The organism is Legionella lansingensis, from assembly GCF_900187355.1.
Lineage (GTDB): Bacteria > Pseudomonadota > Gammaproteobacteria > Legionellales > Legionellaceae > Tatlockia > Tatlockia lansingensis.
Genome location: NZ_LT906451.1, coordinates 2350074 through 2407744, shown reverse-complemented (window position 1 = coordinate 2407744; position 57671 = coordinate 2350074). Strand labels below are relative to the sequence as shown.

Below are 57671 nucleotides of genomic sequence, written 5' to 3'. Positions count from 1 at the left end.
AATTATGAAAAATGAACAAATAAGGAAGTCTCTTCAAGAAATTATTGAGTATTTGGAGCATTATGATGAAGAGAAAAACTCACTAGAAAATCGATTCAAAAGTCCTAAAAAAACCAGGTTTTCTTCAATAAGGGATGTCGTGCGTGAATTGAATGAAATTCTTAATGCATTAAATTAATTTGTAAACCTCCCTTTATCTATAAAAAGCTTATCTTGTCCTATTAGCAAGCGTAGGCTGGGCTGTTAATTAAGCCCAGCTTTAAGGTTTGAGGAACACTGTATTCGAAATGATGCAGATTATGAACAGCATATCAATTATATTCATTACACTCCCGTAAAACATCACTATGTCTCTAGGTCCATCTAAATGGCCTTATCCAAGTATCCATCGATTCATTCAATCGGCTGTCAATTGGGCTTATAATGATGAATTTCATGATGGACATTTTGGAGAGTAAAATCAGTTCGACAACCGCTGGGCTTGACAGCCCAGCCTACGCTTGCTTTTCTCGAATCTTAGGCGCGCGCCCCATGAAGGTTTTTCTTTTTTAACGTTTAATATTTCTTTTTCCAGCTGGAATGGAAGTTGATTAGCATATCGATGCGGTCTCTACTCCGATCATTTAACCCTTCTAATCCACTATGTTTATAGCGATCATAAATTTTATACCCGGTTTTTCGGGAAATACCGAATTCTTGGCATAAAGTAGACATTTGCTCGCCATCTAACAATCTTGCTACAAATTTTATCTTTTCATCCACTTTATTACACTCCTTCCAAGGCATTCACTTCTCCTGAAATGCCTATGAGTGTAACCTATGTCTCCGGAATATTTTGTTACCTATGTCTCGATAAGGACATTTTGATAGCAAAACCTGGTAAATTTAGGATAACATCTTTCCTCGGCACTTAATCTCCTTTTGACTGCGAAATCAAAGGGTTAGTCTATACTAACTCGATTAAAGTGCCCCCGTTTTCAGGGTAGAGCCATGAATTTTCAATTTAGATCCTTTTCAACACGGGTTAATCTGCAGTAAATCTTTTTTAAAATTTAAGATACTTGAAATGATTTTTAGTATAAAAAACCTATTAACGGCTACAAACTATAAGATTCCGATGTGCAGGTGAGTTCTAAACACTGCCTGGCCACGATAATTTCAGCGATTTTTTTTGCTTCATTTTTTATTCCAGAGATATCGACTCCAATATTCATTCCTTTTCTCATTTCTCTACAAAAATCCGTGATTGTAGTAGCACCATTGGAATATAAGAATAGCTCACGCGCAAAAGGTAAATCTCCGGTAGTAATCCCATAGGCATTGTTTATTTCATTAGGGGAAATAGTCTGCAAAAATTCACCAACATACAAATTTAATACAGCATCATGAAAGAGTCGATAAATTTTCTCGGAATTAATAGGAGAAGATGGGGTTAAATTCTTTATCTTAATTAATCTTTGGCAAAGATACATTAAAAGCTCGCCATAGAGAAGATACCCGGGTGATTTATATTTTTCACCCAAATGAGAAGCAAATTGATTCACTTCTTCTGCAGCGAAAGAAGGATTATGTTCTAAACATTTCAGAAAATATAAAGGTCGCAAAAATAAAATAGCCTGAATAGATGAGTCCGCTGCTTTGTGCAATAGTTTAGTTGCTTTTTCATTAAAACATTTATCTGGATTAGTCGATTTTATTTCCTTTAAGGCTAGTGATAGATAATAAACCCCTAATAATTGCTGTAATGGATTTAATTGGGTAAGAGGAACTTGTTTTCCTGAAGCAAAGCCAATTTCAGTAAGCATTTCGCTATGCAATGAAATCAAGTCACTGAAAATATTTTGTAATTTTGCATCCGTAAAATAATTATCGAACTCACCTTTTTCATATAGCGAAACAAAATTTTGAATTTTAGTTAAAATATCATCAGGTTTTGCTTCTTGCAATTCCTTGAGAATAACGAAAAATGTGTTCGATTTTTCTTCAAAAAAAGTCCCCGAACTACAACGAAACATACTTAATCCATGAGTGATAATAAATCAAATTGTCTAATATATTAAAACAACAAAAAAATATTTTCCAGCCTCACAAGAGTTAATTAACAACCCGCAGGGGGCTACCCGGTCTTGCACTATACTCAAGCAATTCCCGCTGCCTGGGCTGACAATGGCGAGTGCAAGCATCTTGTTCTTGTGCTGAGAACGTTGTGGGATCAATGCTCCAATTATTTTGCCCAATTCGTTCTTGTGGTGCTCTCGTTCGTCTCATTTTGCTATATTCTATTGACAATTTAGGCTCTGAACAGTACCAAAAACCGTCGTCCATGCCCAAATTACTTCCGTTATAAGATTCTACATATTGGAAAGTAATGCCTGGGTGCTCTTTGTTCCAGCTCTTTACCCAGTCAGTCACCAAGCCGTTAATGCCTTTCATATTTCTTTTTTGAGTATGGTAAGGATCGGAAAGAGCATCATTAGATCCAGAAATAGCGAAAAGAATCTTGTATTCTCCGTTTTCAAGATATTCTAAAAAGGAAATATTAAATGCCTCCTTCTTTAATGATTGAAGAGCAGACTTAATCCACCTATCATTAAGAAAATGTTTTAAGAAAAATTCCTGATTTGAGGTATCCGTGTGCCGTTCCCAAGTGGTAATTGGAGTATTCAGAGCAACTTGACTCATCGTTTTAGCAAAGAATGATAGAGCTGGAATAGTTTGTGTCGAAACGGATTCTTGCTTACCCATTTTTCTAAGTTCTATTTTAAGATCGATGATATTTTGCTTGACTAATTCAATTTGTCTTTGAAAGTAATTTACGTAAGGATTTCGCGGTGGTAATTTTGCGTAAATCACGCACATTTTTTGATATAAGCCATATTGTTTTTTCATTTCTTGGGCTTTTTCAAAAAATTTTTCCGCATTATTATGCTGTAGTTGTCTAAGTGGCGTTGACAAAAGATCAATTAATTTATCATAGACTGTATTTTCTTGGCTAAAAATAGACACAATTGCATGATTTTTTTGCAATGAGAAACGAATTTCATTGCAAGCATTTTTTGATAAATCCACTATACTATTCATTTGCATTTGTATATGTAGTAATTGATTTGCAACGACAATATCTTCTTCGTTAAAATCCTCTAAATTTTTAAATCTCTCCTCGATTATTTGTTCAATTTCTCGCTTAAATCTATCAACAATTTCAGCTTCCGTGGCTATGGTATTTCTAACTGATGCTATTTTGCTTACAATTTGAAGTAGTAAGTCAGAGGAGGCCGATAGTGCTCTTATGCGGTTATATTCCATTTTCTCTTTAAGAAAATTTTTGAATTTCATACTGGGACTAGATACTAAACATTCGTCATATTGTTGAAGAGCCTGAGCTAATTTCCTCAATGCATCATCAAGTTTTTCATTGTTTTGTCTTTCGTTAGTATCGGATTCTAAAGCTGCCTTTGAATATTTCAGAACGGCTGAATAAGCCGCTATGACTTCATCTCTCTTCTGAGAATAGTTTACTTGTTTTAGCCATTCATTCCTTTCTTGTTTTCTTTGATCAGAATTAATTTTTTGTTTCTTCTCATTTGCAGCTTGAAGCAGAAGCTCCGAGGAAACCGATAAAGCTTTAATAGAGTCATAATTTATTTGCTGTTTAAGAAAATTTTTGAATCCTGTCTCTGACCTTGTTGCTAAACATTGATCATATTCTTGAAGAGCCCGTGATAATCGTCTCAGTGTATCACCAAATTCCCCGATATTTTGTTCATTCTCTGAATCGGCTTCTAAGGCTGCCTTTAATCGTTTGGCCTCTGAAGAAGCTGCTATAACCTCATCTCTCTTTTGGGAGTAGTTTACACGCTTGAGCCATTCGAGCCTTTCTTGTTTTCTTTCGGCAGAATTAATTTTTTGTTTCTTAATCCCCTCATTCTTCTCTGAGGGTTGTAACTCATCAGGAGTTATCTCATCAATTTTTCTCTTAGAACGAAAAACACGCAACATAGTTAATAACCAATCTAAATGAATTTAAATATATCTTATAGATTAAAAATTAACATAATATTAAGAAAGATTGTGAGTTACGGTTGAAAGTTGTATACGGGAGTAATTGAAAAAAAGAGGCTCTACGCATCTTTGAGTTGAGCGCCCAAAGTAGACTCCGCTCGCGTCCTCCCGGCAATGGTCGCCTATTACAACTGCGCTATTTACCCATTTTAGGCAAAGAAACCACCATTGAAATTACACCACGACGAGGTCGATGTCCTTACTGCGATGGAGGGCCAACCACAACGCAACGCCTTGACTGGCATGACATTAACGGCAAGTTTACCAAATCTTATGAACAGCACCTTTTGTTTGAATTGGTTAATTCAACTGTTGCAGATAGAAGTCGCAATGAGAGGGTAGATTACCACGCATTGAGGCGGGTGATTGATAAGCATATTGAGACAAAAGTTGATTTTAACAGCATTGTTTCATTAGGAATTATTGGGATTGAATGGTAATTTACCTAAAAATTATTTAAAAATCATCTTGAAATTAGAGCAAATAATCCATATTAACAGTATCAATGTTTTATGATGAGGAGGATTAATAACAACCTCTTAGGAAGTAAAATTTACATTTCATCTCTTACTATTAAATTGAAAATTTTTTGCTTTATTTTTAAAAATTAATTTAAAATTAAGAGGATCTAAGCTATGTCATCGGTTCAAATAACATTTCGTTCTGTTTTATACTCATGGGCAATTGAATTCCACCTTGATAAGCTTTCGAACAACGAAAAAGTATTGTTGAAAGATAAAGAATTTATCGAGTGTTAATCGATGTTCATTTTTAACTGTATTATGCAAAGCAACCAGGAGTTTTTAGGCATAAATTAGGTGCGAATTGCTATGAAAGAAAATAAAAAAATTATAAATCAATATGAATATCCTAATTTCATGGAATGTGCGCTTGCCATTCATGGTTCGGTTACTCCTAGAGTATGGAAAAAGGTTTTGGCAGTATGTGTTTATTCGTGTTTTATTTCTTTACTAAGTATTTTTATTCCCTGGTTGTCTCTTCCTATAAGCCCTTTTGAGTACGCAGGGGTAATTATGGGATTAATTTTAGTTTTTCGTGTAAATGCGGGATACGATCGCTGGTGGGAAGCAAGAAAACTATGGGGTAATGTGGTTAATTGTAGTAGGAATCTGGCAATTATTATAATAAGTTACGTAGATTCTTCAAATAGAGGCGAGATAGATAAAATTCTTGGCCTAATTGCGGCAATGCCCTATCTTATGAAAAACAGTCTTAGGGGAATTACCTCCATAGAAGAAGTAAAACATTTATTATGTAATGATACATATGCCGAATTGCAGCAGTGGCAACACAAACCTAATTTAATCTCATCAAAGCTGGCTTCAATGTTGTCTCAAAAGCAAGAAACTGGTGAATTAAATCAGTTTTCTTTTTTGAAAGCAGAAGAGCTTCGTCAAACAGTTTTGGATTGTCAAGGGGCATGCGAACGGATATTAAAAACGCCCATGCCTTTTGTGATGGCAATTAAATCACGTCGATTTATTCTTTTATTTTTGATTATACTTCCAGTGGCTCTAGTTAATTATTCTGCATATATTAATCCTATTATCGTGACTTTGGTCGCCTATGCTCTTTTTTCATTAGACCAAATAGGAGTAGAGCTACAAAACCCTTTTTCAATTGAGAATTTGAGCCATTTACCTCTGAATGATATTTGTAGCACCATAGAGAATAACGTTATGGAAATTAAAAAAAGCAAGGTAAATAATTAAATTATTGGATTGGAGCATTTATGAAAACGATTAGTAAAAAAGATCAACATAATATCACCCCAGACCAAGCAATTGATTTGCTGCAAAAGGGAAATCAACGGTTTATGCAAAACTTGCGATTTAATCGAAATCTACTGCAACAAGTAAATGAAACAGCAGATGGGCAATATCCTTTCGCCACAATCCTCAGTTGTATTGATTCACGAACACCAGCAGAATTAATATTTGACCAAGGTCTAGGAGATATTTTTAGTATTAGAGTTGCTGGTAATATTGTGAATGATGATATTATTGGTAGTTTAGAATTCGCATGCAAAGTAGCTGGATCTAAATTAATTGTAGTGCTAGGCCATACCAATTGTGGTGCAATAAAAGGGGCTTGTGATGATGCTCAGTTGGGGTATTTGACTCAGCTTTTAGAAAAAATAAAACCGGCAGTCCACCAGGAAAAAACATTTAAAGAAAATCGAACCGGAAGTAATCTCGCTTATGTCAATGAAGTTGCCACAATTAATATCAAAAATAGCATTCAAAATATTCTGAATAAAAGTAGTATTATAAAGGAGCTAAAGGAGCAAAGAGCCATTAAAATAGTTGGCGGTTTGTACGATGTTTCTTCTGGCGAGGTCATATTTTTTGATGAGTAAAATTGAGTTGGATTCTGCATTTATTTGCTTTTAACAAGAAATGACAATTATTTCGAATAGTAGGGTAAAGATGCTTTGCAAGTATGAGGGGCACATATATTATGTGCCTTGGCATATGAAATACTCTTTTGCACTAAAATAAAGCGAAAGAGAACTTTAGAAATTCAAGAAACTTGAATTTTTGATATCCCAATTTAGAAAGGAGATTTAGATGAAAAAGAAACTACTTCCTATTTAATCTTCGTTACTCTTATGACTATGATAATAGCAGCCATAGCCCTTGAGGCGAAACAAAATAATCAAGTGCAAAAGAGTAATCAGCAAGAAACCTTGCAAGAAAAACTAACCTTTATTTTTTTTCCACTTCATTTCTATTGCAAGCTCATATTCATCACCCTCCTCTTCATACTCAAATTCAACATAAACATCTACTGGCACATAAATACGTTGTTTGTTGATTTGTATTTGAAATCCTTTGTTTTGCTCAATAGCATCTGCTATGCGTCGTAATTTATTTGCCACTGCCAATGAACCGTATGTCTTTTCCAGCTCTATTGTATCTTGGTTTGTCATAAAATACCTCCGAATTACAATCAATTATCCATAATTACACCAAGAACTCATCTTATTAAACAATTCCATTACGATGTATCTGGTATAGTTTTTAATTTTTACAGAAGAAATGATCCATGTCTATGCGGAATCATAATAAATATAAGCATTGGAATGCGAGGGATGCAGTACTTCAGAAAATTTATAAACACATTTTAATAATAAATCTTGTCTGTTATTAACAATAGGAGCTTGGCATACTATGAAGTAATAAGAGAATTTCTTAAATCTTAGATAAAGAATTCATGACTTTGCCATCAAATTATTATCTAATTTATTTATGATAAAATGAAAACATTCTCTGAAGGAATCTTTTAAAATATAGCATCTCTTAAGCGAGATGGAATAGTGTGAGTTGGATCATAGGAAGCAAATAGGATGGTAAAAGAAAAACCTTCTCGAACAAAGAGAGTATTAAGGTTTTTTAAGCGATTGGGTCCCGGTCTTATTACAGGCGCCAGTGATGATGACCCTTCAGGAATTGCGACTTATTCTCAAGCTGGTGCCCAATTCGGGTTATTAACCCTTTGGACAGCATTAATCACCTTTCCTCTCATGCTTGCTATACAAGAGATGTGTGCAAGAATTGGCATAGTAACCTCGAAAGGATTAGCAACTAACATAAAAAAACACTATCCCAAGCCCATTTTAGGTATTACTGTGCTCTTCACGGCTCCTGCCATTATCCTTAATATTGGTGCCGACATTGCAGGCATGGGAGCTGTGGCGAATTTAGTAATGCCGATAATTCCTGCTTATCTATTTTCTCTTTTTTTTACCTTAATCCTTATATTCTTGATTATTTTTTTATCGTATAAAAAGATAGTCGCTGTATTAAAATATTTATGCTTATCTTTACTGCTATATCTTATTATTCCTTTTCTTATACAACAAAATTGGATAGAAGTATTAAAGCATACCTTTGTTCCAACCATTCAATTCAATAAAGAATACTTAAGTATTTTGGTAGCTATTTTAGGTACCACTATTTCGCCTTATTTGTTTTTTTGGCAAGCCACTATGGAAGCTGAAAATTATGATAAATCAGTAGGGATAATGGTTGGGAGACGTGATATTAAACACATGAACAAAGATGTTGCATTTGGAATGTTGAGTTCGAATTTGGTTATGTACTTTATCATTTTCACAACGGGTACTATCTTGTTTAAAGAGGGAATCACCAACATTGAAACAGTCGAGCAAGCAGCAAAAGCTTTGGAGCCTCTAGCCGGAAAATTATCATATCTTCTTTTTGCTCTAGGGGTGATTGGAACAGGATTCTTAGCTATTCCTGTATTAGGCGGGTGCCTTTCTTACACCCTAACAACGTTGTTCGGTTGGAAAAGTGGGCTAGATAAACAATTTTATAAAGCAAAGTGTTTTTATTTAATAATAATAGTAGCTTTGCTGTTAGGGTTAGGTATTGATTTTATAGAATTAAATCCCTTTCAGGCACTACTTTATACTGCAATTTTATATGGCTTAACCGCTCCCTTACTCATTGCTGTAATACTTCATCTTGCTAATAACAAAAAGATTATGGGGAAATTTACCAATGGGAAATGGTCTAATATCTTCGGTTTTATCGCCTTAGTACTTATGACACTGGCAGCGTTATTATTAATCTATTTCTATTTTTCTGGGTAAAATATATACTTTAAAGTTTAATAAACCTTACCGTTTTTAATGAGTATTGCTTTAAATATCATTTTCCCATGTAATAAATGACCATCCTAATTGAGATAGATGGCTCAATTATGGACATAAATGGTTACCCAGTAAATCGTAATCGCAGAATTTAAGAACAATTTAAGTTTGAAGTATGATAGACTAAGATGAAAAACCCAGGTCAAAGTTGACCTGGGTTTATTCTAATCAATCCTTTTACAGGACATACCCCAACAAGCGCCTACACACGTTGCAAATGCCCCAATGAAGAAAAGCACAAAAATTATAAAGGACGCCCAAGTTAACTGTTCAGGAGTAACTTTAACATTAACTTGAGACTGAGTTGTTTCATCTTCAGATTTTGGCTCAACGGTTACTGAAGGTGTAGAGACCGAATTATCGGGAACCACAACAGTATTGGTTACTGCACGAGTATAACCTTGTACATATTGACTGAAGTGTGCAGTAACTACGGCACTTAAAAGTAAAGCAACAGTCCAGGTGGCAAATCCGTAAAGTATTCCAAGATTTCGTTGTGGACAATATCCTCGGCCAAGGTAGCCTGCTGCATAACCTGCGACTAACATCGCTGCAATAATTCCTATGATAATGCCAATAAGCCCGCCTACGGCTAGTGTGGTTGAACCATTATTAACTGAATAGGCACTTAGTCCTATCGCTACGCCAAAAAGATTTAATAAAAAACTTAGCCCCACACCCACAAGTGCGCCAATAAAAATAGCACTCCATGAGATACGCTTCAGTGGTGGGGTTAGTGTTGTTGATTCGACTATTAATTCCTTTTCTCTAGTCATAAATATTCCTTGTGATTAAAAAATATGTGAAACGAGCCAAATTAAGACGAGAATGCTTAATGGCACACCTAATAGCCAAGCTATAATATATCCCATCTTTATCTCCTTGTAATTAATACTTCTTAAAGTATAGAACAAAAACTATTTTGTTAGCTTGCCCCCCTATTCTTGATGCAAAGAATACTAGATTGTTTTTTTTAATTTTATATGCTTACTATATTATCTATTTTAAAAGGAGAAAATGATGAATGGAGTTCTAAAATTAGTCCTTGGTGGATTGTTATTGGCTACTATGGCTTCAGGTTTTTCTGCATCAAGAACAGATCTTACCAAAAATTGGATTTGTACAACCAATGCTAGTAGTAGCGCTGATGCTGCTGAGCAAGCTGCCGATAAAAAATTGTCAGAAACAAAAGCTTCAGCCAACAATGCATTTGCCTCAGCTGCAGCAAATTGCCGCGATTGCACAAAAATTACGTGTGAAGTCGAGGATTAATCTTATAGGGCATAAAATTTTTATGCCTTATTCTATTTCTAGAAACTACTTTAAAGGGAATTAACGTGAGTTTAATTTCGTTACTTATATTAATTATCATTCTATTGGCGGTTCTACCTGCTTGGCCTTATAGTAGAGGATGGGGGTATCGTCCCTCTGGTCTTGTAGGTCTTTTGCTAATTATTTTAATTGTTTTATTGTTGCTAGGACATATTTAACAATTAATTCTAAAAAGAAAACTCAGACTGTTAATGCTGGGTAGTTATCGGTGAAAGAGGGAATATTTTAGAATGAGAATCAGGAAAAGCATTAAGTGCTTGATAAAATCTAAAAATTTTCCGGGGCTTTAAAGATAAATGGCCTCATGCCTAGCCCTTCGTGAGGCCACTTATATTCGGGAAATACTAAGAACATTCTTAATATTGTATGAAAGCTCTCGTTTAAAGTACCAAAAAAGCTATAGAACAAGTTCGGGCTACAGTACCTGTCCAAATACGATGTAATTTGGAGACTTCATGCATTGATTCATGCCAATACAATTCCGTCTTTAATCTTAAGAATCCCTTATGCTAGCCCTTCCTTCATAAATCTCTATTAATGGATGTAACACAGTAGTACAAAATTTATTCAAATATTATGGAGTCTTTGACAGTTACTTTTGGGCCACCTATTCTTTAATTGTGCAGTGCAAAAGAAGGCATCGTGAATAAAATATCATAGAAATTTAGAACTTAATGAGTCCGTTACTAGGGGCCTTCTATTTCCAAACTCAAAATTTTGCTCGCGAAAATTTGCTTAGATGAGATGAAAGGAGTTAAGTATGAAAAATATAAAATCCATCTCCCATTCACGCAAGAAAGACACTGTAGAGGAATCGGAAGCGAATGAAGCTATTCAACAGCTAGTAGAAGAAGGTAAGAAATTTATTTTGGGTATGTATGAGGAAGGGAGAGAGAAATTACAAGAACTTGAGGCAGAAATTAAAGAGTACTCTCAAAAAACATCTTTGTTTGTCCATAAAAAACCAATAACTTCCTTATTAATTACTGGTGGTGCTGTGTATTTGCTCTATAAATTTCTGAAGCGATAAATATCGTGCTAAAATCTTGAACATAGAAGACTTTTTTTACTTATTTTTAGCAACATAATAATTGCCCTAGGCTTTGTAAAAATAAAAAAGCAATAAACTAAGAAGATCAGTATGAAAACAGTAATGCTAATAATATTGGACCATTTTCCTTAGGAAATTTTACCATGATTATTTTTCTTCTCTTAGATAATCATTTTACAATTTAGTTAAATATCTTAAATCTCATAGAGTAATAATATAAGGTAAAAGGATTTTCCATGAAGAAGTTAAAAAAAGTACTAGATTATCTTAAAGAGAAAGATTTAATTTTGACCACTGCTGAATCCTGCACTGCAGGTCAGATTATCCATTTACTAGCTAACTATGCGGGGAGTGGTGAATGTCTGGATGCGGGCTATGTCGTCTATTCCGAATCCGCTAAAAAAAGATTACTAGGTGTTAAACAAAAGACTATCGATACATTTACTCTGACTAGTGAAGAAGTTGCACGGGAGATGGTAGAAGGCGCTCTACACAATAGTGAAGCCAATGTAGTCATAGCTACCACGGGAATTGCTGGCCCTGATTCTATAAATGGAATCCCACCTGGAACCATTTGTTTTGGATGGGGATTTGACTTAGGAAAAAAATTAGTAATTTATTCTGAAACCAAACGCTTCAAAGGTACAAAGACTCAAATTCTCAACCTAGCGGCCAAATATGCATTAGTTAAAATCCCCTTTTACCATACTCAACTAAGAGAAGAAGATTAACATTTAATTTAGGTCATTTTATGGTTAAGACTTATTATAATTTTAATATTTAAACATAAATTCCTTTTCATCCAATACCTTAAAGATAATGCAAGGTCCTACTAGAGTAGGGCCTTGCTTGGTTATTAATGTTGTCTAAATTGGTTACGGAACTTAGTTATAGCTTTTTCAGCTTCGTCTCTGTTGTAACCATAGTGTTTTTGTAATTTTCCGTAAAGTTCCTGATGATTGCCTTCAATTTGTTTTAAGTCATCATCAGTTAGCCAGCCCCAGGTTTGTTTCATTTGACCTTTTAATTCTTCCCATTTTCCTTCAAATATATCTTTGTTCATGTTTAACTCCTTAAGTTATCATAGCTTTCCTTAGAGGAAATATAATTGAATTTAATCAATTGTATATTTCCATAAATTAAAGAGTAGTAGAAAATATGATGATTGCAACGTTGCCGAATTTTTTATATTTCTGTTGCAGCCTAATTCAGTTCGTCTATACTGCATGTATGACCTAAGGAGCTTAAATAAATGTTATATAGATTGTTAATCCATTATATAGGAATGAAATTCCTGCGAATTTTTTCAAATAAAATTCTTCAACGTAAATTAGTTAAATCAAAAAATGCGAAATTTATAAGAATTGCTGTTTCCACAATCGATTTATTATACTTATTTTTAAACATTAAAAAGAGCAGAAAAAGTAAATTCATATAAATCTTGCTGAAGAAGATATCTCTCAGCAGCAGACATTATCGTAGACTTAAATGAAGGTTATTTTCAATTTTCTCTTTCTCATCCCTCATAGCTATTTCCATTTCCTGAGCTCTTTCTGTAGATAACGCTTGTTCAGCATCTTCAAATATCTGGTTCTCTTCTTCCTTAATATGATGTCTAAGTGCTGTGGCCATACTTTTGAAGAGTTGTTCCCATGCGGTTCCATCAAGACTATTATCAGAGAGTCTTCCAAGCATTTCTTCAATTTTATCATGCTCTTCCATTGCATGTTTAATTTCATCTTCTGTCAAAGAAAAGCGCTGCAAAGAGGAGTAAAATACTTTCTCTTCCGCTTTACTATGAAGAATTACTAGTGTTTTTAATTTATTAAAGAGCCCATCACGAAGTTCAGGGTGGCCATAATCTAATTTTTCTATATTCTTTAATAATTCTTCAATACTTTTATGATCATTTTTTAAATAAGTATAAATGCTCATCTTAAACTCCTTTTTTAATCCCATGATTTGTAAAGAGGTATTTTGTGAGAAGAATATTGAATCAATATCATTCTCATGCCCATTAGGATTTCCATGTTATTTAAAGATTCCATGTAAAGTATAATCGATAAAATCAGATTCATTTTTTTCATTTTATAACGGAACTCATATACTATTAATAAGTGGGATTTTGGCACATGAATAGCATGGAAAAATCTAATATTTTTATTGCTGAATGCCTTTATAAATTCGCTGATGTTTTAGAAGAAAGCGGAGATAATCCCTATAAAGCAAGAGCTTATCGTAGAGCGGCACGTACAATTATAAAATTGGATAAAGAGCTTATTACTCTACTTGAAAATAATTTTGATATTACGACACTACCCTGGGTCGGCAAGAGTATGGCTTCAATAATTAACTATATTCTAAGCACCAATGAAATTCCAAAAATAAAATATCAAAATACTAAAAATAAAATTATTAATGAATTAAAAGATATTCATGGCCTAGGGGATAAAAGAATAGCCGAATTAAACAAACTAAATATAAGAACTAAAAAATCTTTATTAGAAGCAATTAATGCTCAGAGATTACGTCATCTAAAATGGATTACCCCTGCGTTTGAGGAGCGGTTAAAAAATGAAATTAGAAAACCACGGTCTCAAAAATTTATACGATTATATCATGCTCATTCAATAATAGAGATGCTTATTAAAAATTTACAAGAAATTCCTTCGATTATTCAGGTGGAGTGTAGTGGTGATTTTCGTAGGAAAAAAGAAATTTCAGAACAAATTGATATACTGGCATCTACTCCAAATGCTTCTTTGGTAATTAATACATTTATTCAATTTAAAGAAGTAAAAGATGTGCTTTTACAAAATGAACATCGAGTCAGCGTAACCATATGGTCAGGAGTTAAAGTTAATTTATATTTAGTTGAAGAAGGTAGTTTTGGTGCAGCGCTCTTGTATTATACAGGGAGCAATGAACACTTTGCCGCCCTAATCAAAAGAGCCTCTTCTCAGCAGTGTGATCTGACAAAAACAGGTCTTTTTAAAGGCAATACATGCGTTGCAAGCAATCATGAAGCTGAAATTTATCGGCATTTAAATTTATCTTATATTGCACCTGAAATACGTGAAAATCGTGGTGAAATTGAAGCAGCATCACATAATAAATTACCTCACTTAATTAAATTAGAAGATATTAAAGGAGATTTGCACTCTCATACTAATGAAACGGATGGGAAAGCAACCTTAGAAACCATGGTGTATGCGGCTATTAAACGGGGGTATGAATATCTCGCAATAACCGATCACTCCAAGCGCTTAGTAATAACGAATGGACTTGATGAAAAACGTTTATTAAAACAGATACAAGAAATTGATAATTTAAATGCCAGAATAAATAATTTTCTAATTTTAAAATCCATTGAAGTAGATATTTTAGAAGATGGATCTCTTGATATATGCAATGATGTGCTAAAAGAGTTGGATATTGTTGTTTGTTCAATTCATTCAAAATTTAAAATGTCTGAAGAAAAACAAACAGAGCGTATCTTAAAAGCAATGGACAATCCCTATTTTAATATTCTAGGACATGCAACAGGACGTTTAATTAAATCTCGACCTCCTTATCCTATTAATATTGAAAAAATCTTTCAAGAAGCCAGAGATAGAAATTGTATTATCGAATTAAACGCTCAACCTTATCGCTTAGATATTAATGATAATTATTGTAAATTAGCTAAAGAAATGGGTGTTAAAATTGCTATTTCTAGTGATTCTCACAGCACTAGAGAACTTGATTATATGCAGTTTGGTATATATCAAGCCCGCAGAGGTTGGCTTGAGAAAGAAAATGTAATTAATACTTATCATTGGAGTGATTTAAAAAAATTAATTAAAAGATATTAATCGTCAAATTTATAAATTTACTTAGCAACAAAGAAGGGAAATGGAATTAAATTAATCCATATACAGCTAGATGATTGATTGTTTTCATCAAAAACAAAATTTAACGATGTTTGCCTTTTCTTGAGCCTCTTTCGGCAATATTCTTTTCTATTTTAGAATCTGTGGTCTTTTCCTTTTTTCTCATAAAGCTTCCCTTCCATGTCCTACCTACAATAATGAACCTCCCTTTCAATAAATAACCCACTTATAATTTATAAATTTTTTAAGTTCTTACCTTTTGAAATCAATATTTAAGCTGCGCCCGCAGATAACCCTAGCTAAATATCCACAATCAAGTTTATATTTAGCTGTGGGTTATTTTAGGATCGCAGCTTAACACACTCCCTGACTTTATCTCTTTGTACACTATGTAGCACTTCCTAATTTAAGAATGATGAATTCGAGTACCATAGTAGTTATTAATAGAATCTGTCAAAGTTGGACTTGAAAAATCAGGCCACTTATCACGATCAAATCGTGGAGCATTCTCTAATCTCTCTTTGCTCATATTAATAACAAAACATTCTCGATCTTTATCATAGGTGAAAATGGACCAAGGCATGGCCACTAGTTTCTCACCCATTCCGAGAATGCCACCAAAAGAAAGTACAACATATTCGACATGACCCTGTAATTTATCCAGAACGAGATCTTCAATTTCTCCTAAATTTTCTCCTTGAGCGTTTTCAACATTTACCCCGATAACATTGGTTGCTTTTACGATATCCATTTTACACCTCCTTGTTTAAGAAGTTTCCGAATAACGTTATGTTTAAGTATAGCATTTTAATGTTCAAATTTTATCCATTAATTAAAGCCGTACACTTAAAAAGGTAGAGATCCAGATAACCAAATAAAAAAATTTCGGTTAAAGAAAAAAATCAGTCCGTTCCATCCAACTAATGCTAAAGATTGATATACCAATTTTTTAGAACAAAATTTCAAGATAGGAGTAATTAACTTTCTATATTTGTCGTTATTAAGTTGATATGGTTTTCCCTCCTAATACAGGCAAAACCATACCGCTTATATAACTTGAGTCTGCATTTGAAGCTAAAAAAACATAGGCTGGGGCCAATTCTTCTGGTTGTGCAGGTCTCCCTAAAGGCGTATCTGCACCAAACTCTTTGATACCGTTATCCTTTCTTTCTGCTGGATTAAGCGGCGTCCAAACAGGTCCTGGAGCTACACAATTCACACGAATACCTTTATCAATTAAATTTTGTGCCAGGGATTTGGTAAATGCATGTATCGCTCCTTTAGTTGAAGAATAATCCAATAATTCTTTATTCCCTTCTATGCCTGTAATTGATCCGGTGTTAATAATTGAACCCCCTTGTTTCATATAAGGGAGAGCAAATTTTGTCATGTAATAATAACTGTAGATATTGCTAACAAACGTATTCTCCCACTGCTCAATTGACACTTCTTCAATACTTGAACGATGTTTTTGGAACGCTGCATTATTTACTAAAATATCAATGTGATTAAATTGACGAACAGTTTTCTCCACAGCTTCTTTGCAAAAATCTGCTTCTCTTACATCTCCGGGAATAAGAAGTACTTCTTGCCCTAATTTCTCAATTTCTGTCTTAATTTTACTCGCATCAGTTTGTTCTTCAGGCAAATAAACCAACGCTAAATTTGCTCCCTCGCGGGCAAATAAAAAAGCCACTGCTCGCCCTATGCCGGAATCTCCTCCTGTTATTAAAGCAACCTTATTTTTTAATTTCCCCGCCGGCTTATAAGCTTCAGCATGATAATGTGGTTTTGTTTTCATTTTTTCTTCTATCCCTGGAGGAGTGATGGTTTCCTTAGGGAAAGGGGGTTTTGGTTGTTTTGACATAAAACGTCCTTATTTGTAGAGATAAAAAAAGTATAGGAAATATCAAAACTTTTTTCTTATTCTTAGTTCTATGTAGGGATTGAGACTACAAATAATTTATTTGTGCACTTTTTGACAATAAAAACGGGACAGATTGGAAAAGTCAGAGTAATTCATACCCTCTAATATTTATTTCCAAATTTAAACGCGCCCATACTTAAAAATGACCATGCAGGCAATATGCTATAATACAAGAAGTTTAACAAGGAGGGATGCCATCATGCCAAGAGGGGATAAGTCAAGCTATACAGATAAACAAAAACGTCAAGCGCATCATATTGAAAAAAGCTATCGCAAAAAAGGCGTATCTAAAGATGAGGCAGAAGAAAGAGCATGGAGAACAGTAAACAAAGAAGATAAAGGTGGTAAAAAATAGCTAAAATCGATAACTACTATAACTTCTCTATTACGGTAGGCTCTAACAGGAGGTTATATGCATGTTACACAAATTGAATCTTCATTAAACCTAACTTATAACTGGTTAAATGAATTTAAAGAGTACGGCCATCTCCGCGATGAATCACAAAGTTATTCAGTACTTCGTATTGTATTGCATGAATTAAGAGATCATTTACCGGTAGATGTGTCAGCTCATTTAGCCGCTCAACTTCCTTTAGTCTTAAAAGGATTATATTTTGATGGCTGGGATCCTTCTCGTGAAATTCGTCGGGTAGATTCTTTTGAAGATTTTATAAAACCTATTAGAAAAGATATGACTAATTTAGATGTAAATTTAAAAGAATCTGTCAGAAATTGTATTCAATTTATTATAAGTAAAATTGAAAAAGATTTGGCTGACAAAGTAATGGGGTCTTTGCCAGAGCGTTTAAAGGATGCTCTTTTAGTTTCCTAAAAGAAACTTTTATAACTGTTAAAAATCACTCCAAAAATAAAGAGAGCGTACTCGCTTGTATATAAAATCCCAATAATTACCTATGAGTTTCTCGTGACTTCTTTCAGCAAGTGTAACTTGGTTGACGGCTTTAGCGGCAACCGGGGCTACGTTCGCTGATCATGATGCACAGAATAAAATGATCGATCTTTCTGACCTAAGTGTAGAAGAAGTAAAAGAAATTGAAATTTTTATAAAAAGTTTGTGAAAGGAAGAAAAATTAGAGTAATTTTATTACTTAGTTGAAGCATTTATAAAAAACAATGGAGGATTTAATATTCGCTTATGATCTTGTTGATACTCAGTCGTTATAAACAATTGCTTGGGCATTTGAGGAGAACTCATTTTTAAAGACTAATTAAATAAGTTAATTTTTTTTGATTATTGTAGCATTTAAAGAAACTTATTCTATCTTTAAAGAAAGGGAGTAACAAAGAAGGATATATGAACATTTTTGGTCAGGAAGTCCATAAATCCCAAATATGGGTAAAAAAACCTTAAAGAAATTGGTCATTTTAAAAATGAAGATGAGGCATACACAGTACTTAGAGCTGTATTGCATGCGCTGCGGGACCAAATTATTCCTGATGTTGCAGTTCATTTAGGTGCTCAACTACCAACCCTAATACGAGACGCTTAAAATTACAAATACAAATAAAGGAAGTATGAAAATTATAGGTAAAATCATTTAAAGGTTATCATATAATGGATATCATTGAAAATTATGGATAAATTCTTTCACTTTTTTGCTAAAAAAGTATCAAGGATAGCAGGCCATGGTGGTACATTTTCGCTGGCTTGCTTTATAATTATTATTTGGCTTATCAGTGGGCCTTTTTTTAATTTTTCCCATACTTGGCAACTTATTGTTAATACGGGTACCACTATAATTACTTTTTTAATTGTATTTTTAATACAAAATACACAAAATCGAGATTCCGAATCTACGCAAATAAAACTCGATGAAATAATAAAATCATTGAAAAAGGGTGATAATTCAATTATCGATTTGGAAAATCTCTCAGATAATGAATTACAGCAACTTGAGGAAAAATATAAAGAACTAGCTCATAAAAAATCTAAAAAAGAAAAAAAGGATGAATAGATATTAATATGACTTCTCCTCCTAATAGTTGTAATAGCTGTTTTATAAGGGCCTGTACTCTGAAGAAGGCTCTCATAACTCCAATAAAGTAAACAGGTTTTATGTAGGTCAAGTAATTAAATTATTCATATAATATTTTCTCTGCACTATTATCCTTATGTTTATGAGAATATGATAATAAATATAATTATTGCCTAATTTGACCTCAATGAAAGATTGACTATACTTAAAATGTAGGGTTTTAGGTGAGGCGTTAGCTTTTCCTTTTGTCCCTATTAGCAAAGCCACCTTCGGGTGGCCTTTGTTTATCTAATAGAAAAGAATTTAAATCTTTTTATTTCCTTGAGAAATAAGATTGAATATCGTCATATCGATAAAACGTGAATTTGATACGCTTCCTCAGCACAACGGTCTGGTGTTTGCCAATAACTAATAGTGGTCAAATTTTTTCCTTTTTTAAGTCCAAAATTAAAGCTATGCTGAGAGGTAAACATAAGCCCGGCTTGTATCTTTAAAAAGTAGGGAGAAATGCTTAATCTCAAGGGCCTTTGGGATGGAAGAAGAGATCTTGAACCAAGCAAGGCAGAAAGCCTGAATTGTGACGCCCTATCGCGTGAACGGTTATAAGAAACCATTTTTGTTAAAATAATAATTTGCTACTGGACATGTGTATATTAACATCCTAAAGTAGTTGCTCTATCAGAAAGATTCATATTGCTACTTTAAGTATATTTTGCGCCACAACACATATTGGATCAATTCAGCAGAAAGGAGTCATAAAAAAATGAAAAAAATAATATTAGTTACAGGGACTTCTTCCGGTTTAGGCTTAAGCGTATCAATAAAACTTGCAGAACAAGGCCATATTGTTTACGCAAGTATGCGTAATCTTCATAAAGCTGATCAAATAAAGCAGGCAATAGCAAACAAGAATCTTAACAATGTTCATTTAATTCAGATGGACGTTGAGTCCACAGAGAGTGTCACACATGCTGTTTCAACCGTTCTTAATGAAAATGGTCGCATCGATTGTTTGATCAATAACGCGGGGATGGGTTTTGTAGAAACCACTGAGAAAGCCTCTGAAGAAAAGATCAACCAAGTTATGAATATTAATTTTATGGGAGTTGTACGAACAATTAAAGCAGTCTTACCTGCAATGCGCCAAGCCAAATCAGGTCAAATTATTAATATCACCTCAGTTGGCGGTTTAATAGGACAGCCATTTAATGAGATTTATTGTGCCTCAAAATTTGCAGTAGAAGGTTTGACTGAAAGTATGGCAAGTTATATACAGCCCTTTTTTAATATTAAATTTACAGCCATTGAGCCAGGCGGTATTGTTTCAGAATTTTCTACAAATGTTATGAAGAACAGTATCATTGATTTGGCAGCAAATGATGAATATGCGCCAATATTTAAACGGTATTTTGAAGACGCAAGAGAGCGTTTAAAAAATCCATCTGAACTTGGTGTTTATCAAAGTAGTGACCAAGTAGCTGACTGTATCGTTGATGTAGTAAACAGTAAAAACCCACCATTGAGAATTAGAACATCTGAATGGGCAGAAAATTTCTGCAAACTAAAAACCCAATCTGATCCTATGGGAACTAAGTCTGTTGCGACTGTTTATAAACTATTTTTGGCTCACGAAGCCGAAACAGACGTATCAGTTGTTTAGATGTAGAGTGGCTTTTGGCACTGAGGGATCGTCAGATTTATTCATAAAGACGATGCAACTTTTTTGATTTATAACGAATTTATAACTAGAGCATAAGGCTTCGAACCAAGGTGTCGGGGGGCGAGTCCCTCCGAGCGCGCCATATAATCAAGGCTACAAACCATAGACGCTACGTATACATCAGGCCCTTAAGAAATTTATCTAAGTGGTTTGCAAAATTTTGAATTTCTTTCTGACACATTTTGGCTTGACCACTCATAATTAATCCATTGCTACGTAGTGATTCATTTAAATTTCTCATGGCTAAACATTGTTTGATGTTATGAGTTGAATACATTTGTCCACGCGGACTTAATGCTTTCCCACCTTTAGTAACTACCGCATCAGCTAGTGGAATATCCGCGGTAATGACTAAATCACCTTTCTCCATATCTGTTATGATTTGATTATCCGCGCGATCAAATCCGGAGGGAACTTGCCACTTTTTAATGAAAGGTGAGGCAGGTGCTGTAGGAAAATGATTTGCAACAATAATTAGCGTTGTTTTAGTGCGTATGGCGGCGCGAAATAAAATTGTTTTTATCGCCTTTGGGCAGGCATCGCCGTCAAGCCAGATTTTCATGGAATGACCTTATCTTATCGCCGATTCGTTTTATACCGGGTGTGTTTTTTCTTAATACCTGGCACTGATGTTGTTGACGTACTAGGCAAACAATGAAGTGGTTCAAAACTTTCAATTTCAATTCGCTCTAAGTTACGCTTAATTAATTTTTCTATCGCCTGTAATTGAGGCGCTTCATCAGCACTGACCAATGATATAGCAATTCCTGCAGCGCCAGCACGACCAGTCCGTCCAATTCGATGCACATAATCTTCAGCAACTTGAGGTAAATCAAAATTGACTACGCAAGGTAATTGTTCAATATCAATTCCACGTGCTGCAATATCAGTTGCTACTAAAATATGGACTTCACCTGATTTAAAGTCTGCTAATGCCTTAGTTCTTTGCGATTGCGATTTGTTACCATGAATTGCCGTAGCATAAATATTAGCTTCTCCTAGTTGTTTAACTAATTTGTTTGCGCCATGTTTGGTTCGTGAAAATACAAGTGTTTGACCCCATTTCTTTTTATGAATTAAATGACTAAGCAATGCCGCCTTACGAGCTTTATCAACAGGATGGATCGTTTGTTCTACAGTAGAGGTGGTAGTATTTCGTGGAGCAACATCAATTTCAACGGGTTGATTCAACATGCCTTGAGCTAATTTACGAATGTCTGTCGAAAAAGTTGCCGAAAACAATAGATTTTGCCGATTGGGGGGGAGTAATTTAATAATACGTTTAATATCATGAATAAAACCCATGTCTAACATGCGATCGGCTTCATCTAAAACAAAAGTATCAATTTCGTTGAATTGAATGGCTTTTTGTTGATATAAATCCATTAGTCGTCCTGGAGTTGCAACTAAAATTTCAACGCCAGCGCGTAATCGCATCATTTGAGGATTAATTTTGACGCCACCAAAAACAACCGTGGATCGAAGCGACAAATGGCGTCCATATTGGATGACGCTCTCATGAACTTGTGCTGCCAATTCGCGGGTAGGAGTGAGTATCAAAACTCGAGTTCGATTATGCTGGGCGCGAGGTTTTTTACTAACACGCTGTAAAATAGGCAATACAAAACTCGCTGTTTTACCAGTCCCTGTTTGGGCAGAGGCTAATAGATCAACCCCCTGTAAAATAGTTGGGATTGCCTGTAATTGAATAGCTGAGGGTTTAAGATATCCTAATTCGGTAACAGCACGAATTAAAGGTTCGATTAAACCCAGATTTTTAAAATTCATTAGGTGTCCTTAATGCACTACATCTTTGTGAGATATGATTTTTGTTAATCTGAACTGGTTATGTGGGCCAATTTCGAATGGTTTTATTCATTCTAACATAAATTAAGGCAATCAGGGGGTAAACGAGTTGATAACTAGTTTTCCATAGGAAAAGAACCAAATTATATGATTAGTAAAGATAAATGGGATAAATTGGCAGAATGGATGACAAAACTTCATATCAATGAAGTTGATCTTGTCGAAAAATTTATCTTGGGTAGTGGTAAGGGCGGGCAGAAGCTGCATAAAACGGCTTCAACGGTCTACTTGAAACATGTGCCATCTAATTTAGAAATAAAGTGCCAGGATTCCAGAAGCCGTGAAGATAACCGATATTTTGCAAGGGATGCGGCTTTGCGAAAAATTACACTCAATATTGAGTGATGAGAAAACAAAAGAGCAGCAAAAAAGAGAAAAAATAAAGCAACAAAAGAAGCGACGCTCAAGACGCTCTAAGCAAAAAATGTTGGATGAAAAATCAAAGCTTGGTCAACTCAAGGAGTTGAGAAAGAAGCCTCAGTCTTTTGAGTAGGATCTTGTTGTGATTGAGAAATGCCTTTGCATAAATACTGTTGGTGAAAGATTTAGCCTGCTAACCCTATGAATAAAGACAATACTATGGAATAATATTGTCCAATTTAAATAATATTAGTCTACTTATATGAAAATAAAAGCAATTTATTTAATGATTTCTATTCTTTTTCCTGTCGCTTTATTCGCTAGTACTGCGTCTTGTCCTTTGTCAAACGGAATCAATGTACACACCACAAAGCGAATTTTAAATATTTGTAAAAACGGCACTGTAATTAAGACCTTTAAAGTAGCTCTCGGAAACAAAGGCGTTGGTAAAAAAAAAGCGGGTGATAATAAAACTCCAATTGGTTTATATAGGTTAGCTCATCCAAGAAAATCCAATCAATTTAAAGTCTTTATTCCAATTCTCTATCCGACCACAAAGCAATTAGCTGCAGGATATACAGGTAGAGACGTAGGGATCCATGGGCCAGCTCAGTCATCTGGTTTGTTTGGTTGGTTAAACAACTTACCAAACTCAACGCGTGGATGCATTGCTGTTGGCAAAAATAACTATATCGAGTATGTGGCTAATTGGGTAAAAGCCAATCCTGGGGCTAAGGTTTTAATTATTTAACAGAGCTGAATTTAGGTAAATTCTAGTCGTACATATGAGTTTAATTCTTCTTTTGCTACTCTGTTAAAAAGAGCTGACATTTTTTCATGGATTTGTTCTATAAGAATTTCATCTGCTTCTTGATTATTTTCAAATCGTATTATTTCATGGGAAGGACTCTCAAAAAATTTATCCATCTCGTTGGCATATCGCGGACTTATTTTGCTTTCTTTATTTTGAAATCGGCTGGTGATGAAACTTTCTCGAAGCCTTGGTGCGATATCAATCATTACAAATTTAAGCTCGGGTATAGCATTTAATAACTTAAGTCGGTGTTTATCGAGATACATGGCTTGTGAGACAACAAAACTCTGCTTCGGAGTTTTTTCTTGTTGTGTCTTGATAACATCAATCAAGACATTGACAAATTCATCAATCATTTCTGGGGTCATTTGTTCATCTTCGATTAAACAGTCTAACATCCTTGGGGTGATATGTTTATCGCCATCGATATGGATAATGTTTAGCTTTTCGAGTAGCCTTCCTATATAACTTTTCCCAGAGCCAGTTTTTCCAAACAAAAAATAGATGGTCATTGATGCTACCGAGTAATAAATATTTTAATCTAACCTTACCATGTAGCCGATTTGTAACAAAGTGAAATATAACCCTGTTGTTTCAGGCAGTTGTTAATCCAATCATAAGGAGCTTGGCCTAACAAATCATGGCATGATAAATCTTATCAAGGATGATAATAGGACTCCAAAACCTATTTGAGAGTATCTCATTTGGCCATTTTTGATAGCCATTATCCGGGTAGACCGAGATTAGCTTGAGCTATCGAAAACTAAAATTGAGGGAAAAATTATTCTTTTTCAATATAATTTTTCCAGGTGCTTGAAACGATTAAATTAGATTAGAAAGAATTAACTGCAATATCAGTGCAGTATCTCATTAGGGCACATCCAGAAAAGAGATCAACCTATCTGGATGTGTCTTATACAAAATAAATTAGTTAAACTATCCTTGTTTAATTTCACCTGTACTGGCATTCATTTTCAGTTTGACTTTTTTCCCATTTTTATCAAGTGCTTTTACCTCATATTTATTGCCTTCCGACTCAATTTTGTAAATGCTATGATAACCAGCGGACTCCAATTTTTGGACAGCGTCTAACATAGATATGGGTTTGGCTTGATTGTTTTTGTCGTTTGAAATTTCACCAGTTTGTGGGTTGACCCGTAGTTCTAGCTTATTTCCTTGTGGACCAATAGCCTCTACCTCGTAAGCACCATGCTCAAATTCTATCTCTTTGATTATGTTGTAACCTTTGCTCTGTAAACTTTGCAGAATTTTAGACATAGGCAATGTATTAGCTGGAAGATTGTCTGCAAAAACTATTGGTGCAGTTATTGTAAGAAGTAGCCCACTACAAACCGATAAAATAATTCTTTTCATTTGCTGATATCTCCTTGTTATAAGTAACAATCACTCTACTGCTTAATCAACAATTTTTCAAATCGGCCCTAAAGTTTAGCAGGCAAAATAATTGCTTTAGTTTAGATTCTTAAGAAAACTCTTTAATAGAAGGGTATCTTAGTGTTTAAAAATGAATTTTAATGGTAGTTGATAAAAGAAACCTGTTTGTCGCTAATGCGCCAAACAGGCTACGATATCTGACTGTCGCTACCCTGCCATTAATGCACTCTATCGGAACAATTATGTAGCGCTCTGCGAGAGCGAATTGGTTTGTTCTTCGGGACATCCTGCAGGCAAGTCCGGTTGCTTTCTTTTTCTGCTAAGTGAAAAAGTTCCCATAGGATGAGAGGAAATAGAGGTAAAGGAATCGTCTTTTGGTGGTTCAAAATATTTCAAGGGTACAATCTCAGCAGAAGTTGTAGCATCGTGCTTTTGTTTTTTTTGTTTGGAGAGAGTATAGAAAGCCTCTTGATAAGCTTCCTGCCGAAATAATAATTTCTTAACATAGTCTTCGGCGATGGACCAATTTTCTTTTGAAAATGATTTTTTAGCAACAGTGTCTAATTCTTCTTTTGAGAGCTCCGATATTCGGCAAAGCGTTTCGATTAGTTCGGCCCGATTGCTAAATAAACGTTTTGCTGTTGGAGTTTTAAGTGTTTTACTCTCGTGATCGATAAGCCCTGATAAGTAATAAAATGGCTCGTCTGTATGCTCATTAATCTCTTTGGAAATATAAGAAATTAATAAATTTTCCAATTTTTTAGCCAGATCACCGTAGGTATTATTAAATACCGAAGAATGAAAGCTACAAGCTGGATCAAGACGCACAGCAATAAATTCATCGCCTCTTTTCACAAAACCAAAGTTATCGTCAGCCCAATCAATTTCACCTAAAAAATGGCAAACCACTAAAATAGCTGTTAGCTGATGTATTTTTACGGATAAGATTGGTTTGTCGCCGCTATCTTTCCAGTTGAAAAATATTTCACCTTCGGGGTTAATTCTAATAACACAATTCCAATCTTCATAATCTTCTAATTCATTAGAAATGCGATAGTATTTATCCTTTTGGGTATGTCTGGCTAAGTAATAGTCTGGTTGAGGTTCGCCTAAAATAAGCTTCATGACATTGCCTGAGAAAACTGCTAATTCTGCTGCTAGAGAAGGATTGCAACTATCTTCTAATTGATTATTTGATGAGTATCTGAATCTTCTTCCTTCGTGTTCACAACATAGAAATTCTGTTTTTGTAAAAACCATAGAATTGTGCATACATTCGAGTCTTATACTTGTTTCAGGGGTTTGTGACTCATTCACATGCTGACTGGCTTCTTCAGATTTCATTTTCATTTCATTAAAGGGGTTGGTAATTTTATGGACGTATATTATACAATCCTATTCTTAAGTGAGGCTTAAACTGAGGTAGCTCCGGAACATGGCCGAATTGCCTCAAATTATCTGTTGCCGAAGGATGACGTAAATAAGTCCATAAATTGCTTCGTTGCCTCAATATGGCTGTTGCCGAGCGAGAGGAACAGAAATGGGGCAAGTGAATATGGATTTGTATCTAAAAATACAGCGTATCCGCTATCAACGAGGCAATAGAGCGTTAAAAAAACGCATTCTGGATGAATTTTGCGAGACGCATCATTATCATCGCAAAGCAGCAGCTCGTTTATTAAGACAGTTACCCATTTCTGATAAAAGTCCGAAGAAAGTTGGAAAAAAGAAGACCTATGACCCATCCATATTGCTGGAGCCTTTAAAAAAGATATGGCTTGGCACGGATCAGATGTGTGGTAAACGATTAAAGAGAGCTCTTCCCTTATGGTTACCTCATTATCAAAATCATTATGAGCCTTTAGCGGCGGAGATATCCTCTCAACTGCTAACCATGAGCGCTGCTACAATTGATCGCTTACTCAAGCCTGTTAAAACTCGCTATGGAAAAGGCTTAAGTGGAACAAAGCCTGGAAGTATTCTCAGGAATCAAATTCCAGTCAATACGAATCAGTGGAATACTAACGAAGTGGGTTTTATGGAGGCCGACAGCGTTGCGCATTGTGGAGCATCACTAGCCGGTGATTTTGTTTGGTCTATTACGCTGACGGATATTTTCAGTGGCTGGACAGAAATGCGGGCCACTTGGAATAAAGGAGCTCATGGTGTCTTGGGGGGTATTCAAGACATAGAAAAAAATTTACCTTTTGAAATCAAAGGGTTTGATTGTGATAACGGCTCAGAGTTTCTCAATTGGCATCTCATTCATTATTTTACTGAGCGGGACCCACAAAAAGCGGTTCAATTTACTCGCTCTCGTCCTTATAAAAAAGACGATAATGCACATGTTGAACAAAAGAACTGGACTCATGTGCGTCAACTGTTTGGTTATCATCGTTTTGGTAATCCAAAGCTCGTTGAGCTTATGAATGACTTATATTCTAACGAAGTCTCCTTGTTATTTAATTTTTTCTATCCTTGCATTAAGCTCATTGACAAAGTACGAATTCAATCCCGTGTAATCAAAAAATATGATCAACCCCAAACGCCCTATCAGCGACTGATGACGTCGAATGGTCTTACTCTCGCTCAGAAAACAAAATTACAAGAGACCTTTAATACACTCGACCCGTTTGACTTGCAAAAAAAGATTCAAAAAAAGCTAAAATTAATATTTAGATTAGTGAATATTCAACATGTAAAACAAAGAAAGGCTCTTTAATGAAAGTCTTATTCAATATTGTAAAAAGACAGGAACATAAAGCCTGTGGATATGATGGACGAGTCCTTCGGACCAGCCTGTGCCCTATGGGACGTGTGGACAAAACCATGAATAACAAAAAGACGTTATTCACAGTTATTGCCCACACTCACAGGCTTCTCGCCCACACACCCACCAGGCTCAATAGCAATTATTTTTTAATCGCAACAAAACCTCTCAAAAGCAACACCTATTCTGAGGCAACGACTCAGTATATTTTTTGTCCTTCGGCAACAGGTTCTATTGAGGCAACAGGCCACAGCACGGTTTAAGCTCTATTTGTTTCAAAATTAAACTTCAATAAAATCGCCTTGGATATTCCAAAAACTAGTAGCAAAACCTAAAGAAATTTATAGATTTGCCGTTATTAAAAGCAAGTATGCCTTAATACTTAAAATGGATTAAGAATAGGCATGTATTTTTAAATACGCAACTTGATTGTACTAATGGGGAAATCATGCGTAATTTAATATTGTCTTCTATCATTTTTATTGTGCCATTTTCCTATGCTAAAGAAAACCTGCCTATGTCTTCTTTTGGAGTGCAGTTATGCTTAACCAGTTCAGATTATGTTTGTATTACGGTTAAAAAAGAAGATACATGGGAAAAGATGTGGGAGGACCCAGACGAGCGCGATATAGTAAAGCGAGTCAATAGAACAAATAATAAGCTCAGAGCAGGCATGATACTGGCGGTCCCGAAAGATCTTGAAAATACGTCTATTTGGGAAATATCTCCTTTTCCAAAGTATATCCAAAACTCTTTGCGAAAACTTATTATCGTTGATCAGAATAAGTTGGCTTGGGGGATTTATGATCCTCGTGGAGAGCTACAGTGGTGGGGACCAATTTCCTCAGGTAGAGATCAGTGCAGTGATTCTAATCGTATATGTAAAACAGTCACAGGTAAGTATTACGTTTTCGATAAAAAATCAATCGACTGTGTGTCCACCATATTTCCTATTGGTAAAGGCGGAGCCAAAATGCCTTATTGCATGTACTTTTATCGTGGTTTTGCTCTTCACGGTTCAGATGACGTTCCCGGTTACCGGGATAGTCACGGTTGTATTCGACTTTTCACTGAAGACGCGAAATGGCTAAATGAACAGTATATTGATTTACCCTCAAAAGAAAATAATTTCCTTGGCACTAAAGTTATCATCAAAGAATTAGTTGAATGAGATTACGATATGAGTTTTTTATAAGTTCAGGAGATGGAAATGAAACATTTTAATAACTATTTAATAGTCATTATTATTTCCATGATCGCTCTACCCATATTTGCAAGAAAGGATGTAGCTTTTCGTGGGTGTATGAAAGTAGGATTTCAATTTGCAAACAAATTATTCACCTTAGAGCCGAAGATTATCGGCCATCCTCAAACAATTTATTTTATTCATAACACCTCTTCTAATTCCATTGATCTTCAGGTTAATAAAAGCACAGATCTGACTTATGTATCTTACAAGAATCAAATTGAGGCAAACCAGTGGGCCGCTTTTGCGACTGACGAAAAGCGGTTTACTTTTGCCTGTTATCTATCAGATGGAGCTAATAAAGACATTGATTGCCAAAAAGTGTTGGAAATATGTCAATATACGGATACAAAATTTCCTGAGGGGAACAACGGCAATTATTGGGCGGTAAAAAGCGATAGGCTAGAAAAAGCAGTCAAAGATGTTATTAAGCAAGGGATACTTTTAAAATGGTAACAAGCTTTAAATCGACTCGCAGAGCATTGATTTTTATTAACTATTGACTTAATTCATCAAATGAGAAATGATAAGTTTGTAAAGTGTTTATGGGGTTCCCCATAGGATTACTTAAATCAATCTACTTGATAATAACGCCAAATCTTTAAGTTAAGGGATAAACTGTTTCTAATGTGTTGGGCCAAAGTTAGTTATAAAAACTAGAATAAGAGGTCGCCACTATGACAAAGACTGTCATTCAATTAGTCTCAATCTGTGTCCTTTTCCCAATAGGGGCCATGGGTTCACCTAGCTACATGAGGGATTACTATAGCGGCAATTATTTTCAAGCGAGTAAATCGCTACAAGAACTTGCTAGCCAGCATGATACAGAAGCCATGTATTACTTAGGGAAAATGTACCTGAATGGCTACGGTGTTGTCAAACAAGAGCAAAAAGGTCGCGCTCTTATTCAGGACTCTGCAAATCTTGGATATAAACCCGCCCAAATTTATTTGGCTAAATACTATTTAAATACAAAATATGGTATGCCCCAAGCGCTTGAGTGGTTTAAGAAAGTCGCTGAGCAAGGCGATGTAGAAGCGCAACTCTTCTGTGGTTTTGCTTACATGAATGGATATGGTACTCATAAAGATGAAAGACTGGCAAAACACTGGCTAGAAAAGGCAGCAGAAAATAACAATACGCAAGCTCAATATTACTTGGCCGATCTTTATTTAAGAGGCAATGATCAAATATCAATTGATCAAGCTATAAAATGGTTACAACAAGCCGCTATGAACGGTAATAAAAAAGCCCAATACAAATTGGGCATGATGTACCATCGTGGCGAAGGTATCCCGCAAGACAATAGGCAAGCTATCCAATGGCTGGAGCAGGCAGCAAAAGGCGGGGATGCACAAGCAGCCTATTATTTGGGGTTAACCTATAAATCTTTAGACAACACTACGGCAAATTTGGCAGCAGCCATTCAATGGTTTCAAGAAGCGGCCAAACATAATAATCAAAAAGCAGAACTTGAGCTCGGTTTGCTGTATCTCAGCAATAACCCGACTATACGTGATGAAAATAAAGCGATCATGTGGCTAAGTAAAGCAGGAAATGCAGGAAATGCTGAAGCGCAATACCAACTTGGGAAAATATACGAAGAAGGTGAAGGTAAGAGAAACCTGAATGAAGCGTTCAACTGGTATGTGAAATCAGCTAATAACGGATATGACAAAGCACAAAATGCCCTAGCATTTATGTATTTGAAAGGAGGTGCCGATGAGAAAGCTTACTTGCAAGCCATTTATTGGCTAAGGAAAGCTGCGGATAATGGTGATGTTCTTTCAAAAGAACAACTCGAAGCGTTAACGTCCAGTCGGCAAAAAATCTATGACCAGACAACTGCTCATATTATAACACCCAAGCTTGTTGCTTTGGGTAAAGAAGACATCTTCAAAAGTGATTACTCCTTAGAAAATCCTCGTACTATGCCACTTGATCAATTGCTAAATTGGAATAGTGAAGTCAAGACTCAAACCTCGAAACCAGTTGTTCCCTTAAGATACGCTCTGGATACTAGCAAAGAGGATGCAAGTGAGAGTCAAGCTGCATTTGGCTGGACTCTAAAAGAAGCTGATCATGGGTATGCTAAGGCTCAATTCAGAATTGGTCAAATGTATGAACAAGGCTACGGAACTCAACAAAGCAAAAAATTAGCAGCAAAGTGGTACTTAAAAGCTGCAGAACAAGACTTTGCTAAAGCTAAATACAATCTAGCCTTACTCTATCTGGATGGCGAAGGTGTTCCTCAGGATTATCGGCAAGCTATACATTGGTTGAATTCAGCAGTTACTTCTGATGATGGTTATGCTCAGTACTTATTGGCTGCTTTTTATCAAAACGGTTTGGGCATTAAAGAGACGGCCAATTATTTACCTAGGGATCGCATGCAAGCAGAACAGTTATATAAATTAGCTGCTGATAAAGATATTGCGAATGCTCAGTTCAATCTCGCGCAAATGTTGATGGAAGACGCAGCAGGGTTGACGGATGATCAAGCTAAAAATGACTTAAATATGCAGGCGTTGCGTCTTTATCAAAAGGCTGTGCTGCAAGGTCATGTGGGGGCACAAGAGTACCTTGCTAGCTATTATATCAAAAACTCTCGGGATGAGGAAAAATTGGCTACTGCTTATCGTCTGGTGAGTGATGCTGCTTATAAAGGAAGTACAAAAGCACAGCTGATAGTTGCTCTTATGCTTGATCGTGGTATAGGTGTTGAGCCAAACCTTAAACAAGCCATTAATTGGTATCAAAAAGCCGCAGCAGGGAACAATGCTATTGCGGAATATATATTAGGAAACTATACCTATCAAGGAATAGGTGTGAACAAGGATAGTGCAAGGGCAGCGTCTTTGCTCTCAGCTGCTGTAGAACAAGGTTTTCCAGCAGCAGAACATGATCTTGCCATATTAATTCATAACAATGACACTAAGGAAAGCAAATTTAATTATATTGAGCTAGTTAAAAAAGCAGCGACTCAAAGCAATACCAAGGCGAGATTATTGTTAGCCGATAACTTCATGAGAAATGGAAACCAAGCGGATTTAATTAAAGCTGCTGGCGAGATATATACTCAAGCAGCACAAGGCGGTGATGCGTCTGCTCAATTAAAGGTGGGCTATATGTTGGAAAACGGCATATATTTTACCAAAAATGAAGTAGAAGCTAAAAACTGGTATGAGAAAGCTGCACTCCAAAACAATCGACTTGCTGAATATCTTTTAGGCAATATGTACCAATTGGGTATCGGCATGCCCCGTGATATCAATAAGGCGATTAGCTGGTACACAAAATCGGCTCTGGCAGGAAACGATGTGGCACAAGCCGCTCTAGGTTTTGTTTATGACACTGACAATGAAACACGTAACGATTTTGTCAAGGCTAGAGAATTATACATGAAAGCCGCAAAGCAAGGGAATCCCGTTGCCGCCTATAATTTGGGCATTATGTACAAATACGGTAAGGGAGTAAAACAAGATCCTGTTGCCGCATTTGACTGGCATTCAATAGCAGCAAAACAAAACTTGGCTGATGCTCAATATAGCTTAGGGACAATGTACCTAAATGGGAATGGTGTACGGCAAATGACAAATCAAGCATTGACTTGGTTTGATAAGGCGGCAACAGGAGGTAATGTTTATGCCCAATACGAACTTGGCTTATTCAATGAGGCTGGTATTGGCACTACCATTAATAATAAAAAAGCATTTAAATATTATAAAAGTGCCGCTGAGAATGGTCATAGCCAAGCCGAGATGGCTCTCGCTAGATTTTATGATTTCGGCTTAGGTATAAAAGCCGATAAGGTAAAGGCAGCTAACTATTATCAGAAAGTTGCGGAACAAGGTAATCAATATGCTAAATATAAACTAGCCCAAAAATATGAACAAGGCGAAGGGGTAATCAAGGACTTGACGAAAGCAATTAACTTTTACCAGGAACTTGGCGCTGCGGGAAATGCAAATGCTCAATATAAATTGGGTATGTTTTATCTTGATGGTCAAGGCGTTGATAAACGTGTTGATGACGCTATTTACTGGTTGGATAAAGCGGCGGTGAATAATGATGCAAAAGCGCAATACGCATTAGCACAACTATATATTAATGGAAAAGAGGTTAACAAGGATGAACGAAAGGCCTTAGCGTTAATAGAGAAATCTGCTTCTCAAGGTAATGTCTCAGCTCAATACTCATTGGCGGAAATGTATAGTCAAGGTCAAGGCATACCAATCAATTATGCTGAGTCAGCTAGATGGTATAGGGAAGCGGCAATTGGAGGCTATAAACAAGCGCAATTTAAACTAGCTTTAATGTACGATTCTGGTATAGGAGTGAATCAAAATTCGGAACAAGCGTTTAAATGGTATCTTAAAGCAGCAAAACAAGGCGATAGTAATGCGCAATATCATATAGGTTTAATGTATCTGAATGGAAATGGCACTGATGTGGATTATGCTAAAGCGTTTCATTGGTTTAACGAAGCACTTAAGCAAGGAAATTTATTAGCAAAGAATCAGCTGGCACAAATGTATAAGAACGGCTATGGGGTCAAAAAGGATCTAAATAAAGCGTACAACTTGTATATCAGTGAAACCAAAAATTAGAGTTGGAGAGTATCATGTACCTGGATTTTTTTAATTTAAAGGAGTTTCCCTTTAATCAGTGTTCCAGTACTGATTATTATTATGGTTTTGAGAATCACCAGGACTCCATGGATGTATTACTGGTTGGTTTACAAGTGAATGACGGTATTATTAAAATAACAGGGGATACTGGAACAGGTAAGAGCTTATTATGCCGCATTTTTATCGAAAAAATATATAAAGATTTTTATCCTGTTTATTTGTCGAATCCTTACATTACTGATTTTGAATTATTACAAGCCATCGCTGCTGAACTACAAATCTCGCAAAATGATGTACATCAAAAAAATACACTGTCTAAATTAATTCATGATAAGGCTTTAGAATTACAGAAAGAAAACAAGAAGCTTGTATTAATATTTGATGAAGCACAATGTCTAAGTGTAGAAAATTTAGAAGTTATACGCATATTAAGTAATCTTGAACATAACAATAGCAAGTTGTGTCAAATCATTTTAATCGGTGGCCTAGAATTGGATGATAAACTTAAAAGCTTAAATCATTTTTTACAGCGCATTTCATTCTCTTGCAAACTTAGGCCAATTAAGCAAAAAGATTTAAACAATTATCTATTCCATCGTCTAACCATGGCCTCAAAACCAGGTAAAAACCATGGAATAACTATAACTCCTAAGGCTAGCAAATTATTGTATAAAAAAACAAGAGGCATACCTCGTCTTATTAATATCGTTTTTCATAAAGCTCTAATGCTAGCCTACAGTCGCGGTGAGAATGATATTACTAAGAAAATTATTTCAAAAGCGATTGAGGATACTGAAGTCATTAATGGGAAATCTGCACTACAAAAACTTTATATTTTATTAATAAAATTAACCATGAGATCAGCGAGGTCAATGTGAGTTTAATTAACGAGACACTTAATAATTTAAAAGAAAAAAGTGGTAAAAATGATAGGATTCATTCAGAGTTACCACAAAATAAAGCGAATAAAAAAATAAATAAAATAAAGCTCTTATCGTTCATATTAATAGCATTAAGTGTAGCTATTGTGATTTTTATCAGTGTCGACCATATAAATTATTCTAGCTACTATGAAAAAACAAATAATTTACTGTATAAAATGACAACTTTGATTGGTACCAATTCGAACGAAATTGAAGGTACTTTACCTAATTCGGCTCAGATGCAATATTACCATGCTCTCAATATGTTGAATGAAGGTGATACAAAGCAAGCCGCCAGCGATTTGAAAAAGATTATCGATAAGTATCCAACCTTTTCTCCTGCTAAGAAAGCTTATGATAGGCTAATGGAATCACAATAGTGTAATAAAAACTTTGTAATTAGAGCAATTTATCCCAAGGCATCTTTCCCAAATAATGCAAGGCAGATGGAAAGGCTATAAGTTAACTTGATCTGACAGATACCTCTAAAACTGAGACCTGTCAGATCAAGTTTTGGAACTGTGACAAGTTATATACCGATGCCACTGGTTGCGTTTTCCGTGGCACTTAATTTAGGTTCCTGTCCACCTTTATTCTCCGCATAGAAGCCGAATTGTTTATAGGCTGATGATTGTTTCGGAATCTCAGAGGTAACATCCACTTGTCTGCCAATTGTTTCCAGGCGCTTAATTTGTTGCTCTTGTCTTTGTAGTAGCTCTTGATAGTAAAGATTTCTAGCTTCAAATTCCTGTTTCACCAAAACCAGTTCCTGTTTCACCGAAGCCAGTTCTCGTTCAGTATTACAAATTCGTTCTGCGACACTCGCAAAACTCGCTTTTTCATCCTGCAAGAAGTTGTCTAGTCTTTCTTGGAAGGCTTTCCTCTGACTGCTATCTTCAATGACAGTGCTAGACAACGTTTGTACCGTTCCTGTTAAAGTGGCCGCAATCTGTTTAGCCTTTTGGACTTCTAAACTCAGCGATGATCGTACTTCTGCCAATTCATTTACTTTTTCAGATAGCTGAATTTTGCTGCGTTCATAATCTTTTTTGACTTGAGTAAGTTCCTCTTGATTTGCCTTGAGTAATTTATCATTGTCTAAGACGGTTTTCCTTAGCTCCTCAGCAGTGGTTTCCAGATCTTTCTTCGATTTTCTTAGCAGTTCCTCTGTCGCTACCAGCACCTCTACCTGGTTACTGAGCATTTCAAGCTTTGTACCTAACTCCTCAACAGTATCTGCAAGCTTAATATTTTGGGTGCGAAATCTATCTATCTCCTTTGCTAAATTTTCTCTTATCCTATCTAAAGCGGTGATGGTTATTTCCAAAATATCGGCTATGCTGAAGATACCCTTTTTTAATCGATCGGCGATATTTTTATTACAGCTGTGATGATCATCAAGCACAATCCCACTTGCGGTATAGCCAACGACCGTGACACCACTAATCACCAGCAAGATACTAATATGTGCTGCAAGTCCAGCTGCCAACGTGGGAACCGTTAATACAATTCCGCCAATGATTTTTTGCCACAACGGCAGGTTACCCCAAAACGTTGCTGCACGAGAAATGAGGCTATCATTTTGCTGCATTGTATCAACAATCGTTCCCAAGCTTTCTTTGATTTGTCCTAGTCGTTTCTGATTAAGTGCAATGTCTGTGAGATCGTCTAGCGGGTTTGAGGCAATTGGAAGGTCCGAGGTATTTTTATCCGGAGATATACTTTTTTCCGAGGACGTATTTTGTTCTGATAGAGGCATGGCAGCTCCTTCTGTTCATATATTCCCTTATCTGACTATTATTAATAATCATAAATAAGCACAGAAAGCAAGCAAAAAAAGATCTATTTATTCAAGTAATAGTTAATTGGTACTGAATTAAATCAGGATCTTCCTGCAATAGAAGCTGAATCAGCAGTACAATGATTGCCTAATTTTGAAGCTAACGCTCTTACTCTCAGCCCAAAATGTCAGAGCAAGTCAGTTGTCCAACACGATGCGATAACGTGCTTTGCCGGCCCGCAAATGATCAAGTGCTTTGTTAATCTCCTTCATAGGAAAGTGTTCTGTTAATGGCCGGATGTTGTGACGTGCACAGAATTCAAGCATGTTCTGAATGGTTGCGGGACTTCCGAGTGGAGAACCAGATAGACTACGCTGTCCAAAGATAAGTTGAAAAGCTTGCGCAGCAATGGGGTCGGGGACAGCGCCAACCGTATGTAAACGTCCACGCGGTGCAAGTGCGTTAATATAAGCCGGCCAATCAAGATTTGCATTAGCCGTATTAAGTATAAAATCAAACCTCCCCGCTGACGCCTCAAGAGCCTTATTGTCTTTGGAATTAATGACATAATGTGCTCCCATGCGTTTGGCTTCAGCTTCTTTACCTGGTGTGGAAGAAAACGCTGTCACCTCACATCCCCATTTATTAAGAAATTGCAGCGCCATATGGCCAAGTCCGCCAATACCAATTACCCCAACACGTTGAGTTGGACGTACATCAAATTGAACAATCGGATTAAACACGGTGATGCCACCACAGAACAGGGGGCCTGCATCATTAGCATCCAGGTTATCAGGTAACGCAATAGCCCATAGTGCATTACAGCGTACCCGATCTGCAAATCCTCCATGCCTTCCTACTATGGTTTGCTCGGCCGTATTACATAGATTGTGGTCGCCACTAAGACAGTTATGGCAATACATACAACTGCCACTGAACCATCCAAGGCCAACATGCTGGCCAACGTTCAGATTTTTAACGTGTTCTCCTACTGCAATGATTCTACCCACCACCTCATGACCTGGCACCATAGGATAGTTGCTAAACCCCCATTCATTATCAATCATGGAGATATCTGAATGGCAAACGCCACACGATTCTACTCTGATATCAACCTGATCAGAGCCAATTTCTTCAAATGTATAGTCAAACGGTGAAAGTTTGCCAGATTTTTCGCGGACGGCATAAGCATGAACTTTTGTCATAGTAATCTTCCTTGAGATAAATATTCCAAGATGCAGTCTTAGATGAACAAATATTATCTAGATAGCTCCATGTGATATTTAAGTCTTGATTAGATAACTGTAGGCTGCAGATCATTATTTGTCACTGAGCACCCCATCAGCAGTTCCAAAAAATAAGTCTATATTTCTATTATATGAATAAATATTGAACAATAGGATTTTGAATGGAATTGCAAGCATTTCAATATCAAGAGGGCAACGGCTGGAGTGTTGATACTTTCCCTGAGTTGGATTCAAAAAATACGCTGGTACTTATTTTTGCAGCCCCAGAGTTTTCTAAAGCTCAGGAACCTATCAATCAACTAAAAGCATTTTATAAAAAATCGAAAATGTTAGGTTGTTCCAGTGCCGGTGAAATTTTTGGTTCCCACATCTATGACAAAAGTTTATCAGTGGCAGTCATTAAATTTAAGCACACAGATATAAAGATAGTGAAAGCCAAAGTTAGTAAAACAGAAGAGTCTTTTTCCGCAGGTAAATCGATAACCCAGCAACTACAAGCTGATGACTTGAAGAGTATTTTTGTATTATCTGAAGGTTTAAATGTTAATGGATCTGAACTAGTTAATGGTTTAAATATTCCTGCTGATGGGATTATGCCGCTCATTACTGGAGGATTGGCGGGAGATAGTAGCCATTTCAATCGTACTTGGACACTATTCGATGGTGAAATACTCCATAATCATATCGTTGCTGTAGGATTTTATGGCGACCGTATCCATATTGGTCATGCTTCAAAAGGCGGTTGGGATATCTTTGGACCGGCAAGACGGATAACACGTTCCGAGGGTAATATTCTCTATGAGCTTGATCATCAACCAGCATTAGCGCTTTATAAGGAATACCTAGGAGAGAGAGCCTCAGAATTACCTGCTGCAGGCTTACTTTATCCTTTGTCTATTCAAGACATGACGTCAAACGAACGTACACCTTTAGTACGTACTATCCTGGGTATTAATGAAGAGAAGCAAGCACTCATTTTTGCCGGTGATATGCCTACTGGTTACTTCGCACAATTGATGCGAGCAAATTTTGACCGCTTAATCACCAGTGCCAGTGAAGCTGGAGAGCTTGCAGGCCAAAGGGTGTTGTTGGAGTCTCATCAACACTCTGATGGACCGCTCCTTGCGATCAGCATAAGTTGCGTAGGTAGACGCTTGCTGTTAGGTGAGAGGACAGAAGAAGAAATCGAATCAACGCTTGAAGCTTTACCACAGAATTCAATCCAGGTGGGTTTTTATTCTTATGGTGAATTATCCCCTTATGGTTTGGGTGATTGTAAATTGCACAACCAAACAATGACATTAACGACTTATTTAGAATCCTAGGGCAATAAAAGGTATGGAATTACATAAACTCTTAGCGCGACAAATTACTAGAACTGGAATGACAACGGATGATGTACCTAATAGTCTTGAAAAGTGGCAGGAATTTCTTTTGCGCATAAACAAAACTTACCAAGAAGCTGATCAGGAACGTTATCTTCTTGACCGCTCTATTGATATCTCATCTCGTGAAATGATGGTATTAAACGAAAAGCTTGAGCGAGCCCAACACATTGCTCAACTTTGTTATTGGCATTATTCTGCCAAAACTGATGAAATTACATGGTCTAAAGAATTTTCCAATTTAATTGATGCAGATCCACTTGCTGTTCATACCTTTCAAGAATTTTTAAAGTTGGTTCATCCAGATGATCGCGTGTCATTGCAAAAATTAGTTAAAAAGTCACTAACACAGGGCATTAATTATATGTATGAATTGCGAGTAAAAAACCGTTCTGGCCACTACCAATGGTATCGTACGATTGCGGAATGCCAGGAGAAAAAAAATCAATTATCTGGGATCCTTATTGACATCAATCACGATAAAAAAAACGAGGAAAAGATAAAGGAATTAAGTAATAAATTACTGATGACCGCGCATCGAGCTGGCATGTCAGAAATAGCCACCTCTATCTTACATAACATTGGTAATATCTTAAATAGCTCTAATATCTCAGCAAACATGTTAAAAGATAGTCTGGAGCAACCTTATTATCTCAAGCTTTTTAAGGTGATTGAGATGATAAAAAATAATAGACAAAAAATTATTCATTTTTTTTCTGAGGATGAAAAAGGGAAATTGATCCCCGACTATTTGATCGCTTTGGGGGAAATATTGGCTAAAGAGCGAGAAAAAAACCGTGAAGAAATAATTAATCTTGATAATGATTTGCAACATATAAAAGACATAGTATCGATGCAGAAATTCTTTAGTGGTGTATCCGGTATATATGAAAAAATCTATGTTCCTGAACTCATAGAAACTGCCTTAGATATGTCATCAAATCCGATTAAAGACAGAATCATTGATATCCAAAAAAATTATCTTGCGTCCGCGTTTGTTTTCACGGATAAATCGAAATTACTACAAATTTTGGTGAATTTAATCCAAAATGCCAAAGATGCAGTTCTTAGGAACACTCTGGATAAAAAAAAGCAAGTAAAATTTAAGGTAAATACCAGTGGCAAGAATACCATTCAAATCTTGGTAGAAGATAATGGTATAGGAATCTTGCCTGAGAATCTTGATCGTATTTTTTCTTTTGGATTTACTACCAAACCCCACGGCCATGGATTTGGCTTACATAGCTGTGCCCTATCTGCTCAAGATATGGGCGGTTCTCTCAGAGCTGACAGTCCGGGGTTAGGACAGGGGGCTGTTTTTACTTTGACGCTACCGATTAAAAATAGCTCGCGGAAAAGGAGTATTCTATGAATGAGATAGAACTGCGGATTATGGTGATTGATGATAACCCGGCGATTCATCAAGATTTTATTAAGGTTCTAACGACCAGTTATGCGTCAGAAAAATTCAGTCACTTAGATGAAGAATTATTTGGCAAAAGCAATGATATTCAAGAAGAAAATCTCTTACCGGAATTTAAAATAGATACAGCCGAGCAAGGGTGCGAAGGTGTAGAGAAAATTAAACGCGCTGTAGATGAAGGCAAACCTTATGCCTTGGCTTTTGTGGATGTACGTATGCCTCCCGGGTGGGATGGAATTGAGACAATTAAACGCATGTGGCAGATTGATAGAGATATTCAGGTTGTCATCTGCACGGCCTATTCCGATTATTCCTGGGAAGAAACGGTGCAAAAGTTAGGGGTAGGCGATAACTTGTTGGTATTGAAAAAACCTTTCGATAAGGTGGCTGTGAGACAACTGGCCTGTGCGTTAACAAAAAAATGGATCTTGGCTAAAGAATCCAAAAAACATACTGACGCCTTACAAAAAATTGTCGCTGAACGTACAGAGTCACTACAACAATCGCTCTCTTTATTACGCGCTACTATTGAGTCATCAACAGATGGGATTTTGGTTGTTAATTTGCATGACAAAATCATTGATTTTAATAGACAATTTGTCCGGATATGGGGTATTCCTGAAACCATAATTGAAGCAAAAAAGGAAAAGCTATTATTCGAATACATGGTTGAAAAATTGCGAAAACCTAAAGAATTTTTAGATTTGGTGAAAAAACTCCGTGACAACATTAATAATACATGTATACACGTAGTTAAATTTAAAGAAGAAAAAATTATTGAATGTTATTCTCAACCACACCGCATTAATAAAGTTACTGTAGGCAGGGTATGGAGTTTTCGTGATATCACTGAGCGGGCATACCTAGAAAAAGAATTAGAGCATCAAGCTACTCATGATTCACTAACCGATTTACCCAATCGTGTACTTTTAAATGATCGCATTAAAAATGCTATTGCAACGGCATCCCGAGAAAAAAATTATTTTGCGATTTTGTTTTTTGATTTAGATCGCTTTAAATTGATCAATGATAGTTTGGGGCATGAGTTTGGGGATGAGGCGTTGTCTAAAATAGCGAAGCGTCTTTCATCCTCACTGCGGGCACAAGATACGCTTGCACGCTTAGGGGGTGACGAATTTGTAATGGTGATTCCTGGGTTAACAAAAGAAGAAAATGTCATCACAGTGACACAAAAATTTCTTAATTTATTTAGTCAACCCTTTCAGATTGCTGGCCACGAATTTACATTGACCACCAGTATTGGTGTTAGTATTTACCCGACGGACGGTACGACGTTAAATACCCTTTTAAAAAATGCGGATTTAGCGATGTATCATGCAAAAGAACAAGGCGGTAATCAATTTAAGCTCTATACGCCTAAACTGAATCAATTAAGTAATAAGCAATTACAGCGCGAATCTCAATTGCGATATGCAATTGCCAATCAAGAGTTTTTTTTAGTATACCAACCTCAGTTTGATATTCAAACCCATAGACTTTTGGGAATGGAGGCTCTCATTCGTTGGCAACACCCCAAAAAGGGCGTCATTTTACCTCTTGAATTTATTCCTATTGCTGAAGAGTCAGGTCTTATTGTTCCCATTGGAGAATGGGTCATGCGTGAAGTTTGCAAACAAATGGTGACATGGCGCCATAAGGGCTTACCCCTGGTGAGAGTTGCTGTAAATGTAGCCACACAACAGTTAAGGCAAGCCAATTTTGCCCAAGCAGTTAAGAATATTTTAAACGAGTACGCTATTGAACCTAAGTATCTTGAGATAGAGATTACGGAAAACGTCCTTATCACAAATCTGGAAGTACAAAGAATGATTCGAAAACTGAAGAAAATAGGAGTAAAAATTGTTCTTGATGATTTTGGAACAGGTAATTCAAGTTTAAATTATCTTAAACAAATTCATATTGATCGTTTAAAAATAGATCAATCTTTTATCAGAAATATTTCAAGATCAAGAAGTGATGAGGTCATTATAGAAGCAATCATTGCCATGTCTCGTAGCTTAAATTTTAAAGTGTTGGCAGAAGGCGTGGAAACTAAAAATCAAATTAAATTTTTAAAAAATCAGCACTGTGACGAGGTACAAGGTTTTTACTTAAGTAAACCTCTATCTTCAGATTCAGTTGAAAAGATTATAAAGAAATTTGCTTCTAAAAAAAATTAGGTTGATGTCAAGTAACTCTCTATTAGCCCGGGAAAGTAGAAGATAGTGATAGACATATAAACTATCTTATCGAGAAGTTATAATAATACCAATCAATCTTATGCAGGACAGTTTGTATGCCTCATCCTATCTTAGAGACGGTACTGGTTGTGCTTCTGACTGTTCTTTTAGTTAACATCTTCTTTCGTCCTTTCCGTTTACCACTCACTTTGGGATATCTTGTTGTCGGTGTTCTTGTAGGCCCCCATGTTTTTGCCTTGATACCCGACACCCAAGCCATTGCTTCCATAGCCGAATTTGGGGTTGTACTCTTGATGTTTACCGTGGGATTGGAATTCTCCTTCCCGCAGCTCCTGACCTTGAAGTACTCGGTCTTCGTATTAGGAGTCCTGCAAGTTATTATGAGTATTATGATTACAGTAGTTGTTGGGCTGTGGCTGCAAATGACAATTACAGAATCGATTGTTATTGGATGTGTGGTGGCCATGTCTTCAACCGCTTTGGTGGTCAAATTACTTTCTGAGAATTTTGAAATTCATGCTAAACATGGTTTAACTGCAATCGGTATTTTATTGTTTCAAGATTTAGCTGTCATTCCTGTCCTGGTGACAATTGCAAGTTTGTCTGGCTTAAACGGGCAATCTCTTTCTATCTCTTTATTAAGTGCTTTACTCAAAGGGCTCATTGCTATCTTTGTTATTATCGGTTTAGGACGATGGCTTTTACGACCTTTATTCCATTTGATTGCCTCCACTCGTATCGTTGAATTATTCACATTAAGTGTTTTATTTGTCGCCATTGGTTCGGCATGGTTGACTTCTGTATTGGGGATGACTTTAGCATTGGGTGCTTTTTTAAGTGGAATTATGCTAGGTGAAACGCAATTTCGTCATCAAATTAAAAGTGAAATTCGTCCTTTCCGCGATGTTTTATTAGGATTATTTTTTGTATCCATCGGTATGTTAGCCAATGTAACAACATGGGGAGATACATGGGATTGGATATTGCTTCTGTTAATTGCCCTAATAGTAGGTAAGTCGCTGTTGATTATCAGTTTGTGCTGGTTAGTGAGATATGATATTGAAACTGCAATTCGCACAGGTTTGATTCTAGGACAAGGAGGGGAGTTCGGGTTTGCCATTTTAGCTTTAGCACTTAGTACCCAGCTCCTGCCTATGGATTATGGTCAAGTCGTGTTGGGTGCTTTAATTATCTCTTTTGCTTTGGGGCCTATTATTATTCGCCACAATCAGAGGATTGCAACTTTTTTCCTACCCAAAAGTAGGCAATGGGATCAAGAACAGATTGTGACGAGGATTAAGGAGATCGCTGATGATTTGGCAGACCATGTGATTATTTGTGGTTTTGGTCGTGTTGGGCAAAATGTGGCGCGTTTTTTAAATAAAATGAATATCGCTTACCTTGGTTTTGATTTAGATCCGACGATCATTCATAACACAACTTTGGCAGGAGAACCCAGCATCTATGGCAACGTTACTCACCCCGATGTACTCAAGGCTGCTAAACCTGAAAAAGCTGCTGCGGTGGTTATCAGCTTTGATAATATTCAGGCTAGTTTAAGTGTATTAGCACATTTGCAAGATCTTAAGATTCCAATTTTGGTTAGATGTAAAGATGAAGCAGAATTTGAGTTATTACGTGATCAGGGAGCGACCAGAATCGTCACAGAGGTGTTTGAAGAGAGCCTGACATTGGCTAATTATTTGTTACAAATTCTGCATGTGCCTAAGGCAAAAATTAATATGTTATTGCAAGAAGCCAGAGAAAATAATTATGAGATTCTCGCGCAAATTTTTCCTGGTTCGATTTTAGAGGAACCGTTTGAGGAAAATTTGATATATGAACATTTACGTCCTACCTTTCTGCCAGAAAGCGCTTATGCAGTAGCAAAAACGCTTGGTGAATTAAAACTTCCACAAGTAGATGTTGTTACTATTCGGCGCGATAAAGACCAGATAAAGCCAACACCAACGATCAAGCTTCGCGCAGGAGATATTCTAATCTTATATGGCTTACCAACGAATTTGGACGAGGCCGAAAAAGTTTTATTAGTAGGATGAGTTTTTAGGGTTGTAGATGTGTAAGGATTTTTACTCATGTCTGTGTCTTTAAATTGACAAGTGACCTGGCAACCGTTACAAAGGAAAAATTAAATATTTAATTTAACCATTCATGGAATATAAAGATTATTACAAAATTATGGGGCTTGAGCGCAATGCAAGCCCAGAAGAGATTAAGCGCACTTATCGCAAGCTTGCTCGCAAATATCACCCGGATGTAAGTAAGGAACCGGGCTCTGAAGAGAAATTTAAAGAGTTGGGTGAAGCCTATGAAGTTCTAAAAGATCCTGAAAAAAGAGCAAAGTATGATCAATATGGACAGTACTGGAAGGAACAAAGTCAGGGCTTCAGACCTGAAACCGGAAGGCCTTCTTACCGTCATTTTGATCAGGAAGAAATGGCAGGATTTGAAGACTTCTTAAATAGCATTTTTAAAGAACGTTTTCATCAAGAGCAAACCACCTCTTTTTTTGATCAGGGTCAAGATATCCATGCAAAAATTGATATTGATCTTGAGGATAGTTTCCATGGCGCTGAGAAGACATTGCATCTGCAAATTCCTGTTATTAATCATAATGGTCGAATGAGCTACGAATCTCGCGCGGTGAAGATAAAAATCCCAAAAGGTATAGGCAATAAGCAACAAATTCGTTTGAAAGGTCAGGGCGGTAAAGGTGCGAGAAATCGCCCTGGTGATTTGTATATTGAAATCAATTTTAATCATCATCCGTGGTTTCATCTACATAAAAAAGATATTCACTTGCAATTGCCTATTACACCTTGGGAAGCTGCTCTCGGAGCAACGGTGAAGGCTCCAACCTTGGGTGGCGTTGTTAATCTAAAAATTCCGAAATTATCTCAATCAGGTAATAAAATGCGTCTTAAAGGGAGAGGTTTGCCAGGTAATCCTCCAGGGGATCAATACATTATTTTACAAATCGTAATTCCACAAGCAGAGAATGAGCAGGCCAATAAGTTATACGAGCAATTAGCAGCTACTACTACATTTAATCCGCGGAAACATTTAGGAGTGGATAATGCCTGAAAGGAATAAAGGATCAACCGCCTTAGAATGTGAGGATTGGTTTTATTTATCATTACGCGAAGTGACGTCTTCTTTTGGGGTTTCCAAACAAATCATTCTTGAAATTATTGATGAAGGCATTATCAATGTAAAAAAAGATGAGAAAGAAGGATGGTTGTTTGACAGTGAGGCTGTTGCTTGTATTCGTACCGTGTTGCGATTGCACCGTGATTTAGGTGTAAACTTGGCTGGTGCAGGTCTTGCATTGCAGTTGTTGAAAGAGATTGAGCGTCTGGAAATGCTTTTAAATCATTTAAATCAAAAGTCATGATTGCCGATATCTTTATAAGCATTGCAAATTTAGGACATTGCTGTTAAGTTGAGCAATTTTCATGCGTCTACCTAATGAGGAGAAATGATGAGAAGATACATTCAGGTGGTATTGGTTGGGGCGTTGTTTGTGCTAATAGCTAGTTGTCAGATGATTAGTAGCCCAAGCATATTCAATCCTCGTCTTTCTGACCAAGCAATAACTAATTCAGTCTATCAAGCCTTTGCGGATAGCAAAATTCTAAGTGATGTCCCAGTACATGTGGAAACGCATCAGGGCAACGTTCTTTTAAGTGGCTATGTGAAGACCATACGCCAAAGTGACACAGCTCAAGATGTGGCTACTAAAGTCCCGGGTGTTCGCGGCGTACAAAATAATATAATCGTGCGGAAGTAGTTTTGGTATTTGACAATTAGTCTAATTTTTTCCAAGTAGATGTGTGACGAGAAAGTTTATATGATTTAAGGGATTCTTCACTGCGCTCAGAATGACCAGCACCTTTCCGAGGTATGTTTGTCATTCTGAGCGTATCTTGGTGATCAGGCCTAACTCTATCCATCCTTTTAATAAGGATGCTGCTCTTAGTCCGACCTCTTCTTCGTTTAGCCACTCACATAGACCTGTACATATTTCTCCAAAATTGGCTCCTCTCATGGTAGCAGCGAGAGCCCATGCTTCATCGTCAGCTAAGCTATAAAATCGACTTGTATAATTGCTGCGCCACACGCCCCAGGACTTTTGTTTGGCATTTCTCACAGGTTTGTCTGGTACCTGCTCATTGGCAACAGCTTGCCATATCGGTGCCACGTTCCAGAAAAAGTTTAGCTGTTGCAAAGACGGATGAAGAGTGAATGTCATGTCCGCCCAAGACTCCGGTGGTACAGCAGCCATTTCTTGTACAGTTAATACATCAGCATCTGCTGCATCAAAGGCCAGATTCAAGCACCATTCAAAATGTGCAAGTTCTGCTAAGTATGAGTGAGTTTTTGGCTGATTCTGTTCTAAGTAATGGCTGAAGTTATCACCATACCAGCGAATAGAACGATAAGAGGAGGGATATTGCTCTATGTAGGTGTTACCGATTTCTTCAAAGAGTTCGGGGCCGATATAACGTTTAAATACGGGATAATTACTTGCTAAACACTCTAATAATCTACTGCGGTAAGCATCACCATAAATATCCAGACGCTTGGCGGCAGAAACTTTTGCCGAATGAATAACATGGTTCTCGATGGTGGGCTGACCATTTAGTAAATAGGCTTGAAACATGTTTTGCAGGTTAAGTAAAGCCGTCATAGTGCGAACTCATTAGCTAAGATGTTATCTGAAATTTGTCGTGCGTGGTTTAACTCGAGGACTAATTCTTTTAAGGGAGGTATCTTATCGTCTCGTTCAATCATTGTGGAGATTGCTCCAAATTGTCTTATGGTCTCGGCATATAAATCCCAGACGGCTTGGGTAACTGGAGCATCATGTGTGTCGATAATATAATCCCCGTAGTTAGAATGCCCTGCTAAATGAATTTGAGCTATTCTGTGGCTTGGAACTCCGCGCAGATAATCCAGAGCATTAAACTCGTGATTCACCGAACTGACGTAAATATTGTTCACGTCAAACAGTAAGAAGCAATCCGCACGATTGGCTATCTCGGAAAGGAATTCCCATTCATTCATTTCTGATTCTTTGTAACTGAGATAACTGGAAACATTTTCAATTAAGATTTGTTGCCCCAAATAATCTTGAATGGTTTTAATTCTGGCAACGATGTGATCAATGGCCTCAGTGGTATAAGGCAGAGGCAATAAATCGTGCAAGTTTAATCCGTTAACTCCAGTCCAGCATAAATGATCAGAAATCCAATGAGGCTCAATGCGTTTTGCCAAATCTTTTAATTGCTTAAGATAATCCCAGTCCAGCGGATCTGTGCTCCCCAATGACAGAGAAACTCCATGCATGACCAATGGGTAATCTTGACGTACCTTATCCAGATAATACAGTGGCTTACCACCTGGGACTATATAATTCTCAGTAATGATTTCAAACCAATCTACCGCGGGGTTTTGTTCCAAAATTTCTTCATAATGTTCGGGGCGAAGCCCGAGACCAAAACCAAGGAAAGGTAACTTTTCTCTTAGGGAAACCATAATTAGGCTTGTTCTTATTTATTAGATAAACAAAAATCTAAGTCAGAAGCTAAAGCTTATCTGACTTAGATCAGTTGGTCATTTTTGCGAAATGATTAGTTACTGCTGCTACCACTGGTACCGTTATCTACAACGGTACCACCAGCGTTTTGACACTCTTCTTTGGACTTCGTGAAAGTAATACCTTGGCCTTTGCAAGCATTCTGACCTTTGCAAGAGCTAGTAGCAGTTTTGCAAACGCTTTGACCTTTACAAGCATTGATGCCTTTGCATTGAATTTGACCAGCATCAGAATTTGAAGAAGCATATACTGGAGCTATGGAGAACATTGCAGCAGCGCCTACAGCCAAAGCTGCACCGGTTAATTTAATTTTATTCATAACGATTCCTTCCTTAAGTAAATAAAAATCTTCACTGAACCATTAACAAAAACATAATGGGCCTTCTTCAGCCTAAATAGTGTAGAGACTGCAAATTAATACTGTCAAGCGTCTTTGATAAAAAAATCAATTTATTATCAATCGGTTTAGGAGAGAGTAAAGTAATTTCTCAATACATTTTGCCTAGGCTTAGATCTTAAATGTATTACCATGGTTTTAAGATTTATTTTCGAAACTTTACAACGCGGGGATGACACAGTTCAGTAACTCTTTAAATATAAGATGGCAAAAAAAGTATAAGTGTAGCCCCATCAGCTACAATTGAAATACATATTCAAGATTAAGATGATAGGAGTATGGCTAAATTTATCGCCTCAAGCTCGAATTATTATTCTCATCGTTTGCCTATATATGCAAAAAACTGTGTTGCAACCTCTCAGCCTTTAGCAGCACAAGCAGGTTTAAGGATATTGCAACAAGGAGGCAATGCAGTGGATGCTGCAATTGCAACAGCAATCACTTTAACGGTTGTAGAACCCACCATGAACGGCTTGGGAAGTGATTTGTTTGCCATGATTTGGGATGGCAAGCAATTACATGGTATTAATGCGTCAGGAAAATCACCGCAAGCCTGGTCACGCCTTCATTTCGCAAAATATAAAAAAATGCCGCAGGCTGGCTGGGATACCATTACTGTTCCAGGCGCTATTTCTGGTTGGGTTGCATTATCTAGAGAATTTGGGTGTTTACCGTTTGAGCAATTATTCGAACAGGCGGTACAATATGCTGAAAATGGATTTTTAGTATCGCCTGTTGTAGCCACACACTGGCAACGAAGTTCAGATCCCTTCAAAAATAACCAGGAATTTGCCCGAGTATTTCTACCTAATAATCGTGCACCTTATGCAGGTGAATTATTCCGTGTCCTAGATCTGGCTCACACATTAAAGAAAATTGCAGAATCTAAAGGTCAAGCATTTTATCGAGGTGAAGTAGCTGAAAAAATAGCTCACTACGCCAGGCAAGAAAATGCATTACTAACAGCGGAAGATTTGCAACAGCATCAATCCCATAAAGTCACTCCTTTAAAGATAAAATATCGTGGATATCATTTATATGAACTGCCTCCTAATGGCCAGGGATTAACTGTACTTATTACTCTTGGGATTTTGCAACATTTTGATTTAGATAATTATCCAGTTGATTCAGCCGACAGCCTGCATTTGCAAATTGAAGCTATGAAAATAGCTTTTAGCGATGCGAAACACTATATTGCTGATCCAAGTTTTATGCAAATTGACCCCCAGGAATTATTAGATTCTGCGTATTTAAAAAAGCGTGCACAATTAATTAATAAAACACGTGCACAACAACCCGGGTATGGCATTCCACATGAACAAGGTACTGTTTATTTAACAACAAGTGATGATAATGGAATGATGGTTTCATTAATTCAATCACACTATTTAATATTCGGTTCAGGTATCGTTATTCCAGGAACAGGTATTCTTATGCAAAATCGCGGTGCATGTTTTACCCTTGAACCAGGACATCCCAATGAGGTCTCGGGAAATAAATATCCTTTTCACACAATCATTCCTGGATTTATTTTTAAAGACGAAAAGCCACTTATGAGTTTTGGTATGATGGGTGGGCACATGCAAGCACAAGGACATGTACAAATGATAGTTAGATTATGTGATTATTTACAAAATCCACAAGCTATTTTAGATGCCCCCCGGTGGTACATTTCTCAGGAAAACAAAATTAGCATCGAGAGTGGCATTAAACCTGAGGTTATTAACGAGTTGCGGCGTAGGGGCCATTTCATTGTACCAAGCCCTACTGTGATCTATGGAGGAGGTCAGGCAATTTATTGTCTTGATGAAGGCTATTTGGCGGCATCAGATCCAAGAAAAGATGGACAAGCAATCGGTTTTTAAAGAAAAACGTTTTTCATCTTTATTTTCTGGAGTTGGGGAATTTATAGCTAGACTCCCTTTGTGACACGAACCTTCTTTATCCCCAGGGCTACACAGCATGCGGGGTAATCCAACCCATGCTGAACGCTAAAAATAAAAAAAAGAATAAAATCAATGAGATGCCAATGCGCCATGTTAAGGCCTTGACTGTACGTTTTGTTTTACCCTCATCGCGCACCAAGAAAATCAGGCTACTTCCCAATGCAATAAGAATAAGTAACATGACAATAAGGATGATGGCTTTAGTGAACATTTGTTATACTCCACGCTATGGATCATAGACCTACATGCTAAGAAGAAATAAAGATGTTGAGTTTAACCTGTTTTAATTATCGTTTCACGCCTAACTGGAAAATGGTGCTTTTGAGCACATTATTAGTGTTGCTTTTTATGCGATTAGGGTATTGGCAATTACAGCGCGCAGAAGAAAAAAAGCAATTACTCAGTGTACAAGCAAGCTTTGCTAAACAAGCGCCCATTTCCTGGACTGAGGGTACGGTTATGCCCAAGCAATATCAGCGCATTTCAGTGAAAGGAACGTTCTTGCCAGAGACTATTTTATTGGATAACCAGTTTTATCAGCATCAATTTGGATATGATATCATTAATCCCTTATTGCTTCCTTCTGGTAGTATTGTCTTGGTTGATCGAGGTTGGATCGTTGGAGATAGCATGCGTCAAAAATTTCCTGTGCCTGAGATTCCTTCTTTGCCACTTAAGCTTATCGGCAATGCTTATTTTCCCTCAACCAAAACTTGGGTGCTTGGCCAGGAAGCTGAAAAAAAAGAAGAGCATTTAACGATCATAGAGCGAATTGATACAAAATCAATCAGCAAGTTTTTGCATAAACCTGTCTATCCGTTTATTATTCGCCTCGATAAAGAGGAAGGGCATGGTTATATACGCGATTGGCCTGTAGTGACCATGTCTCCTGAGCGTCATCATGCTTACGCTTTTCAGTGGTTTGCGATGGCTTTTGCGATTTTGGTACTTTTTATTGCCTTGAATCTGAAGAAAATACATGAAAATGGTAAACCGTAATTCTCTTATCTTACTCTTGTTGGGAGTGCTGTTTGCAGCTCCTGGATTAGTCGCCTATTTCTTTTATAGCCATCCTCAATGGCTTGGAACTTCGCGCACGAATAAGGGAATATTGCTTACTCCACCAGTGAAATTTGTCAAAATGGGGGAACAATCAAAATGGCGACTTATCTTGTGGAATCCAGAATATTGCAGTAGCAATTGCCTTAAGCAACTTGACAAATTGGCCCGCATTCGTCTTGCTTTGGGAAGACGATTTTATGAGGTGGAGCAATGGTTGCTTTTGGATAAGGCTGAGTCTCCTCAGGCTCCTTTACTTAATTTGCTTAAGAATCGAGACATTAAGATACGATGCTTGGCAAAAAATGAATCTGGACAATTATCGATACTGAAATCTGAACCACAGATTTTCATAGAGAATCCTTCTGATTTTTTGGTATTGGCCTATGCTTTGGATACTCAATCTGAGGACATATATCATGACATCAAACATTTATTAAGTCTGGACAAAACGAATGATTGAGCGCGTACAATTCAAATTCATCCGTACTGCCGCGACTGTGGCTGCAATTTTAGCATTGTTTGTTGTGATGTTGGGTGCCTATACTCGTCTTACTGACGCTGGATTAGGTTGTCCTGATTGGCCTGGATGTTATGGGCATATGGTATTACCCAGCGATCAAAATGAACTGCAAGTGGCACAAGGTTATTATCCACAAATGCCTATTGAGACGCGTAAGGCATGGACAGAAATGGCTCATCGTTATGCTGCAGGAACCCTTGCTATCCTCATTTTTTTTATTGCCGGAAGTATGTTTTGGCAACGCTTGCAAGGTAATAAGCAACTGGGTCAATTACCTCTTATTTTACTCATTCTAGTGTTATTCCAAGCCGTATTAGGAATGTGGACTGTAACCCTAAAATTATTACCTGTGGTTGTGATGGGGCATCTACTAGGTGGTATTGCTATTTTTTCTTTCCTAAGTCGCTTGCGTTTACAGTTAAGTGCAATCACGCCAGCGAATTTGCCACAATGGCGTTGGTGGATTGGTGTGGGTGCTTGGATTGTTTTTCTACAAATTGCTTTAGGAGGGTGGGTGAGTTCAAATTATGCAGGGATTGCCTGCATTGGTTTTCCTCAATGCAATGGACAGTGGTTGCCTACTTTGCATTTTTCTCAAGGCTTCAATTTATTTGCACCTGTGGGGCAAAATTATCAAGGAGGCTTACTTGATAATGATATTAGAATGACCATCCAATATATTCATCGTCTTGGGGCTATGATTACCGCTGTATATATTCTGATGTTGTCCTCGCTTTGTATTTTAAAATGTAAAGAAAGGAGTCTGCGATTATTTGCATGGTTAGCTGTCGGTTTAGTAATGACCCAGTTTACTCTAGGTGTGGTAAATGTGATTTATTTGCTGCCCCTATGGGTGGCAGTGGCCCACAATGGAGTTGCAGCCTTGTTACTGGCAACAATGCTAATGATGCTTTACCTAGCTCATGGGAGACATTCGGATGCCTACTAGCACCACCGAGCTTGGTTTAAAATTAAATTGGCGTGATTATTTTGAACTCTGCAAGCCACGTGTTGTAGCTCTTATGCTATTAACAGTGGTTGTCGGCATGTATTTAGCAACCCCGGGATGGGTAGCCTTACCAACCTTAGTGGCTTCTTTAACTGGCATTGGTTTATGTGCTGGAAGTGCCGCGGCCATTAATCATTTAGTAGATAAACGCATTGACGCCATGATGGCACGAACCCAAAAAAGACCTATCGCCCAAGGACGAGTATCTGCTAAGCAAGCCATTTATTTTGCGAGTCTGATGGGAACCTTTGGATTGTTAGTCCTGGTTTTCTTTGTTAATAGCTTAACTGCCGTGCTGACGTTTATCACGCTTATTGGCTATGCGGGTATTTACACAGGGTACTTAAAGCGTGCGACACCGCAAAATATTGTTATTGGTGGTTTGGCCGGAGCAGCTCCCCCATTGCTTGGCTGGACAGCAATCACCAATCACTTGGATCCACAAGCGCTATTGCTAGTTTTGATCATTTTTACTTGGACTCCCCCTCATTTTTGGGCCTTGGCGATTTATCGTTTTGAGGAATATAAAAATGCAGAAATTCCCATGCTACCTGTTACTCATGGTATCGCATTTACTAAACTAAATGTTCTTTTGTATACGATTTTGCTTCTGGTTGTTAGTGTGTTGCCTTTTATTGTGGGTATGAGCAGCTGGATATATTTGATCGGTGCTTTATCACTAGGAGCACGGTTTTTATACTGGGCTATTGCTTTATTTCGCAATGAACAATCCGTATTTGCCATACGAACCTTTCGGTTTTCTATTGTTTATTTAATGATGTTATTTGTTTTTTTATTGGTTGATCATTATGTACCTATTGGAATGGGTATTATCTAAGGGGATAAAATGTCTAGCAAATTTAATCGAATAGCCTGGATAACAGGGATTCTTCTCGCATTCACGGCTGTCCTTAGTGGTATATTGATTGCTCAACGTTTCATGTCAGAAAAGAAAATTGATCCTGTGCAATTTAATGGAACCTTTCTTCAAACACCTCGCGAAATTAACGAATTTACTTTAACTGGTATGGATGAACAGGTATTTAATAATCAAAGTTTGCAAGGGCAATGGACACTCGTCTTTTTTGGATTTACTAACTGTGGTTATTTATGCCCAACCACAATGGCAGAGTTGGCTAAGATGTATCGCATTCTTGAAGAAGAGGGCGGGCACCCCTTGCCCAGAGTGGTGATGATTTCAATTGACCCAGAGAGAGATAGTCTGGATAGGTTGAGTAACTATGTTAGAGCATTTAATCCCCATTTTTATGGCGCGCGAGGTCCAGACAAGACGATAAAAAAAATGACGCGTGAAATGGGTATTGCTTACACCAAGATAGCTATGCCTGATAGTAATGATGCTAATAATTATGACGTGCAACATAGCGGTGCTGTGATGCTATTTAATCCTAAGGGACAGCTAAATGCATTTTTTACTACCCCCCATCAAGCTAGTCTTTTAGCGAAAGATTACTTGCTTCTTGTTTCTTAACTAGTCTACCGTCCTTATCTCGAGCAAACATAAGGGGTCTTCTGCATCGTGGGAGTCCTCTCTCATTGTTCGGGATGACTATTGGGAGCAGAAATAGGAATGGGCAAGTGGCGCTACGACGCCAGATTGAGCTAAATGTTTTACCTGGCATAAATAGGTAATTTGGTTCGTACAAAATTCCAAATTTGAGCTAGGCTTTTCTTATAAACAAAAATAATAATTTTAAGGGAAAACGGATCCATGAAAATTGCGATTTTAGCTACAAATCCTCAGTTGTACTCACATCAGCGGCTCAAAGCAGCTGGCGAGGACGCAGGTCATGAGATCAGCATCATTAATCCGCTTTATTGCTATCTAAATGTGGCTACTTCGAATCCTCAAGTTCACTATCGTGGAGGTGAAGCCTTACCTAAATTTGATGCTGTGATTCCACGTATTGGTGCTTCCCTGACTTTTTATGGAACAGCCTTGTTGAGGCATATGGAAACCATGGGCATGTATACTTTGAATGAATCCATAGCCATTTCACGTTCTCGAGATAAGTTTCGCGCGTTACAACTTTTAGCTCGTAAAGGTATCCCCTTGCCTAGAACCAGTTTTGCGCTTTCACCAGACGACACGGAAGATTTGATCCGCATGGTGGGCGGCGCTCCTCTGGTGATTAAATTGTTAGAAGGGACACAGGGAAAGGGTGTGATACTTGCTGATAGTCATCAGTCAGCAGTAAGTATAATCAATGCTTTTAAAGAAATGTCTACGAATATACTCGTGCAAGAATTTATTGAAGAATCACGAGGAACTGATATTCGTTGTTTTGTTATTGGTGATAAAGTGGTAGCAGCGATTAAACGACAAGCAAAAGAAGGTGAGTTTAGGGCTAATGTTCATCAGGGTGGAAAAGCTCTTAAAATCAACTTGTCACCACAAGAGCGAGCCATTGCTGTTGCCGCTGCAAAAACCATGGGATTAAAAGTCGCAGGGGTGGATATAATTCGCTCTAATCATGGTCCTTTAGTCCTTGAAATCAATTCATCGCCGGGCCTGGAAGGCATTGAAAAAGCCACCCATGTGAATATTGCAGGCAAGATTATTCAGTACATTGAAAAACATGCTAAACCCAAAACCATACACCAACGGTTCCAAGGATGAAAAAGAGAGCTCCTATAAAGATTGCTAATGAAAGTATAAAGGCGGGAGAAGCGCGCTGTGTCAAGCTGTCACTTGCAATGCTTTACACGTCAACGCCCATTGAAATCCCCGTTTATGTCTTTCACGGAAAAAAAGATGGACCTATTTTGTTTGTGACAGCAGCCATTCATGGGGATGAAATTAACGGTGTAGAAATTATTCGACGTCTGCATCATACTCCACGAATTAAACGTTTGCGAGGCACTTTAATTACCATTCCTGTGGTGAATGTCTATGGTTTTTTTCTTCACTCCCGCTATTTACCTGATCGTCGAGATTTGAATCGCCAATTTCCTGGTCGGGAAAAAGGATCAATGGCATCTAAATTGGCTAATATGATCATGACTGAAATTGTTAATCATTCAACACATGGCATTGATTTACACACAGGGGCTATTCATCGCTCTAATTACCCACAAACACGATTTAGCCACCAGTGTGCACAATCAGCCATCTTGGCAGAAGCATTTGATGCACCAGTGAGAGTTGCAGCAACAATGCGAGATGGCTCTTTACGTGAGGCGACTGATAATGCGGATATTCCCATGATTATTTATGAAGGAGGAGAGGCCCTACGTTTTGACGAGATGGCAATTCAGATAGGTGTGCGTGGAATATTAAACGTCATGACGTTTCTGGAAATGTTTTCGCCATCGCAGCGGAAATTTAGAAGAAGAAGGAAAGGTTTTATTTCTGCGGTTGCCGAATCGACATTCTGGATTCGGGCTCCCGAAAGTGGCGTGATGATAAAGAATAAACCGTTGGGTGCTAAGGTCTGTAAGGGAGAAATTCTTTGCCTAATTGTTGATCCTCTTGGTGATAACGAAATCAAAATAAAATCGCCTTGTGAAGGAGTGATTATAGGAAAAACCAATATCCCTTTAGTCAATGAAGGAGATGGCATCTTTCATATTGCTGTTTTTGAGAATTTTGATGATCTACGATTACCGGAGGAAGATATAGAAGATTGGGATTGACTATGTCCCGGTTAGAACAAAGTAGCTGACTCATGCACGTGTTTTTTTCTGTTTTTGTTCACTTTTTCCTAAAAGCCAATCCGGATTGACCTCTAACTCTTCGGAAATGATAGTCAATACTTTTATATCAGGAAGAGCAATGCCATTTAAAAAGGCCTCGGCTTTAAATTTAGGTATACTTACCAGCTTGGCGAAAGCCTCAACCCGTTCATCATTTCGAGGCGGAACGCCAATATTGTCGAGCTCTTTATTAAGGCGCTCTGAGAATACTCTATAAGGCATACTGACCCCAATTGATGATTGATATGATTGTTCTATAGCATAAAAACAATTTTTTGCAATGATAGGGACGTCCCCTATTTATTTTTCAATATCTCAATAAGTCCTGTTACCCATAAATCAGTATCATTAAGGCAAGGAATTAATGATAATTGCACACCTCCCAACCGTTGCCATTGTTCTTTCGCACGAATGCCAATTTCTTCCAATGTTTCTAGACAGTCAGCAACAAAAGAAGGGCAGGCGATGGCCACTCGTTTAATGCCTTGTTGTGCCAGTTTGGGTAAGAGGGCATCGGTGTACGGCTTTATCCATGGGGTTTTTCCAAGGCGCGACTGAAAAGCCATACCATATTGTTCTTTGGTTAAATTTAACTGCCGGACCAATTCGCGAGTCGTCATGTAACATTGAGCCTTATAACAGACTTGATTACTTTGGGTGATAGGAGGGCAGCTGTTCGCACAAACAGTCTGACAACC

General features: G+C 37.1%; 60 protein-coding genes and 1 pseudogene (1 of these 61 only partly in view). 39 read left to right on the top strand and 22 right to left on the bottom strand.

Translation table 11 applies throughout. From position 1 onward, the window contains the following. Positions 1-4 precede the first annotated feature (4 nt). A complete protein-coding gene (locus CKV79_RS10965) occupies positions 5-178 on the top strand; it encodes a hypothetical protein (protein ID WP_154660310.1) in 174 nt (57 codons plus the stop codon). A gap of 377 nt (positions 179-555) precedes the next feature. Here CKV79_RS10965 and CKV79_RS10960 read toward each other — a convergent pair whose 3' ends face one another. The 3 genes from CKV79_RS10960 to CKV79_RS10950 form a co-directional block, all read right to left on the bottom strand. Beyond that, the gene (locus CKV79_RS10960; RefSeq protein ID WP_051546170.1) at positions 556-786 is read right to left on the bottom strand and encodes a helix-turn-helix domain-containing protein; all 231 of its coding nucleotides are present in this window, start codon (positions 784-786) and stop codon (positions 556-558) included. A 311-nt stretch (positions 787-1097) separates the two neighbouring features. Beyond that, positions 1098-2015: a DUF5630 domain-containing protein gene (locus CKV79_RS10955; protein WP_028373477.1), complete on the bottom strand. Its 918-nt coding sequence runs from the start codon at positions 2013-2015 to the stop codon at positions 1098-1100. Positions 2016-2094: 79 nt separating this feature from the next. Further along, complete coding sequence (locus CKV79_RS10950) at positions 2095-3999, bottom strand: hypothetical protein (protein WP_028373478.1); 1905 nt, start codon at positions 3997-3999, stop codon at positions 2095-2097. 137 nt (positions 4000-4136) lie between these two features. Between CKV79_RS10950 and CKV79_RS10945 the strand changes: the two genes are divergently transcribed. The 3 genes from CKV79_RS10945 (at position 4137) to CKV79_RS10935 (ending at position 6442) form a co-directional block, all read left to right on the top strand. Next, positions 4137-4502, top strand: a complete 366-nt coding sequence (locus CKV79_RS10945; protein ID WP_028373479.1) for a hypothetical protein — start codon at positions 4137-4139, stop codon at positions 4500-4502. A 390-nt stretch (positions 4503-4892) separates the two neighbouring features. After that, entirely contained in the window at positions 4893-5795 is a 903-nt protein-coding gene (locus tag CKV79_RS10940) for a bestrophin family protein (RefSeq protein ID WP_028373480.1), read from the top strand. A gap of 20 nt (positions 5796-5815) precedes the next feature. Beyond that, a complete protein-coding gene (locus CKV79_RS10935; protein WP_028373481.1) occupies positions 5816-6442 on the top strand; it encodes a carbonic anhydrase family protein in 627 nt (208 codons plus the stop codon). Positions 6443-6784: 342 nt separating this feature from the next. On the opposite strand, the gene CKV79_RS10930 is transcribed toward CKV79_RS10935, so the two are convergent. Then, the gene (locus tag CKV79_RS10930; RefSeq protein ID WP_028373482.1) at positions 6785-7015 is read right to left on the bottom strand and encodes an amphi-Trp domain-containing protein; all 231 of its coding nucleotides are present in this window, start codon (positions 7013-7015) and stop codon (positions 6785-6787) included. A gap of 417 nt (positions 7016-7432) precedes the next feature. On the opposite strand from CKV79_RS10930, the gene CKV79_RS10925 reads away from it, so the two are divergent. Then, positions 7433-8701 (top strand): NRAMP family divalent metal transporter, encoded by a 1269-nt coding sequence (locus CKV79_RS10925; protein WP_028373483.1) that lies wholly within the window; start codon positions 7433-7435, stop codon positions 8699-8701. 224 nt (positions 8702-8925) lie between these two features. Here the strand turns inward: CKV79_RS10925 and CKV79_RS10920 are convergent, their stop codons facing one another. After that, a complete protein-coding gene (locus CKV79_RS10920) occupies positions 8926-9537 on the bottom strand; it encodes a hypothetical protein (protein WP_028373484.1) in 612 nt (203 codons plus the stop codon). A 244-nt stretch (positions 9538-9781) separates the two neighbouring features. On the opposite strand from CKV79_RS10920, the gene CKV79_RS10915 reads away from it, so the two are divergent. The 4 genes from CKV79_RS10915 (at position 9782) to CKV79_RS10900 (ending at position 11875) form a co-directional block, all read left to right on the top strand. Then, complete coding sequence (locus CKV79_RS10915) at positions 9782-10033, top strand: hypothetical protein (RefSeq protein ID WP_028373485.1); 252 nt, start codon at positions 9782-9784, stop codon at positions 10031-10033. Positions 10034-10098: 65 nt separating this feature from the next. Continuing rightward, positions 10099-10251 carry a DUF3309 family protein gene (locus CKV79_RS10910; protein ID WP_197697229.1) on the top strand — a complete coding sequence of 51 codons (153 nt, stop codon included), beginning with the start codon at positions 10099-10101 and terminating at the stop codon, positions 10249-10251. Between the two features lie 602 nt (positions 10252-10853). Then, on the top strand, positions 10854-11123 hold the full coding sequence (locus CKV79_RS10905; RefSeq protein ID WP_051546171.1) for a hypothetical protein: 270 nt from the start codon (positions 10854-10856) through the stop codon (positions 11121-11123). 257 nt (positions 11124-11380) lie between these two features. Beyond that, entirely contained in the window at positions 11381-11875 is a 495-nt protein-coding gene (locus CKV79_RS10900) for a CinA family protein (RefSeq protein WP_028373486.1), read from the top strand. 125 nt (positions 11876-12000) lie between these two features. On the opposite strand, the gene CKV79_RS10895 is transcribed toward CKV79_RS10900, so the two are convergent. Both CKV79_RS10895 and CKV79_RS10885 read right to left on the bottom strand, forming a co-directional pair. Continuing rightward, positions 12001-12207, bottom strand: a complete 207-nt coding sequence (locus CKV79_RS10895) for a CsbD family protein (protein WP_028373487.1) — start codon at positions 12205-12207, stop codon at positions 12001-12003. 410 nt (positions 12208-12617) lie between these two features. After that, positions 12618-13079: a hemerythrin domain-containing protein gene (locus CKV79_RS10885; protein WP_028373489.1), complete on the bottom strand. Its 462-nt coding sequence runs from the start codon at positions 13077-13079 to the stop codon at positions 12618-12620. A gap of 197 nt (positions 13080-13276) precedes the next feature. On the opposite strand from CKV79_RS10885, the gene polX reads away from it, so the two are divergent. Continuing rightward, positions 13277-14998 carry a DNA polymerase/3'-5' exonuclease PolX gene (gene polX / locus CKV79_RS10880; protein ID WP_051546172.1) on the top strand — a complete coding sequence of 574 codons (1722 nt, stop codon included), beginning with the start codon at positions 13277-13279 and terminating at the stop codon, positions 14996-14998. A 424-nt stretch (positions 14999-15422) separates the two neighbouring features. Here polX and CKV79_RS10875 read toward each other — a convergent pair whose 3' ends face one another. Beyond that, the gene (locus tag CKV79_RS10875; RefSeq protein WP_028373491.1) at positions 15423-15767 is read right to left on the bottom strand and encodes a PRC-barrel domain-containing protein; all 345 of its coding nucleotides are present in this window, start codon (positions 15765-15767) and stop codon (positions 15423-15425) included. 249 nt (positions 15768-16016) lie between these two features. Beyond that, positions 16017-16883 carry an SDR family oxidoreductase gene (locus tag CKV79_RS10870; protein WP_028373492.1) on the bottom strand — a complete coding sequence of 289 codons (867 nt, stop codon included), beginning with the start codon at positions 16881-16883 and terminating at the stop codon, positions 16017-16019. 259 nt (positions 16884-17142) lie between these two features. Here CKV79_RS10870 and CKV79_RS13885 point away from each other — a divergent pair, with 259 nt between their 5' ends. The 5 genes from CKV79_RS13885 to CKV79_RS10850 all read left to right on the top strand — a co-directional run bounded on the left by CKV79_RS13885 (position 17143) and on the right by CKV79_RS10850 (position 20600). Beyond that, a complete protein-coding gene (locus CKV79_RS13885) occupies positions 17143-17298 on the top strand; it encodes a hypothetical protein (RefSeq protein WP_028373493.1) in 156 nt (51 codons plus the stop codon). Positions 17299-17355: 57 nt separating this feature from the next. Then, positions 17356-17775 carry a DUF2267 domain-containing protein gene (locus CKV79_RS10865; protein WP_028373494.1) on the top strand — a complete coding sequence of 140 codons (420 nt, stop codon included), beginning with the start codon at positions 17356-17358 and terminating at the stop codon, positions 17773-17775. A 595-nt stretch (positions 17776-18370) separates the two neighbouring features. Then, positions 18371-18454, top strand: coding sequence for a DUF2267 domain-containing protein (locus CKV79_RS14200; protein ID WP_408606925.1), 84 nt, complete (start codon positions 18371-18373; stop codon positions 18452-18454). Positions 18455-18538: 84 nt separating this feature from the next. Next, the gene (locus CKV79_RS10855) at positions 18539-18919 is read left to right on the top strand and encodes a low affinity iron permease family protein (protein WP_035915637.1); all 381 of its coding nucleotides are present in this window, start codon (positions 18539-18541) and stop codon (positions 18917-18919) included. 784 nt (positions 18920-19703) lie between these two features. Further along, the gene (locus CKV79_RS10850; RefSeq protein ID WP_051546173.1) at positions 19704-20600 is read left to right on the top strand and encodes an SDR family oxidoreductase; all 897 of its coding nucleotides are present in this window, start codon (positions 19704-19706) and stop codon (positions 20598-20600) included. A gap of 169 nt (positions 20601-20769) precedes the next feature. Here the strand turns inward: CKV79_RS10850 and CKV79_RS10845 are convergent, their stop codons facing one another. Both CKV79_RS10845 and CKV79_RS10840 read right to left on the bottom strand, forming a co-directional pair. After that, positions 20770-21222 carry a YaiI/YqxD family protein gene (locus CKV79_RS10845; protein ID WP_028373495.1) on the bottom strand — a complete coding sequence of 151 codons (453 nt, stop codon included), beginning with the start codon at positions 21220-21222 and terminating at the stop codon, positions 20770-20772. Between the two features lie 14 nt (positions 21223-21236). Beyond that, positions 21237-22448 carry a DEAD/DEAH box helicase gene (locus CKV79_RS10840; RefSeq protein ID WP_035915640.1) on the bottom strand — a complete coding sequence of 404 codons (1212 nt, stop codon included), beginning with the start codon at positions 22446-22448 and terminating at the stop codon, positions 21237-21239. 165 nt (positions 22449-22613) lie between these two features. On the opposite strand from CKV79_RS10840, the pseudogene CKV79_RS14065 reads away from it, so the two are divergent. Then, positions 22614-23019, top strand: a pseudogene (locus tag CKV79_RS14065) (peptide chain release factor family protein). A 129-nt stretch (positions 23020-23148) separates the two neighbouring features. After that, positions 23149-23637 carry a L,D-transpeptidase family protein gene (locus CKV79_RS10830; RefSeq protein ID WP_028373496.1) on the top strand — a complete coding sequence of 163 codons (489 nt, stop codon included), beginning with the start codon at positions 23149-23151 and terminating at the stop codon, positions 23635-23637. An 11-nt stretch (positions 23638-23648) separates the two neighbouring features. Here the strand turns inward: CKV79_RS10830 and CKV79_RS10825 are convergent, their stop codons facing one another. From CKV79_RS10825 to CKV79_RS10815, 3 genes are all read right to left on the bottom strand, one after another. Next, entirely contained in the window at positions 23649-24212 is a 564-nt protein-coding gene (locus tag CKV79_RS10825) for a zeta toxin family protein (protein WP_028373497.1), read from the bottom strand. Positions 24213-24636: 424 nt separating this feature from the next. After that, positions 24637-25074: a PepSY domain-containing protein gene (locus CKV79_RS10820; protein WP_035915642.1), complete on the bottom strand. Its 438-nt coding sequence runs from the start codon at positions 25072-25074 to the stop codon at positions 24637-24639. Positions 25075-25335: 261 nt separating this feature from the next. Further along, a complete protein-coding gene (locus CKV79_RS10815; RefSeq protein WP_028373499.1) occupies positions 25336-26439 on the bottom strand; it encodes a hypothetical protein in 1104 nt (367 codons plus the stop codon). A 196-nt stretch (positions 26440-26635) separates the two neighbouring features. Here CKV79_RS10815 and CKV79_RS10810 point away from each other — a divergent pair, with 196 nt between their 5' ends. The 7 genes from CKV79_RS10810 to CKV79_RS10780 all read left to right on the top strand — a co-directional run bounded on the left by CKV79_RS10810 (position 26636) and on the right by CKV79_RS10780 (position 35045). Beyond that, on the top strand, positions 26636-27817 hold the full coding sequence (locus CKV79_RS10810) for an integrase (protein ID WP_095141685.1): 1182 nt from the start codon (positions 26636-26638) through the stop codon (positions 27815-27817). After that, positions 27817-28128 carry a hypothetical protein gene (locus tag CKV79_RS10805; RefSeq protein ID WP_095141797.1) on the top strand — a complete coding sequence of 104 codons (312 nt, stop codon included), beginning with the start codon at positions 27817-27819 and terminating at the stop codon, positions 28126-28128. The genes CKV79_RS10810 and CKV79_RS10805 overlap by 1 nt, the downstream gene beginning before the upstream one ends. A 185-nt stretch (positions 28129-28313) precedes the next feature. After that, positions 28314-29036: a L,D-transpeptidase gene (locus CKV79_RS10800; RefSeq protein WP_028373726.1), complete on the top strand. Its 723-nt coding sequence runs from the start codon at positions 28314-28316 to the stop codon at positions 29034-29036. Positions 29037-29075: 39 nt separating this feature from the next. Then, on the top strand, positions 29076-29567 hold the full coding sequence (locus CKV79_RS10795) for a hypothetical protein (RefSeq protein WP_028373727.1): 492 nt from the start codon (positions 29076-29078) through the stop codon (positions 29565-29567). A 221-nt stretch (positions 29568-29788) separates the two neighbouring features. Next, positions 29789-33721, top strand: a complete 3933-nt coding sequence (locus tag CKV79_RS10790) for an SEL1-like repeat protein (protein WP_028373728.1) — start codon at positions 29789-29791, stop codon at positions 33719-33721. Between the two features lie 14 nt (positions 33722-33735). Beyond that, entirely contained in the window at positions 33736-34620 is an 885-nt protein-coding gene (locus tag CKV79_RS10785; protein WP_051546200.1) for an ExeA family protein, read from the top strand. After that, positions 34617-35045 (top strand): tetratricopeptide repeat protein, encoded by a 429-nt coding sequence (locus CKV79_RS10780; RefSeq protein WP_028373729.1) that lies wholly within the window; start codon positions 34617-34619, stop codon positions 35043-35045. The genes CKV79_RS10785 and CKV79_RS10780 overlap by 4 nt, the downstream gene beginning before the upstream one ends. A gap of 149 nt (positions 35046-35194) precedes the next feature. Here CKV79_RS10780 and CKV79_RS10775 read toward each other — a convergent pair whose 3' ends face one another. Next, positions 35195-36424 (bottom strand): LegC2/C7 family Dot/Icm T4SS effector, encoded by a 1230-nt coding sequence (locus CKV79_RS10775; protein ID WP_051546201.1) that lies wholly within the window; start codon positions 36422-36424, stop codon positions 35195-35197. Positions 36425-36643: 219 nt separating this feature from the next. Beyond that, a complete protein-coding gene (ahr, locus tag CKV79_RS10770) occupies positions 36644-37651 on the bottom strand; it encodes an NADPH-dependent aldehyde reductase Ahr (protein ID WP_028373730.1) in 1008 nt (335 codons plus the stop codon). Between the two features lie 203 nt (positions 37652-37854). Between ahr and CKV79_RS10765 the strand changes: the two genes are divergently transcribed. From CKV79_RS10765 to CKV79_RS10735, 7 genes are all read left to right on the top strand, one after another. Continuing rightward, positions 37855-39018, top strand: a complete 1164-nt coding sequence (locus tag CKV79_RS10765; protein WP_028373731.1) for an FIST signal transduction protein — start codon at positions 37855-37857, stop codon at positions 39016-39018. A 13-nt stretch (positions 39019-39031) separates the two neighbouring features. After that, a complete protein-coding gene (locus CKV79_RS10760; RefSeq protein WP_028373732.1) occupies positions 39032-40450 on the top strand; it encodes an ATP-binding protein in 1419 nt (472 codons plus the stop codon). Next, complete coding sequence (locus tag CKV79_RS10755) at positions 40447-42681, top strand: EAL domain-containing protein (RefSeq protein WP_028373733.1); 2235 nt, start codon at positions 40447-40449, stop codon at positions 42679-42681. Before CKV79_RS10760 ends, CKV79_RS10755 begins: the two co-directional genes overlap by 4 nt. Positions 42682-42797: 116 nt before the next feature. Beyond that, positions 42798-44762, top strand: a complete 1965-nt coding sequence (locus tag CKV79_RS10750; RefSeq protein ID WP_028373734.1) for a cation:proton antiporter — start codon at positions 42798-42800, stop codon at positions 44760-44762. Between the two features lie 112 nt (positions 44763-44874). Beyond that, positions 44875-45807, top strand: coding sequence for a DnaJ C-terminal domain-containing protein (locus CKV79_RS10745; protein WP_028373735.1), 933 nt, complete (start codon positions 44875-44877; stop codon positions 45805-45807). Then, entirely contained in the window at positions 45800-46117 is a 318-nt protein-coding gene (locus CKV79_RS10740; protein WP_051546202.1) for a chaperone modulator CbpM, read from the top strand. Before CKV79_RS10745 ends, CKV79_RS10740 begins: the two co-directional genes overlap by 8 nt. A gap of 84 nt (positions 46118-46201) precedes the next feature. Then, positions 46202-46513 (top strand): BON domain-containing protein, encoded by a 312-nt coding sequence (locus CKV79_RS10735; protein ID WP_058387136.1) that lies wholly within the window; start codon positions 46202-46204, stop codon positions 46511-46513. A 120-nt stretch (positions 46514-46633) separates the two neighbouring features. Here the strand turns inward: CKV79_RS10735 and CKV79_RS10730 are convergent, their stop codons facing one another. From CKV79_RS10730 to bufA2, 3 genes are all read right to left on the bottom strand, one after another. After that, positions 46634-47413 (bottom strand): HvfC/BufC N-terminal domain-containing protein, encoded by a 780-nt coding sequence (locus CKV79_RS10730; RefSeq protein ID WP_028373737.1) that lies wholly within the window; start codon positions 47411-47413, stop codon positions 46634-46636. Further along, positions 47410-48261 carry an MNIO family bufferin maturase gene (gene bufB, locus CKV79_RS10725; protein WP_035915812.1) on the bottom strand — a complete coding sequence of 284 codons (852 nt, stop codon included), beginning with the start codon at positions 48259-48261 and terminating at the stop codon, positions 47410-47412. The genes CKV79_RS10730 and bufB overlap by 4 nt, the downstream gene beginning before the upstream one ends. A gap of 95 nt (positions 48262-48356) precedes the next feature. Next, entirely contained in the window at positions 48357-48641 is a 285-nt protein-coding gene (gene bufA2 / locus CKV79_RS10720; protein ID WP_028373739.1) for a BufA2 family periplasmic bufferin-type metallophore, read from the bottom strand. A 356-nt stretch (positions 48642-48997) separates the two neighbouring features. Here bufA2 and ggt point away from each other — a divergent pair, with 356 nt between their 5' ends. Continuing rightward, positions 48998-50584, top strand: a complete 1587-nt coding sequence (ggt, locus tag CKV79_RS10715) for a gamma-glutamyltransferase (protein WP_197697228.1) — start codon at positions 48998-49000, stop codon at positions 50582-50584. An 88-nt stretch (positions 50585-50672) separates the two neighbouring features. Here the strand turns inward: ggt and CKV79_RS10710 are convergent, their stop codons facing one another. Beyond that, positions 50673-50876: a twin transmembrane helix small protein gene (locus CKV79_RS10710; RefSeq protein WP_028373741.1), complete on the bottom strand. Its 204-nt coding sequence runs from the start codon at positions 50874-50876 to the stop codon at positions 50673-50675. A 53-nt stretch (positions 50877-50929) separates the two neighbouring features. Here CKV79_RS10710 and CKV79_RS10705 point away from each other — a divergent pair, with 53 nt between their 5' ends. From CKV79_RS10705 to CKV79_RS10675, 7 genes are all read left to right on the top strand, one after another. Next, complete coding sequence (locus CKV79_RS10705) at positions 50930-51664, top strand: SURF1 family protein (protein WP_028373742.1); 735 nt, start codon at positions 50930-50932, stop codon at positions 51662-51664. After that, positions 51651-52187 (top strand): hypothetical protein, encoded by a 537-nt coding sequence (locus CKV79_RS10700; protein ID WP_231950105.1) that lies wholly within the window; start codon positions 51651-51653, stop codon positions 52185-52187. Before CKV79_RS10705 ends, CKV79_RS10700 begins: the two co-directional genes overlap by 14 nt. Next, positions 52180-53196, top strand: coding sequence for a COX15/CtaA family protein (locus tag CKV79_RS10695; RefSeq protein WP_028373744.1), 1017 nt, complete (start codon positions 52180-52182; stop codon positions 53194-53196). The genes CKV79_RS10700 and CKV79_RS10695 overlap by 8 nt, the downstream gene beginning before the upstream one ends. After that, positions 53186-54094, top strand: a complete 909-nt coding sequence (gene cyoE / locus CKV79_RS10690; protein ID WP_028373745.1) for a heme o synthase — start codon at positions 53186-53188, stop codon at positions 54092-54094. Before CKV79_RS10695 ends, cyoE begins: the two co-directional genes overlap by 11 nt. Before the next feature lie 9 nt (positions 54095-54103). Then, positions 54104-54748 (top strand): SCO family protein, encoded by a 645-nt coding sequence (locus CKV79_RS10685; RefSeq protein ID WP_028373746.1) that lies wholly within the window; start codon positions 54104-54106, stop codon positions 54746-54748. 240 nt (positions 54749-54988) lie between these two features. After that, on the top strand, positions 54989-55897 hold the full coding sequence (gene rimK, locus CKV79_RS10680) for a 30S ribosomal protein S6--L-glutamate ligase (RefSeq protein ID WP_028373747.1): 909 nt from the start codon (positions 54989-54991) through the stop codon (positions 55895-55897). Beyond that, a complete protein-coding gene (locus CKV79_RS10675) occupies positions 55894-56913 on the top strand; it encodes a succinylglutamate desuccinylase/aspartoacylase family protein (RefSeq protein WP_051546203.1) in 1020 nt (339 codons plus the stop codon). Before rimK ends, CKV79_RS10675 begins: the two co-directional genes overlap by 4 nt. 30 nt (positions 56914-56943) lie before the next feature. On the opposite strand, the gene CKV79_RS10670 is transcribed toward CKV79_RS10675, so the two are convergent. Both CKV79_RS10670 and hemH read right to left on the bottom strand, forming a co-directional pair. Further along, the gene (locus CKV79_RS10670; RefSeq protein WP_028373748.1) at positions 56944-57195 is read right to left on the bottom strand and encodes a hypothetical protein; all 252 of its coding nucleotides are present in this window, start codon (positions 57193-57195) and stop codon (positions 56944-56946) included. A 74-nt stretch (positions 57196-57269) separates the two neighbouring features. Next, positions 57270-57671: the final stretch of a ferrochelatase gene (gene hemH, locus CKV79_RS10665; RefSeq protein ID WP_028373749.1), read on the bottom strand. The gene runs 591 nt beyond the window's last position; 402 of the gene's 993 nt are visible here — the last part of the coding sequence; the start codon falls outside the window, past its right edge; its stop codon occupies positions 57270-57272.

Bases quoted from the DNA above. Each gene is read 5' to 3' on its own strand.
- CKV79_RS10895 (WP_028373487.1), bottom strand. From the start codon at position 12,207: ATGAACAAAGATATATTTGAAGGAAAATGGGAAGAATTAAAAGGTCAA.
- CKV79_RS10840 (WP_035915640.1), bottom strand. From the start codon at position 22,448: ATGAATTTTAAAAATCTGGGTTTAATCGAACCTTTAATTCGTGCTGTT.
- CKV79_RS10865 (WP_028373494.1), top strand. From the start codon at position 17,356: ATGCATGTTACACAAATTGAATCTTCATTAAACCTAACTTATAACTGG.
- CKV79_RS10705 (WP_028373742.1), top strand. From the start codon at position 50,930: ATGTTGAGTTTAACCTGTTTTAATTATCGTTTCACGCCTAACTGGAAA.
- CKV79_RS10710 (WP_028373741.1), bottom strand. From the start codon at position 50,876: ATGTTCACTAAAGCCATCATCCTTATTGTCATGTTACTTATTCTTATT.
- CKV79_RS10850 (WP_051546173.1), top strand. From the start codon at position 19,704: ATGAAAAAAATAATATTAGTTACAGGGACTTCTTCCGGTTTAGGCTTA.
- CKV79_RS10915 (WP_028373485.1), top strand. From the start codon at position 9,782: ATGAATGGAGTTCTAAAATTAGTCCTTGGTGGATTGTTATTGGCTACT.
- CKV79_RS10955 (WP_028373477.1), bottom strand. From the start codon at position 2,015: ATGTTTCGTTGTAGTTCGGGGACTTTTTTTGAAGAAAAATCGAACACA.
- CKV79_RS10870 (WP_028373492.1), bottom strand. From the start codon at position 16,883: ATGTCAAAACAACCAAAACCCCCTTTCCCTAAGGAAACCATCACTCCT.
- CKV79_RS10755 (WP_028373733.1), top strand. From the start codon at position 40,447: ATGAATGAGATAGAACTGCGGATTATGGTGATTGATGATAACCCGGCG.
- ahr (WP_028373730.1), bottom strand. From the start codon at position 37,651: ATGACAAAAGTTCATGCTTATGCCGTCCGCGAAAAATCTGGCAAACTT.
- CKV79_RS10930 (WP_028373482.1), bottom strand. From the start codon at position 7,015: ATGACAAACCAAGATACAATAGAGCTGGAAAAGACATACGGTTCATTG.
- CKV79_RS10675 (WP_051546203.1), top strand. From the start codon at position 55,894: ATGAAAAAGAGAGCTCCTATAAAGATTGCTAATGAAAGTATAAAGGCG.
- CKV79_RS10775 (WP_051546201.1), bottom strand. From the start codon at position 36,424: ATGCCTCTATCAGAACAAAATACGTCCTCGGAAAAAAGTATATCTCCG.
- CKV79_RS10745 (WP_028373735.1), top strand. From the start codon at position 44,875: ATGGAATATAAAGATTATTACAAAATTATGGGGCTTGAGCGCAATGCA.
- CKV79_RS13885 (WP_028373493.1), top strand. From the start codon at position 17,143: ATGCCAAGAGGGGATAAGTCAAGCTATACAGATAAACAAAAACGTCAA.
- polX (WP_051546172.1), top strand. From the start codon at position 13,277: ATGAATAGCATGGAAAAATCTAATATTTTTATTGCTGAATGCCTTTAT.
- CKV79_RS10790 (WP_028373728.1), top strand. From the start codon at position 29,789: ATGACAAAGACTGTCATTCAATTAGTCTCAATCTGTGTCCTTTTCCCA.
- CKV79_RS10935 (WP_028373481.1), top strand. From the start codon at position 5,816: ATGAAAACGATTAGTAAAAAAGATCAACATAATATCACCCCAGACCAA.
- CKV79_RS10920 (WP_028373484.1), bottom strand. From the start codon at position 9,537: ATGACTAGAGAAAAGGAATTAATAGTCGAATCAACAACACTAACCCCA.
- CKV79_RS10925 (WP_028373483.1), top strand. From the start codon at position 7,433: ATGGTAAAAGAAAAACCTTCTCGAACAAAGAGAGTATTAAGGTTTTTT.
- bufB (WP_035915812.1), bottom strand. From the start codon at position 48,261: ATGGTTTCCCTAAGAGAAAAGTTACCTTTCCTTGGTTTTGGTCTCGGG.
- CKV79_RS10730 (WP_028373737.1), bottom strand. From the start codon at position 47,413: ATGACGGCTTTACTTAACCTGCAAAACATGTTTCAAGCCTATTTACTA.
- CKV79_RS10960 (WP_051546170.1), bottom strand. From the start codon at position 786: ATGCCTTGGAAGGAGTGTAATAAAGTGGATGAAAAGATAAAATTTGTA.
- CKV79_RS10685 (WP_028373746.1), top strand. From the start codon at position 54,104: ATGTCTAGCAAATTTAATCGAATAGCCTGGATAACAGGGATTCTTCTC.
- CKV79_RS10965 (WP_154660310.1), top strand. From the start codon at position 5: ATGAAAAATGAACAAATAAGGAAGTCTCTTCAAGAAATTATTGAGTAT.
- CKV79_RS10900 (WP_028373486.1), top strand. From the start codon at position 11,381: ATGAAGAAGTTAAAAAAAGTACTAGATTATCTTAAAGAGAAAGATTTA.
- ggt (WP_197697228.1), top strand. From the start codon at position 48,998: ATGGCTAAATTTATCGCCTCAAGCTCGAATTATTATTCTCATCGTTTG.
- CKV79_RS10875 (WP_028373491.1), bottom strand. From the start codon at position 15,767: ATGGATATCGTAAAAGCAACCAATGTTATCGGGGTAAATGTTGAAAAC.
- CKV79_RS10820 (WP_035915642.1), bottom strand. From the start codon at position 25,074: ATGAAAAGAATTATTTTATCGGTTTGTAGTGGGCTACTTCTTACAATA.
- CKV79_RS10750 (WP_028373734.1), top strand. From the start codon at position 42,798: ATGCCTCATCCTATCTTAGAGACGGTACTGGTTGTGCTTCTGACTGTT.
- CKV79_RS10905 (WP_051546171.1), top strand. From the start codon at position 10,854: ATGAAAAATATAAAATCCATCTCCCATTCACGCAAGAAAGACACTGTA.
- CKV79_RS10700 (WP_231950105.1), top strand. From the start codon at position 51,651: ATGGTAAACCGTAATTCTCTTATCTTACTCTTGTTGGGAGTGCTGTTT.
- CKV79_RS10670 (WP_028373748.1), bottom strand. From the start codon at position 57,195: ATGCCTTATAGAGTATTCTCAGAGCGCCTTAATAAAGAGCTCGACAAT.
- CKV79_RS10940 (WP_028373480.1), top strand. From the start codon at position 4,893: ATGAAAGAAAATAAAAAAATTATAAATCAATATGAATATCCTAATTTC.
- CKV79_RS10805 (WP_095141797.1), top strand. From the start codon at position 27,817: ATGAAAGTCTTATTCAATATTGTAAAAAGACAGGAACATAAAGCCTGT.
- CKV79_RS10810 (WP_095141685.1), top strand. From the start codon at position 26,636: ATGGGGCAAGTGAATATGGATTTGTATCTAAAAATACAGCGTATCCGC.
- CKV79_RS10950 (WP_028373478.1), bottom strand. From the start codon at position 3,999: ATGTTGCGTGTTTTTCGTTCTAAGAGAAAAATTGATGAGATAACTCCT.
- CKV79_RS10740 (WP_051546202.1), top strand. From the start codon at position 45,800: ATGCCTGAAAGGAATAAAGGATCAACCGCCTTAGAATGTGAGGATTGG.
- CKV79_RS10800 (WP_028373726.1), top strand. From the start codon at position 28,314: ATGCGTAATTTAATATTGTCTTCTATCATTTTTATTGTGCCATTTTCC.
- cyoE (WP_028373745.1), top strand. From the start codon at position 53,186: ATGCCTACTAGCACCACCGAGCTTGGTTTAAAATTAAATTGGCGTGAT.
- CKV79_RS10735 (WP_058387136.1), top strand. From the start codon at position 46,202: ATGATGAGAAGATACATTCAGGTGGTATTGGTTGGGGCGTTGTTTGTG.
- CKV79_RS10695 (WP_028373744.1), top strand. From the start codon at position 52,180: ATGATTGAGCGCGTACAATTCAAATTCATCCGTACTGCCGCGACTGTG.
- CKV79_RS10855 (WP_035915637.1), top strand. From the start codon at position 18,539: ATGGATAAATTCTTTCACTTTTTTGCTAAAAAAGTATCAAGGATAGCA.
- CKV79_RS10830 (WP_028373496.1), top strand. From the start codon at position 23,149: ATGAAAATAAAAGCAATTTATTTAATGATTTCTATTCTTTTTCCTGTC.
- CKV79_RS10885 (WP_028373489.1), bottom strand. From the start codon at position 13,079: ATGAGCATTTATACTTATTTAAAAAATGATCATAAAAGTATTGAAGAA.
- CKV79_RS10765 (WP_028373731.1), top strand. From the start codon at position 37,855: ATGGAATTGCAAGCATTTCAATATCAAGAGGGCAACGGCTGGAGTGTT.
- rimK (WP_028373747.1), top strand. From the start codon at position 54,989: ATGAAAATTGCGATTTTAGCTACAAATCCTCAGTTGTACTCACATCAG.
- CKV79_RS10785 (WP_051546200.1), top strand. From the start codon at position 33,736: ATGTACCTGGATTTTTTTAATTTAAAGGAGTTTCCCTTTAATCAGTGT.
- CKV79_RS10825 (WP_028373497.1), bottom strand. From the start codon at position 24,212: ATGACCATCTATTTTTTGTTTGGAAAAACTGGCTCTGGGAAAAGTTAT.
- CKV79_RS10760 (WP_028373732.1), top strand. From the start codon at position 39,032: ATGGAATTACATAAACTCTTAGCGCGACAAATTACTAGAACTGGAATG.
- CKV79_RS10845 (WP_028373495.1), bottom strand. From the start codon at position 21,222: ATGAAAATCTGGCTTGACGGCGATGCCTGCCCAAAGGCGATAAAAACA.
- CKV79_RS10815 (WP_028373499.1), bottom strand. From the start codon at position 26,439: ATGAAATCTGAAGAAGCCAGTCAGCATGTGAATGAGTCACAAACCCCT.
- bufA2 (WP_028373739.1), bottom strand. From the start codon at position 48,641: ATGAATAAAATTAAATTAACCGGTGCAGCTTTGGCTGTAGGCGCTGCT.
- CKV79_RS10795 (WP_028373727.1), top strand. From the start codon at position 29,076: ATGAAACATTTTAATAACTATTTAATAGTCATTATTATTTCCATGATC.